The following is a 57,318-nucleotide window of genomic DNA, read 5'->3' as shown; positions in this document are numbered from 1 at the left end:
GTTCTTGATCACTTTATCTTCAACGATACCCATACCGGATTCTTCGACGGCCAATTTGGCCAAAGGAATACGGGCATCGGCAGCGGCGAGGGCAGCAGCGCGGAAAATCTTATCAACTTGCTCTTGAGTGAAGTTGGCATATTCGCGCTGGGCTTTTTTGACTCGTGCAACTAGCTCGTTCAGTTCAGCGACATTTGTTACAGCCATAATGCTCTCCTGATAATGTTAAACTCTTTCAGTAAATCAGCCGTGCGAGCCACTAGTATAGACAGAATGATGGAAAATGCTGTTTTAAAAACAAAGGCTTTCCACCTTTTTGTGTCGCATGCTGCTGATTTGCTTAAAGAGCTTTACCCGATGCTTCAGCAGGAGAAGACAGCGGGCCGAACAGAGATGCCACTTTTTCCTTAACCTGTTCTACTCCCTGACTACGACTAAGAGCTTAACTACTCTTGGTTAGTGATTTTGTGATTTAAATCATAAAAAACGCAAGCTGACACCATTCAGCCGTGGTTTTTGAGAATTATTCTTGATAACTGCGATGGCAGGCACTTTTTTCAACATAAAAAATCATAAACCGTACATTGCTTTAACAATAGCGAATTATTTTATCAGTGCGGATATGAATAGATAAAAATCCCGCTCACGACCAATGGATTACCCGTGGTAATTCCATTACATTAGCGCGCGTAGGCAGTGTCACTTTTTAGAGCTATTAAAGCGGAGTCATTTGTGGGCCAATCTCTGTTGGATTTTTCCGGCTTCATTAAATTTTTTGTCGGCCTGTTTGCGCTGGTGAACCCGGTGGGAATTTTGCCGGTGTTTATTAGCATGACCAGCTACCAAGCGGCGGCAGGGCGCAATAAAACAAACCTGACGGCTAACCTGTCGGTCGCCATTATCCTGTGGACCTCACTCTTTTTGGGGGAAGGGATTTTGCGCATGTTCGGTATCTCTATTGATTCGTTCCGAATTGCCGGCGGTATCCTGGTGGTGACCATTGCGATGTCGATGATCAGTGGGAAGCTGGGTGAGGACAAACAGAATAAACAAGAGAAGTCAGAGAGCGCGATCCGTGAAAGTATTGGTGTCGTACCGCTGGCGTTGCCACTGATGGCTGGGCCGGGTGCTATCAGCTCTACGATTGTCTGGAGCTCTCGCTACCACAGCTGGCAAAACCTGTTGGGGTTTACTCTGGCTATTGCGTTGTTCGCTTTCTGTTGTTGGTTGTTGTTCCGTGCCGCTCCATTATTGGTGCGTTTATTGGGGCAAACCGGCATTAACGTGATCACCCGAATCATGGGGTTGCTGCTGATGGCATTGGGGATTGAGTTTATCGTTACCGGAATCAAGGCCATTTTCCCTGGACTGCTGTAATCTGCTCGCTGAGCCGCGAACAGTATTATTCGTGGCTCAAATTATTTTTAAAAATTAAAATCAATTATTGGTTCGCATTAATATAGTGCGCAATATGAATGAATTCTATTCAGTGTGCACCACAATGTGGCATAAATCTCAATTTGTTGTTCAATAAAACCCCTAAGCGCTGTTTTCAGCCTTTATCTCCCGCCGTTATTGCCATTTTTTGCCTTCTGAATATAAAATCTGCTGTTAATTTAATCACATCATTCTGTAGGGCTTGTCTCGCTTTCATCCAGGTGTTATTAGTGATTAACCGCACATAAGCAGATGTTTGTTCTTTGAAGTTCGACTTTGTTAACTGAATGTTTCTTTGCTTGGCGCGTTGGTTTGCTGTGCATGGCTTTTGCTGTTTTGTTCTTATTTTTTGTGATAAAAATCATGCTGTTATTGCTTGATCTCATCTCTTGCTCGTCAGGGGGGAAGATCGTGCCTGATGCAATAAAAGAGAATTGCTTAACATTTCTGTAAAAATTATTGGCTATGGAATTTGCCTTCTGCTAATTTCCGAGCAACTTTCTACGCGTAATTAACCGTATCGCGTCGTCAAAGTGGGAATGATTTTTGCTGGTGCCTGTTATTTAGAATTCTTATAAATACTTCACGAATATCGATAAGCAATGCTTGTTGGTGAAAAGGAGCCTCGACCATGCAGCAAACCCGAAAGCGTACTCCATTGGCTATGTTCATTGCCGGTTTGCTGAGTGTCAGCGCCGTTTATTCTGCTCAGGCGGTCGATGTTCCGGCTGGAGTGCAATTGGCAGAGCAGCAGAGCATTGTAATTAACAACGGCACGGAAGTGGCTTCATTGGATCCGCAAAAGGTCGAGGGAATACCAGAAAGTAATATTATTCTTAACCTGTTGGAAGGGCTGGTCAGCACCGATGCTAATGGGCACGTGGTGCCGGCGGCGGCGGCCCAGTGGGAAAACCAGGATTTCAAAACCTGGACTTTCCATCTGCGTCCCGACGCGGTATGGAGTGATGGTTCGCCAGTTACCGCGCAGGACTTTGTCTATAGCTGGCAGCGCCTGGCCGATCCGAAAACTGGCTCGCCCTACGCCAGCTATCTGCAGTACGCCAAGATTGAAAATATCGACGATATCCTGACCGGGAAAAAAAGTCCGCAGACTCTCGGTATTAAAGCTATCGATGATAAAACGCTGCAGGTATCCCTGAGTGAATCGGTGCCGTACTTTATTAGTATGATAAGCCGTACGGCATTGATGCCGGTAAAACGTTCGGTCGTCGAGAAGTTTGGCGACAAATGGACGCTGCCTGCGAACTATGTCGGTAATGGCGCATACCGTTTGAACGAGTGGGTGGTGAATGAGCACATTGTGCTTGAACGCAGCCCGAGCTACTGGAACAACAAGAAAACAGTCATCGATAAGGCGACATTCTTGCCAATTTCTTCAGAGGTCAGTGATGTCAACCGCTTCCGCAGCGGTGAAATTGATATCACCAACAGCGCCATCCCACCGAATCTGTTTGCGAAGATGAAGAAAGAGATCCCTGAGCAACTGCACGTTAACCCTTATCTGTGTACCTTTTATTACGAGATCAACAACCAGCGTGCACCCTTTACCGATCCGCGGGTGCGTGCTGCAGTGAAACTGACGCTGGACCGCGACATCATCGCTAACAAAATCATGGGGCAGGGTCAGATTCCGGCCTACAGCTTTACGCCAACCTTTACGGAGGGCGCCAAATTCACTGCGCCAGAATGGGCAGGTTGGAGCCAGGAACAGCGTAATACAGAGGCGAAAAAACTGTTAGCCGAGGCAGGCTTCAATGCGGCCAATCCGTTGAAATTCACCTTGCTGTACAACACCTCCGATCAAAATAAACAGCAGGCGATCGCTGCGGCGTCAATGTGGAAGAAAAACCTCGGTGCGGATGTCACGCTGCGTAATCAGGAGTGGAAAACTTCTCTTGAAAGCCGCCATCAGGGGCAATATGACGTGGCGCGGGCCACTTGGTGCGGTGATTATAACGAGCCAAGTGCTTTCCTGAATCTGGTGCTTTCCAACAGCAGCATCAACACTATTTTCTACAAGAGCCCAACGTTTGACGCCATCATGGCCAGCACGCTAAAAGCGCCGGATGAGGCTGCGCGTGCAGCCTTGTATCAGCAGGCGGAGGCTCAGTTGGATAAAGACTCGGCGCTGATCCCGGTGTATTACCGCGTCAGTGCGCGCCTGATCAGACCGTCGGTGGGAGGCTTTACCGGTAAAGACCCATTGGATTACACCGATGTGAAAAACCTGTACATCATCAAGCAGTAACGAGGGGTATTACGTCACGCTAACAAGGGTGAGTAATACAGGGAAGGCCAACTGCCGTATTCGTTCCTCGGCAGTCGGTTTAACAAGGTCCGCTCACGGGCAACGCAGGCTCCACGACGAGCCTGTGATAATAAAAACTGGAGTATACACATGACCAACATCACGAAAAAAACCATCCTTGCAGTCGGCATCATTGCCGCTCTGGGCATCACAGCAACCGGAAGTGCTTTTGCGGCCGTTGTGCCAGCGGGCGTGCAACTGGCGGACAAGCAAGAAATCGTTAAAAACAATGGCTCGGAAGTACAGTCCCTGGATCCGCACAAAATTGAAGGCGTACCAGAAAACAACGTAACGCGTGACCTGATGGAAGGTTTGGCCAACAACGGTCCAGATGGTTCTATCGTTCCAGGTGTAGCGGAAAGCTGGGATAACAAAGATTTTAAAGTGTGGACCTTCCATCTGCGTAAAGACGCAAAATGGTCGAATGGCAAGCCGGTAACGGCACAAGATTTCGTGTATAGCTGGCAGCGCGTTGTTGATCCGAAAACGGCTTCCCCTTATGCCAGCTATCTGCAATATGCTCACGTAGAAAACGTGGATGACATCATCGCCGGCAAGAAAGATAAATCAACGCTGGGCGTAAAAGCTATCGACGATCACACCTTCCAGGTCACCCTGACCGAGCCGGTGCCTTACTTGGTTGAAATGACCCCACACTATGCGATGAAGCCAGTGTTTAAAGAGGCAGTCGAGAAGTTTGGTGAGAAGTGGACCCTGCCACAAAACTACGTCAGCAATGGCGCTTATAAATTAAAAGATTGGATTGTTAACGAACGTATCGTCCTGGAACGTAACCCGGAATATTGGGATAACGCGAAAACCATCATTAATAAAGTCACGTTCCTGCCTATTTCATCGGAAGTTACCGATGTGAACCGCTACCGCACTGGCGAAATCGACATGACCTATAACAACATGCCGATTGAACTGTTCCAGAAATTGAAGAAAGAGATCCCGAAAGAAGTTCACGTCGATCCGTACCTGTGTACTTATTATTATGAAATTAACAACCAGAAAGCGCCGTTTACCGATCAACGTGTACGTGAAGCACTGAAGTTGGGTCTGGATCGCGACATTATCACCAATAAAGTGAAAAACCAGGGTGACCTGCCAGCTTACAGCTTCACACCACCTTACACTGATGGCGCTAAATTGATGCCACCGGAGTGGTTCGGTTGGACGCAGGAAAAACGTAACGAAGTTGCGAAAAAGCTGTTGGCTGAAGCGGGTTACGGCCCAGACAAACCACTGACGTTCTCTCTGCTGTATAACACCTCTGATCTGCACAAAAAGTTGGCGATTGCAGCTGCATCTATCTGGAAGAAAAATCTGGGTGTAGATGTGAAACTGGTGAATCAGGAGTGGAAAACCTTCCTGGATACTCGCCATCAGGGTACCTATGATGTCGCGCGTGCTGGCTGGTGTGCTGACTACAACGAACCAAGTTCGTTCCTGAACATGATGTTGTCTGACAGCAGCAGTAACACCCCGCACTATAAGAGCGCGGAGTTCGACAAGCTGATGGCGAACGTGCTGACAGCGAAAACTAAAGAAGAACGTGCAGAACTGTACCAAAAAGCTGAAGTTCAGTTGGATAAAGACTCAGCGATTGTGCCGGTGTATTACTATGTGAATGCCCGTCTGGTGAAACCTTATGTTGGGGGTTATACCGGTAAAGACCCACTTGATAACGTGTACGACAAAAACCTGTACATCATCAAGCATTGATACGGTAAGTACCGGCGGTGAAAGCCGCCGGTATATGTTGAGAATAATAAGCCGTTATCAGGCTGCAGCACAGGGTTAGGGCAATGCTTAAATTTATATTTCGTCGCTTGTTAGAAGCGATCCCGACACTATTTATCCTTATTACCATTTCATTCTTTATGATGCGTCTGGCACCCGGTAGTCCATTTACCGGCGAACGCGCGTTGCCGCCAGAAGTGATGGCCAATATCGAGGCCAAATATCATTTGAACGATCCGATCTGGAAGCAGTATGGCCATTATTTGGTTCAGCTGTCGAAGGGGGACTTCGGGCCATCATTCAAATACAAGGATTATTCGGTAAATGACCTCGTGGCTGCTTCTTTCCCGGTATCTGCCAAATTGGGTCTTGCCGCATTTTTGCTGGCGGTGGTCCTGGGGGTAAGTGCCGGCGTCATTGCCGCGTTGAATCAAAATACTAAATGGGACTATACGGTGATGGGCTTTGCCATGACCGGGGTGGTGATACCCAGTTTCGTGGTGGCGCCGTTATTGGTACTGATTTTCGCCATCACGCTGAAATGGCTGCCAGGTGGCGGTTGGAACGGCGGTGCGCCGAAATTTATCATCTTGCCAATGGTGGCGTTGTCACTGGCCTATATTGCCAGTATCGCCCGTATCACGCGTGGTTCGATGATAGAAGTGCTGCATTCAAACTTCATCCGTACTGCTCGCGCCAAAGGGTTGCCGATGCGCCGCATTATTTTGCGCCATGCGTTGAAACCCGCGTTATTACCGGTGCTTTCTTATATGGGCCCGGCATTTGTCGGCATTATCACCGGCTCGATGGTGATCGAAACTATCTACGGTCTGCCTGGTATCGGCCAGTTGTTTGTTAACGGCGCGTTGAACCGTGACTACTCTCTGGTATTGAGCCTGACCATTCTGGTGGGTGGCCTGACCATTCTGTTTAACGCGATCGTTGATGTGCTGTATGCCGTTATCGATCCAAAAATTCGTTATTAAGCTGGAGCACGCAAATGATGTTGACGAAAAAGAACAGCGAGGCTCTGGAGAACTTCAGCGAAAAGCTCGAAGTGGAAGGGCGCAGCCTGTGGCAGGATGCCCGCCGCCGCTTTGTGCATAACCGCGCAGCGGTGAGCAGCCTGTTTGTGTTGGCGCTGATCACCCTGTTTGTCATAGTGGCTCCGTGGTTATCACAGTTTGCCTATGACGATACTGACTGGGCGATGATGTCGGCCGCACCAAGCTTTGAATCGGGGCACTACTTTGGTACAGACTCATCCGGTCGTGATTTGTTGGTGCGCGTGGCGATTGGTGGGCGTATCTCATTAATGGTTGGTGTATCGGCTGCGCTGGTGGCGGTGATTGTTGGAACACTGTACGGCGCAATGTCCGGTTATCTGGGCGGTAAAATTGACTCGGTCATGATGCGTTTGCTGGAGATCCTCAACTCCTTCCCATTCATGTTCTTCGTGATCCTGTTGGTGACCTTCTTCGGTCAAAATATCCTGCTGATCTTTGTGGCGATTGGCATGGTGTCGTGGCTGGATATGGCGCGTATCGTGCGTGGACAGACTCTGAGTCTGAAACGTAAAGAATTTATCGAAGCGGCGTTGGTGTGTGGGGTTTCGAGCCGCAATATCGTGTTGCGCCATATCGTGCCGAACGTACTTGGTGTCGTGGTGGTCTACGCATCCTTGCTGGTGCCTAGCATGATCTTGTTTGAATCCTTCCTTAGCTTCCTGGGGCTGGGTACTCAGGAACCTTTAAGCAGTTGGGGGGCATTGCTCAGCGATGGCGCTAACTCGATGGAAGTTTCACCGTGGTTGCTGCTGTTCCCGGCGGGTTTCCTGGTTGTCACTCTGTTCTGTTTCAACTTTATCGGCGATGGCTTGCGTGACGCCCTCGACCCGAAAGATCGTTAAGGAGTGCAATCATGAGCACCATTGAAAATCCACAATTGCAAACCAACACCGCCGTTAAGTCGTCGTTGTTGTTGGATGTAAAAGATCTGCGCGTGACCTTCGGTACCCCGGACGGTGATGTGACAGCCGTAAACGATCTGAATTTTGATCTGCGTGCCGGCGAAACACTCGGTATCGTGGGGGAGTCTGGCTCAGGTAAATCCCAGACGGCCTTCGCGCTGATGGGGCTTCTGGCCAGCAACGGGCGCATCGGTGGTTCGGCCAAATTTAATGGCCGGGAAATCCTCAATCTGGAGGAAAAACAGCTCAATAAGCTGCGTGCGGAAGAGATTTCGATGATCTTCCAGGACCCAATGACTTCTCTCAACCCTTATATGCGTGTGGGTGAGCAGTTGATGGAAGTGCTAATGCAGCACAAGAAAATGGGCAAAAGCGAAGCATTTGAAGAGTCTGTCCGCATGCTGGACGCGGTTAAAATGCCGGAAGCACGTAAGCGTATGCGTATGTACCCGCATGAGTTTTCCGGCGGCATGCGTCAGCGTGTCATGATCGCGATGGCGTTGCTGTGCCGGCCGAAATTGCTCATCGCCGATGAACCGACTACCGCGCTGGACGTGACTGTACAAGCGCAGATCATGACGCTGCTGAACGAGCTTAAGCGCGAGTTCAACACTGCCATCATTATGATTACCCACGACCTGGGCGTTGTGGCCGGCATTTGTAATAAAGTGCTGGTGATGTACGCCGGTCGGACCATGGAATATGGCAGTGCACGTGATGTGTTCTATCATCCGAGCCATCCGTACTCTATCGGCTTGCTGAATGCAGTACCGCGTCTGGACGCCGAAGGCGAGGCACTGATGACCATTCCAGGTAACCCGCCGAATCTGCTGCGTCTGCCGAAAGGCTGCCCGTTCCAGCCACGTTGTGCGTACGCGATGCCGCAATGTTCGAGTGCTCCGCCATTGGAGCAGTTTGGTGAAGGGCGCTTGCGTGCCTGCTTTAAACCGGTGGAGGCGTTGGTATGAGTACGGTAACCGACAAAAAAGTGTTGCTCGAAGTGGCCGATTTGAAAGTGCATTTCGACATTCATGATGACAAACAGTGGTTCTGGCAGCCGCCGAAAACGCTAAAGGCGGTTGATGGCGTAACGCTGCGTCTGTTTGAAGGGGAAACTCTGGGCGTGGTGGGTGAATCGGGTTGTGGCAAGTCAACCTTTGCCCGCGCCATTATCGGCCTGGTAAAAGCCACTAGCGGGCGTGTTGCTTGGTTAGGTAAAGATCTGCTCGGCATGAGCGATATGGACTGGCGGAAAACCCGTAGTGATATTCAGATGATCTTCCAGGATCCTCTGGCGTCGCTGAACCCGCGCATGACGATCGGTGAAATTATCGCTGAACCTCTGCGTACTTATTATCCGAAAATGCCGCGCCAGGAAGTGAAGGACAAGGTTAAAGCGATGATGCTGAAGGTGGGCCTGCTGCCTAACCTGATCAACCGCTACCCGCATGAGTTCTCTGGAGGACAGTGTCAGCGTATCGGTATTGCACGTGCCTTGATCCTCGAACCTAAGTTGGTGATCTGCGATGAACCGGTTTCGGCGCTGGACGTGTCGATTCAGGCGCAGGTGGTCAACTTGTTGCAGCAACTGCAGCGTGAAATGGGCCTATCGCTGATCTTTATCGCTCATGATCTGGCGGTTGTAAAACACATCTCTGACCGCGTGTTGGTAATGTATCTGGGCCATGCCGTGGAGCTGGGCACTTATGACGAGGTGTACCATAACCCGCAGCACCCTTATACCAAAGCGTTGATGTCGGCGGTGCCGATCCCGGATCCGGACAAGGAGAAGGAGAAACAGATCCAGTTGTTGGAAGGGGAACTGCCTTCACCCATTAACCCGCCATCCGGCTGTGTGTTCCGCACTCGTTGTCCGATTGCCGGACCGGAATGCGCCAAGACGCGCCCGCTGCTGGAAGGCAGCTTCCGCCATGCGGTGTCATGTCTCAAGGTTGATCCACTGTAAGCGGTACCTTTGCCAATAAAAAACCCGCCAAATGGGCGGGTTTTTTATGCCGGATGGCAACTCACTCTTTCCACAGAATGTGGCAGAGCTTGTGGTCTTTCTCACGGCAGAGCAAGACGCGGGCAAAGACGTCGTTGATCGGTTCACCGTCGCTATCCGCCAGGCCAATCACGACTTCGGCAAAGAAGTCCGGATTCAGATCAAAATCTACATGTTCTGACCAGTCTTCTGCCGGATCATACAGCTCTGCGCCACCGCGCTCCTCAAACTGTAAGTTGAACAGCAGAATATCCGCCGGATCCAGATTGTCGCCAGCCAACTCCAAAAAGATGTCGTAAGCCTGTTCCAGCGTTTCGTCTTCAGTAAGGCGGTTATTCAAATCCATAATTAAATCCTGATAACAAATGATTCCTCATTATACCCTATGAATTTCAAGTTGTAGCTAGGCGACCAGCTCATTCATCCTCAGATAGGTGGCGGTGCTGTATGCTGCCATCTACGGTAAGGGTATAAAGCATGGCCGCTACGGCATTTACAGCAGCGGGCTGAAAAAGTAGAACAGGCGCTCAACAATACGATGCCAGAACGGCCGTTTCTGCCACTCTTTGGCGTTCAACAACTGCGAGCGGGCAATATAGTCATCTTGCACACAGGCTAAATCGCTGCCGAAACCGTCGTCGTCGATCACCAATGTGATTTCAAAGTTTAGCCATAGGCTGCGCATGTCCAGATTCACCGTGCCGACCAGGCTGAGTTGGCCGTCGACCAGTACGCTTTTGGTATGCAGCAGGCCGCCTTCAAACTGATAAATACGCACGCCTGCTTCCAGAAGCTCTGAGAAGAAAGAGCGACTTGCCCAGCGCACCATGGTTGAGTCGTTGTCGCGTGGGACAATAATACTGACTTCAACACCACGCAGTGCGGCTGTGCAAATGGCATGTAACAGATCGTCACTTGGTACGAAATAGGGGGTGGTCATGATTAACTGCTCACGCGCTGAGTAAACCGCGGTTAGCAGGGCTTGGTGGATCATTTCTTCCGGGAAGCCGGGGCCGGAGGCGATAACCTGAATGGTGTGACCGCTTTCCTGTTCGAACGGCATAATATTGACGTCCGGCGGTGGTGGCAGGATGCGCTTACCGGTTTCGATTTCCCAGTCACAGGCGTAAACGATGCCCATGGTGCTGGCAACCGGGCCTTCCATGCGCGCCATCAGATCGATCCACTGGCCGACACCTGCGTCCTGTTTGAAGTAACGTGGGTCAACCATATTCATACTGCCGGTGTAGGCAATATAGTTGTCGATCAGCACCACTTTACGGTGTTGACGTAAGTCCATTCGACGGAGGAATACACGGAACAAGTTAACTTTGAGCGCTTCAACCACTTCGATACCGGCATTGCGCATCATGCCAGGATAGGGGCTGCGGAAGAATTGCAGGCTACCGGCAGAGTCCAACATCAGGCGGCAGTGCACACCACGGCGTGCAGCAGCCATCAGTGATTCGGCCACCTGGTCAACCAAGCCGCCGGGCTGCCAGATATAAAACACCATCTCAATATTATGGCGTGCAAGTTCAATATCACGGATTAACGCTTTCAGCGTTGAGTCAGTGGTGGTGAGTAATTGGAGTTGGTTGCCTTTCACGCCGTCAATACCTTGGCGGCGATCGCACAGTTGGAACAGAGGTCTGGCGACCTCACTGTAGTCGGTGGCGAAGATACGTTGGCTCTCTTTTAATTCGCTGAGCCAGCGTGCGGTCGAGGGCCACATCGCCTTGGCGCGTTCAGCGCGGCGTTTACCCAGATGCAACTCACCAAAAGATAAATAAGCCACGATACCAAACAGCGGCAGAATATAGATAACCAGCAGCCAAGCCATCGCGGATGGTACTGCCCGGCGTTTCATCAAGATACGCAGCGTCACCCCGGCGATAAGTAGCCAGTAACCAAATACCATGAGCCAACTGATTACGGTATAAAATGTTGTCATAAAGGCGAAAAATCCCGTTCGCAAACCACCAATGATGAGTGTACGCACAGAATGGTAAAGGTGAAACCTTTTCTCGGCGCTTATGTTGCAAAAATATGATTGGCTTAAGGGACTTGCTGTAAATAAAAAAACATTTTGTCCCGGTTATCATGCCGCTCAGAGAAGGTGAAAAGCAGCGAACTGTGGCTTGGATCGTGCGGTGAAAGGGCTATAATGCCCGCCGTTGGCATTTGACGAACGAGTAACGAAACGATGAGACGCAGTAGAAACGAGGTGGGCCGCTGGCGGATGTTGCGGCAGAGTCAGCGCCGTAGGCATCGCTGGTTGGAGCGCCAGTCGTGCAGTAATCGGCATATTATTCGGGTGCGGCGACGCCTGGATGACCAGCACCGGCGTTCATTGCTGTTTGTGGTGGCGTACGAGTGGTAAACGAAAACAGTCCCTAAGGGGACTGTTTTGTTTAGTGCAGTAAGGGTTATTTACCCAAATAAGCGTTAAGCATCCAAACCTGCTTTTCTTGCTCTTTGATGTAGTCGCTCATCAGTGAGGCAGTACCTTCATCGCCTGCGTCAGCGGCCAGTGCCAGCAGTTCGCGTTGCTGTTGCAACAGCACTGAATAACCGTGCAGCAACCCTGTTAGCGTGCCTTTATCATCAGTGACGTTAGTATCTTCCTTGATGTCGGAAGTTTTCAGATAATCGCTGAAAGCATGACGCGGTTGTGAACCCAGAGTAAGAATACGTTCTGCCAGTTCATCAACTTTGGTCAGCAGATCGTTATAGGTCTCTTCAAATTTGACGTGCAGTTCAAAAAAGTGCGGGCCTGAAATGTTCCAGTGATAACCGCGCACGTTCATATACAGCACCTGATAATTCGCCAGTAGCGCATTTAACGCTTCTGATAGCTTTGCCGATTGTTTACTGTCCAGGCCGATATGGTTTTTCGCTGCTTTCTTCGTCGTTGCCATAATAATCTTCTCCTGATTATTTGTTTCGATGAGTCACACAATATCCATAACAAACACAGTAACCGGATTTATCTTGTGGTTAAAGTCGTTCAAAGGCATCACTGCCATCGCTAAAACCAATGCCGGTAAATCCGTAAAGCAAATTGCCAAATCAGTTTAAGCAGAATGCGTTAACAACAAAAGCGGCTTTGTGTCATTACTTGCGCAAGGCCATTTTTGCCACGCCAGCACCCACCGCCATCAGTAACGCCGCAGTAAACAAAACGACGATAAATGCACGGTCGAAGGCCAGGCGCGCAAGTCGTTTAAGCTGTTCTGCTTGTTCGACAGCCAGATTGGCGGCCAATCTTAGGGCTTCATCGATACTGTCGTAGGCAATGTTACTCACCGATAAATTATCTGGTAGCACCAGGCTGTGGCTATAAACAGCCGTCATCAATCCGCCGAGTAGTGTAATACCCAGAACCCCGCCAAGTTCATAGGAGACGTCCTCGATCGATGCCGCCATACCGGACTTCTCTTCCGGGGCATTCAGCATGATGGCGGTTGATGCGGCAGTGATGGCGCCGCCAATACCAAAGCCAGCGATAAACAGGCAAACCAACTGCAACATCAGGCTGCTTTGATAAAGCAGGGCCAGACCGGCGATACCGAGCCCTGTCAGGAGTAAGCCGCCAAGTATCATGTTGCGCTCACCGTAGCGCGGTAGTAATAAACCGGCTAGTGGGCCAGCCAAGGCGGATGCCAGTGGGATCGGCAGAATAAACAGCGCGGCCTGTAATGGGCTCAAATCAAGCACTAACTGTAAGCGTTGGGTTAACACCAACTCCACGCCCACCAGTGCCACCATTGACACCAACGCTACCCCTACACCACCAGCAAACAACCGGTTCTTGAACAAAGAGAAGTCGATCATCGGGAAAGGCAGCTGTCGTTGGCGGCGGACAAACAACCAAAGCGCCAAAATACCGATCGTGGCGGCAAACGCTAATGCAGTAAAGGAGGGTGACGCTTTACTCAGCTCTTTCAGTGCATAGATACAGCCCACCAAACCTGCCATGATCTGTACCGACCCAAGAATATCGTAGGGACGTTGAGTTTCTCCTCCGCAGTGAGGTATCAACCGCCACGCCAGTGGCAGTACCAGCAGGACGACAGGGACGTTGATCAAAAACACCGATCCCCACCAGAAATACTCCAGCAACACGCCGCCAACCACAGGGCCGAGGGCAGCACCACCGGAAGCGACGGCGGCCCAGATACCAATCGCCAAGGCGCGTTCACGCTCGTCGGTGAATACATGTCGGACGATGGACAGGGTCGCCGGCATCATCATTGCTGCGCCAACTGCAAGGAACACTCGGGCGGCAATAAGCCATTCGGCCGACGGAGAAAAGGCTGCACACAGAGAGGCGACGGCAAAAACAGGCAGCCCAGCAATAAACAGCCGTTTATGACCAATACGATCGCTCAACATACCTGCGCCGGGCAATAAACCAGCGACCACGAGCGGGTATGCATTTACGATCCATAATTTCTGTGACGCGCTGGCATCCAGCGCCTGCGTGAGTCGTGGCAAGGCGGTGTATAACACCGTCATGTCGATGATGATCAAAAATAGCGCGCTGGAGATCATTGCCAGGATCAACCAACGGTTGTTTACGTGCATAATATTATTCCAAAAAAAGCGGGCGACGCGGATGCGTTGCCATTAGGTAACCACCCAAAGGCTTCGGGTGGTATACTGGTTGTAATATATATCCGTACATATGTATTGAAAAGAGGGTTTATCAATGGGACGTCAACGCAGCATCGATCGTGACAAGGTTTTGGATGTGGCTGAAGAGATTGTTGCTACCCAAGGTGCCGCCGGGCTGACCATTGATTCCGTTGCCAAGGCAATGGGAATTTCCAAGGGCGGGGTGCAGTACTGCTTTGGTAGCAAAGATGCGTTAATTGACGCAATGTTTGAACGTTGGGGCAAGGCGTATGACAAGGTGTTTGATGCCATTGCCGGGGAAAATCCCTCTGCCACGACCACAGTACAAGCACATATGCAGGCAACCCGGAGCTCTGATCAAGCCTCCAGCGCTAAGGCGGCAGGTCTGATGGCAACCTTGATCCAAACCCCTGAGCATTTGGACAGCACACGAGATTGGTACCGCAGCCGGATTACCGGTCTGGATTTAACGACCGAAGAGGGCAAGCGTGCGCGGGTGGCTTTCCTGGCGACTGAGGGTGCATTTATGTTGAGATTCTTTGGTTTGATGGACATTGACCAGTCAGAGTGGGACAGCATGTTCGCGGATGTTCAGTCAGTGGTATTGCAACAGGATAAATAATAGCTGGAGATGTTCACGATTAACGCGGCATCGCCTGCCCGCCGCGTTAATATTTCACCAGGTATGCCGGTATTATTTGTAGGCTACGGCATTGATGGTTTCGAAGGTGGTTTTCCCTTCACGGCCAATAATGACGTAGTACTTACCGCCTTTTTCATCGACCGCTTTAGACAATCTTGTATGGTCGATACCAACGGTGTCATCACCGTCTTGTGAGATGGTAACCGGCCCAATTTCGGTGTGTTTCGCCGCTTCTTCTTTGGTAATTTCGATGGCTGCCATGGAAGAGAAAGAGGCAAATGCCAGTGCTGCCAAGAGATATTTAGTTGCTTTCATCACTGTTCCTTTTGGAAGGTAGAAAGAATTGATAAATTTGTGCTCTGACTACGGCTCAAGTGTAGGACAACACGGGGAATATTCCATTCAGCGACCAAAAAAGAAGTGGGTTTACCTATTACATCAATAGATGGCGAACCGAGAGGTGAAGGGAGTAACGTTACCGAACAAGATATTCCCTCGAAGAACCCTTTAGCCAGCCACTCCGTGCTGGCTTTTTTTTGTCTGCGATATAGAGCGGGAAAGGTGCCATGCCTAACCCGCTTAAGCAGAACCTAAACTACAATACTTGCTTAAAGGGTTTTACCGTCACGTCAGCATATACGCCTGCGGCGACGTAAGGATCCTGCTTGGCCCAAGCTTGAGCATCTGCCAATGAAGCGAATTCAGCAATCACAGTAGAACCGCTGAAACCGGCACTGCCAGGATCGTTGCTGTCGATGGCGGGATTTGGACCTGCAATTACCAGGCGGCCCTCATCACGCAATGCCTGCAGGCGAGCCAGATGTGCAGGGCGCACTGATAAGCGATTTTCCAATGAGTTGGGCACGTCTTGCGCGTAGATCAGATAAAGCATGTTTCACCTTTAAAATCATTGCTATAGAACGGTAAATTTAAAGTAGCGCAAAAGGGGATACAAGGGAATGCCTGCCCGCTGGGATTTGCCTATGGCTGGCGCTTATACCTTGAAGCGACTCGTTTTTATTCGTATAGTGCGGCCGCGCGATTTAATAGGACAAGGGTTGAGAGGTGAGGAAATGACGGAACTGGTTAGAGAAAAACTCGACTTACCTGCGGGCAAACGCAAGCTGCTGCTGCACTCTTGCTGTGCGCCTTGTTCCGGTGAGGTGATGGAAGCGATCCAGGCTTCTGGAATCGAATACGCCATTTTCTTTTATAACCCGAACATTCATCCTCAAAAAGAATACCTATTGCGTAAAGACGAGAACATCCGTTTTGCTGAGCAACATGGTGTGCCTATCATCGATGCCGACTACGATACTGACAACTGGTTTGCCCGTGCTAAAGGCATGGAGAACGAACCAGAACGTGGGATCCGTTGCACCATGTGTTTCGACATGCGTTTTGAACGCACGGCACTTTATGCGCACGAAAACGGGTACGACACCATTTCCAGTTCGCTGGGCATATCTCGCTGGAAGAATATGCAGCAAATTACAGACTGCGGCATACGCGCGGCGGAAAAGTATCCAGACCTGGCGTATTGGGATTATAACTGGCGCAAAAAAGGCGGTGCGTCGCGGATGATTGATATCAGCAAGCGTGAGCGCTTTTATCAGCAGGAGTACTGCGGCTGTGTCTATTCATTGCGCGATACCAACTTGCACCGTAAAGCGCAGGGCAGACCGCTGATCAAGTTGGGTGTGCTGTATTATGGTGATGAAGAATAGCGCTACATTGGTGAAAGATAACCCGCTAAGGCGGGTTTTTTTATTTTAATCACGGTAAATCAGGTTAATAAAGCGTGTAAAAGCCTCAGTTAAAAGGCAAATGAAAGGTTAATATCCCCATGAGTTTGCAGGTTTTAGCGATGATTAATGACGATTAGAGCGATAGTTTGCCATTCGTTATTGAATATGATTGCTATTTGCATTTAAACTTGGCGAACCAGAGGAAACAGAATCATTATGCCGCTAAAAAAGATGTTCCTTAATCGTCGTTTGTCCGTGCCGATTGTCCTGTCAGTTGGCTTACATAGCGCCCTGGTGGTGGGTTTACTTTATGCTTCCGTCAAGGAAGTGATGGAGTTACCGAAACCAGAAGATGCGCCGATCAGCGTCATGATGGTCAATACCGCCGCGATGGCGGAGCCGCCACCGCCTGCGCCAGCCGAACCTGAGCCAGAGCCGCAGGTTGAGCCTGAACCCGAGCCGGAACCGGAACCCATTCCTGAGCCGCCACCGAAGGCGATCCTGAAGCCTGAGCCGGTAAAACCTAAGCCGAAGCCAAAACCTAAACCGAAGGTCGAAAAAACAGTTAAACGCGAGCCGCAGAAAACGGAACCGCGTGAGCCGTCACCGTTTGAAAACAACGAACCGGCTAAGGCTATCGATAAAGCGCCGGTGAAACAGGCACCTTCAGCACCGGTCCAGGGAAATTCGCGTGATGTGGGGCCGAGACCGATCAGCCGCGCTGACCCGATTTATCCACCACGCGCCCGAGCCTTACAAATTGAAGGCAATGTGCGGGTACAGTTTGATATCGACAGTGATGGTCGCGTGAGTAACGTACGTATCCTGTCAGCAGAACCACGCAATATGTTTGAGCGTGAAGTGAAACAGGCATTACGTAAGTGGCGTTATGAAGCCAAAGAAGCGAAAGATCGTACCGTAAACATTCGCTTTAAAATTAACGGCACCACGGAATTGAACTGATATTGATACCTATAAAAAAGGGTCGCCATGGCGACCCTTTTTACTGCCTGCATCTCAGCTTATTCTTCGAAGCCGACGCGGAAGTTCATCTTGCCATCTGGCAGGGCACGTGAGTTACCTTCGTCATCCACGGCTACATAGGTAAACACCGCTTCGGTTGCACGGTAGCGCTGACCGATTGGGGCAGAGGACACTTTCTTGACCCACACTTCGATATTGATGGTGATGGAGCTGCGTCCGGTGCGAATGCAGTGCGCGTAGCAACACACCACGTCACCCACCGCGACCGGCTTCAGAAAGGTCATTCCATCGACACGCACGGTGACGACGCGGCCTTCGGCAATTTCTTTCGCCTGGATAGCGCCGCCGATGTCCATCTGCGACATCAGCCAGCCGCCAAAAATGTCACCGTTGGCGTTGGTATCTGCCGGCATCGCCAGCGTTCGCAGCACCATTTCGCCACTAGGTAAAGGTCGTTGTTGAGTCATAGCTGTCTGCTTATCAATGAAGGGATTTCACTATACTGCCCGTAGCAAAGGCCACGGGCATTAACAATTTTGTAACTATTTTTTCTGTTCTTCCGGCATGTGCCGATAAATATACACGCCGCTGAGGAGGGTAAATATCAGCGTCAGCGCGGTCAGCCCGAACACTTTAAAGTTAACCCACACACTCTGAGGTAGCCAGAAAGCCACGTAAATATTTGCCAAGCCGCAAGCCAGGAAAAACACGGCCCAAGCCAGGTTGAGGTTGTTCCAGACTCTATCGGGAAGCGTTATCTCTTTACCCAGCATACGTTGAACCAGCGGCTTTTTGAGCACCAGTTGACTGATCAGTAACGCCAGCGCGAACAGGCTGTAGATGATTGTCACTTTCCATTTGATAAACAAATCGTTATGGAACACCAACGTCAGAGTACCGAACACCAATACCATCAGGAAGGTGATCAACGTCATCTTTTCGATTTTGCGGTATTTGAACCAGGTGAACACTAACGCCAGAGCCGTAGCGACAATCAGCGCACCAGAAGCAACGTAGATATCGTAGAGCTTATAGAATGCAAAAAAGACAATTAACGGGAGGAAATCAAGAAACTGCTTCATAAATCAATCCATCATCTGTTCATCGGCCGACTATACCGGATTTGGCGGTCTCTGTGTACCGCTGGAAAGTGCTGATTATCGGCGTTTAGCCACCGGATTTCCGCCATGAAAGCAGGAATTTGCATAAACTTACGATTGAGGTCGCGAGTTCGCGGCGGGTAGATTGCCAGCACGGCACTGGCATCGCATGATACGCGCAATAATAGCCGGATAATTTATAACGGAAAATAGTTTATGCAGTGGAAATCTCTCCAGGCGCTTACGCCCGGTTTGACGCATTTATTAGGGTATCAACGCAGTTGGCTCAAACCGGACATACGCGCCGGACTTTCCGTTGCTGCCGTGGCATTGCCGGTGGCGATTGCCTACGCCGAATTGGCCGGAGTCAGCCCAGTAGTCGGGCTCTATTCATGTATCTTACCGATGGTTGCCTACGCGTTTTTCGGATCCTCGCGCCAGCTTATTGTGGGGCCAGACGCAGCGACTTGTGCCGTCATTGCTGCCGTCGTGACTCCGTTAGCTGCGGGTAATATGGAGCGCCACTGGCAGTTGACTATTATGATGACGGCGATGATGGGGGCCTGGTGTCTGTTGGCCAGCCGCTTCAAGCTGGGCGCACTGGCCGACTTGCTCTCACGGCCAATACTCAGCGGTTTGCTGAACGGCGTGGCGATTACCATCATTGTCGATCAGATTGGCAAGGTGTTCGGATTTGGCGTGCACCCGGCGCAATTGATTGAACGTATCTATGCATTGCCGGGCAATCTGATGCACAGCGACTGGCTAACGATGGCGGTATCGTTATTGACCCTGGTTACGCTGATCGGGTTCAAAAAATGGCGCCCTAACTGGCCCGCGCCGTTATTTGCTATCGTTCTGGTTACTTTTGTCACCTGGGTTGGCGGGTTGCAACAACATGGTGTGGTGACGGTGGGGGGATTCAGTGATGTGTTGCCTATCGTACAGTGGCCAGATTTCCAGCCAGGTTTGCTGCGTGACATGGTCATCCCGGCACTTAACCTCGCGGTGGTGAGCTTTGTCAGTATGATGCTGACTGCTCGCAGCTTTGCGGCGAAAAACGGTTATGAGGTGAATGCGGATGCTGAATTCCGTGCACTCGGGTTAGTGAACATCGTCTCGGCGCTGTCGCAGGGGTTCGCCATCAGCGGGGCAGATTCGCGTACCGCAGTCAATGATGCTAATGGTGGTAAAAGTCAGTTGGTATCGATCATTGCAGCGGCAGTGATCGCTTTCGTCTTGCTATTCCTGATGGCACCGTTGCAATTCATTCCGGTGGCGGGCTTGGGTGTGGTGCTGATGTATGCTGCTTGGTCTCTGCTGGATATCCGCGGTATCTGGGTGATGCGGCGTCGCAATGCTCAGGCATTCAGGTTGGCGATGTTTACCTTCCTTTGTGTACTGCTGGTGGGGGTGATCAGTGGCATTGGGTTGGCGGTGTTGTTAGGTTTGATGCAGTTTCTGCGCACGGTGTTTCGTCCGACTGAACAGCTCTTGGGTGTCAATGATGAAGGTATGATCCACTCAATGGGCAACAATAACGGCATAAAGGTGGTGCCAGGGGTGATGATGTATCGCTTCAACTCGCCGCTGACTTATTTCAATGTGGCCTATTTCAAACGACGGATACTTAATCTGGTGGACAGTACACCGTTTCAACCGCGCTGGGTGGTTGTGGATGCAGTCGCCAGTTTTACCCATGCGGATATCAGTGTGCTGGCCGCGATCGACGAATTAAAGCGAGATTTGTTACAGCGTAACGTTAAGTTGGTGCTGGCTGGGCGGCGAACCGAATTGACACGCTGGTTCCGTATCAATCGGCTAGGGCGCGACCGGGAATTAATCCTGGTACCGGATTTATACCTGGCCCTGAAGTTGATTCAGAGCAAAGAGCAGGCAGAGCCGCCTGCAGCCCAATAAGCAAAAAAGGCACGCCGAAGCGTGCCTTTTAGGTTCCTGCCGCAAGATTAACTGCGCAGCAGCATATAAAGACGGAACAGGTAAATCAGCAGCAGTGCGGAAACCAGGTTGCTCAGCGCAGTCAGCACTACACTAGCGACGTTTGGCGTCAGCACTGAAAGGTGGCTCACCAAAAACAGCACCAGCAGTTTTGCGGCCAGCCAGAGCATCATGGCTGGAACAATCACGCGTGCATTGGCAAATGCCAACTTGCAACTCAGCTTAATCGAGGCAAAGACGCCTTTTTTCTCGGTAACGGTAATGACCGGCGCCAACGAGAAAGCGATTGCCATGATCACGCCAGGCACGACAAAGAGCGTCAGGCCCAGTTGGGTCAACAACGTGCAGATAAACAGCAGCAGCAGCAGACGCGGCAGCTCCGGTGCAGAAGCCCCGATAGCGCGCAGTGCGCTGATACGCTGCCCCTGGGAAACCAGGCGAATCAGCGTCAACATCCCACCCACCAGCAACACGTTACCCACTAATGCAGAAAACGTGGCGGCGGCTGAGACCTTCAATAACACCATTTGTTGCTCTGGGGTCATTTGTTGAATGATTTCCTGGATCCCCATACCGGCGGATGCAGCAAAGTCACCTTCCGTTGCGCTCAGAATTTTCAACTGCTCAACGTCAGGGCTGAAAGCCTGATTGAGCAACACAGAAATGAACGCGGTCAACAGCGCCAGCATTAGGATACTGGTCAGTTGGTTACGGAAAAAATTGAAACTGTCACGGTACAACGTGTTGGCCGTGATAGGCATGCAGACTCCTTGGTATCGAGAAACAGAGAGATACCTTTCATACTTCAAGTTGCATTTTTGTTGGCTTCCTGCGCTGACCCTGGTCACGTACTACCGTATGCGCCAGGGGATGCGTTTTGTTGCCGCCGCGATGCAACTCGAATTATTTTGGGTATAAATCAAAAATCAGTGGGCGATTGTACCCTGTTCCGCGCTGCTGTGGCACCCCGCGAGTTGCACTGCGGCGATTTCTTCGGCAATCACCGTTATTGGCAAGGATAAAGCCAAGGGAACGGGCAAAGGCGGCAAACCATAACGTTCGCGGGCACGATCGCAGGCTTCATTGCGCAGACCGTTTTCTCCGGACTGGTCGAACTCGCGACATGGGCTGGGACGATTGAGGTAAATAGAGCAAGAAACAGCTTTGCCGATTTCACCGTCGAGTGCGGTACAGCGTGGGGACTTGCTGTTGGTCCCCTGCATACAGCGCAGGAAGGGGGTTAACGGCTCAGTAAGGGATATAGGAACCACGCCGCCGCCATCTTCCGCTTCGGCCCAATAGAATGACACTCGAAAATAGCCGCAGCACGCGCCGCAACTGACACAGGGATTTAGAATTTCGCTCATCTTGATTGCTCACCGACTCCTTACGGCACCAACCAAAACCAACACGGAAGATGAAATTACGCAGCGGCGTTTTTTTTAGCAACTGAAATTTAAACATGTGGATAATTTGCAACAAAAGGCGTTTTTTGATTCAGATCAATCCTTGATTTATTAGTCCCTTAGGTAACCTTGTTTTTAGTAGGAATTAAAACTTTTACACATAAGATGTGATCTCGATGGGATCATAAATACCCGTAAGTAGGTATATTCCCCTTGGATGATAACCACACAAATGGAATGGATAATGAAAAAGACAACTCTGGTGGTATTGGCGGCGATGATGGCGCCTATGTTGGCAAGTGCGCATCAGGCAGGTGATTTTCTTTTCCGCGCTGGCGCGGCAACGGTACGGCCAAATGCCGGATCTGACGACGTGCTGGGGCAGGGATCATTCAGCGCCGATAATAACACCCAACTCGGGCTGACCTTCGGCTATATGGTTACAGACAATATTGGTGTTGAATTGTTGGCAGCAACGCCGTTTCGTCACAAGGTTGGGCTGAATGGTTCGGCAGTGAACGGTGACATCGCGACAGTACGCGATCTGCCACCGAGCTTGATGGCACAGTACTATTTTGGCGACAAGCAGGACAAACTGCGTCCCTATCTGGGTCTGGGTGTTAACTACACCACTTTCTTTGATGAAAAATTCAATGACAATGGTAAAGGCGCTGGGCTGAGCAACCTGAGTCTAAAAGATTCTTGGGGTGTGGCTGCGCAAGCGGGCCTGGATTACAACCTGGATGAGCACTGGATGCTGAACATGTCAGTGTGGTGGATGAACATTGAGACCAAGACCCGCTTTGATGATGCGGACGGTAATCACCACAGCATTGATACGCGTTTGGATCCGTGGGTGTTTATGTTCGGGGCAGGTTATCGCTTCTGACAGGTGTGAAACAGGGAGGCGCATGCTGCGCCTCCGTTTTTTTATCGCTACTTGATTTGCATAACGTTATCAACGGATTTCACACCCGCTACACCACGTGTTACCTGCACTGCGCGGTTGGCATCGGCGCTTGAGCTGACAAAACCACTCAGTTGCACGCGGCCTTTAAAGGTCTCAACGCTGATTTCGGTAGATTTGATGGTTTTATCCGCCAGCAGCGCTGACTTCACCTTGGTTGTCACTACCGTATCGTCAATATAACCGCCAGTCCCTTCAGATTTCGCTGTCGGCGCGCAGGCACTCACTGCGAATGCCACAACGGCTGCCATGCATAAGACCGAAAGGGTTTTAAATAGCTTCATAAATTACTCTCCATGCAATGTTATTGTTGAAACTACATTCGGGTTTTCACCTGAATACGTAGTGCACTCCTCAAAATATAGAAATGCCCGACGCGCAAGGCTAAGTGTGAGACAAGAATTGGGTTTGTACAAATTTTAGGTGTAAAAAAAAAGCACAACTTTGAGGGGAAACAAGATGTTAACAACAGGCGCGATCCACTGCGCCTGTTGTTGATGGGATTAAGCCCGTGTCGCTGCTTTCATGTCGCTGACGAAAGTCGCCAGTCGCTTCAGCATTTCTGCCGGTTGATTTTGGTTCTGTTCGATAATCTTAACGATGGCCGAGCCGGATATTGCGCCAGCAGCCCCCGCTTTCAGTGCATCGCGAACCTGCGCAGGTTCGGAAATACCAAACCCCTGCAACGGAGGTGCGGCATGGTACTCGCGTAGCTTGTTTACCAGGTGATGCAGTGGCAACTGGGCACGGCTTTCGGTTCCGGTGACACCGGCACGCGACAGCAGGTAGGTGTAACCTCTACCGTGGGAGGCGATTTCACGCAGTAAATCATCGTCTGCGTTTGGCGGACAGATAAAGATAGGTGCAATGCCATGGCGAGTCGCTGCAGCGCGGAACGGGGCAGACTCTTCATATGGCACGTCGGCAATCAGCACCGAATCAACGCCGACTTCGGCACAACGCTGATAAAACGCATCAATACCTTTATGGAATACCAGGTTGGCGTACATCAGCAGACCAATCGGGATCGTAGGGTGTTTTTGACGGATAGCAGCCAACATTTCGAAGCATTGGGTCGGTGTCACACCAGAGGCAAAAGCGCGCAGTGCTGCACTTTGAATGGTAGGGCCGTCGGCCAGCGGGTCGGAAAACGGGATACCCAACTCTAAGGCGTCTGCACCAGCCTCAACGAGAGTATCGATGATCTGCAATGACAACGCCGGGTTTGGATCGCCGAGAGTAACGAATGGGACGAAGGCGCCTTCCTTGTTGCTTGCCAGGCGGTCGAACAGTTGCTGGTAACGTTCCATCAGATTTCTCCCCGTGCTTTCAGAATGTCGTGAACGGTAAATATGTCTTTGTCGCCACGTCCGGACAGGTTAACCACCAGAATTTGTTCCTTTTGCGGCGTTTCACGGATCATTTTCAACGCATGTGCCAGTGCATGGGAAGACTCCAGCGCCGGGATAATCCCCTCGCTACGCGATAGCGCTTTGAATGCGTCCAGCGCTTCGTCATCGGTAATCGACACATACTCGGCGCGACCGATACTGTTCAGGTAGGCGTGTTGTGGCCCGACGGAAGGGAAGTCCAGTCCGGCAGAAATGGAGTAGGACTCCTCGATCTGGCCTTCTGAGGTCTGCATCATCGGGGCTTTCATGCCGAAATAGATACCGACGTGGCCGTGTTTCAATGGCGCACCGTGCTGACCGGTTTCAATCCCCAGACCGGCAGGTTCTACGCCAATAAGACCAACGCTGGTATCATCGATAAAGTCGGCAAACATACCGATAGCGTTGGAACCACCGCCAACACATGCCAGGACGGCATCCGGCAGACGTCCTTCACGTTCCAGCATCTGTGCTTTGGTTTCCTCGCCGATCATACGCTGGAATTCACGTACGATGGTTGGGTACGGATGTGGGCCTGCCGCGGTGCCTAACATATAGTGGGCGGTTTCGTAACTGCCGGACCAGTCGCGCAACGCTTCATTACAGGCGTCTTTCAACGTGGAAGACCCACTGTGCACCGGGATCACTTCTGCGCCCATCAAACGCATGCGGAATACGTTAGGTGACTGACGTTCAATATCTTTGGCGCCCATGTAGATACGGCATTTCAGGCCGAGCAGAGCACAAGCCAATGCTGAGGCTACACCATGCTGACCTGCGCCGGTTTCGGCAATGATTTCGGTTTTGCCCATGCGCTTCGCCAGCAATGCCTGGCCCAAGACCTGGTTGGTTTTATGAGCGCCACCGTGCAGCAGATCCTCACGCTTCAGGTACAGCTTGGTTTTAGTGCCTGCGGTGAGATTCTTGCAAAGTGTTAATGCCGTAGGACGACCTGCGTAATTTTTCAGCAAGTCGATAAATTCAGCCTGAAACTCCGGGTCGCGCTGTGCGCTGACGAAAGCTTCTTCCAGTTGTTTTAAGGCCGGCATCAGAATCTGCGGCACATATTGGCCACCAAATTCGCCGAAGTAGGGGTTAAGCAGCGTCATTATAGTTCCCGTTTTTATCCGTTAATAATGTTCAGTAAGCGCGCAGCGTTTGGAAAACCGCCGCCAGACGAGCAGGGTCTTTAATACCGGGTTGGCTCTCAACGCCGGAATTAAAATCCATACCGGCACAGCCGAGTTTGGCTGCATCAACACAATTGTCTGCACCCAGACCGCCTGCCAACATGACGTTATCCAGGTTTTCACCGTGCAGCACTGACCAGTCGAAACGTTGTCCTGTACCGCCCGCGCCGTTATCCAGCAGATAACGATCGACGTGCTGCAAATCGCGCGTCGGTAAATGGTCTTTCACGCTCAGCGCCTTCCAAATTTGACAGTCGATCGGCAGTTCGGCACGCAGGGCGGTGATATAATTTTGATCTTCCGCACCATGCAGTTGTACGGCTCTCAAGCCCAGACGTTCAACGGTTTTCACTACAGTATCTACCTGCGCATCGCAGAACACGCCGACGTACTTCAGAGGCGCCCCGGAAATAACTTCACGTGCGCGGTTGATATCGACATAGCGTGGCGAACGCCCAACAAAAATTAGCCCACCGTAGACGGCTCCAGCCTGATAAGCCGCAGCAGCATCCTGCGCCCGGGTCAACCCGCAGACTTTATTGTCACCCAAAATCACCCGGCGCACGGCGGCGCGCAGATCGGTTTCAGACATCAAGGCACTGCCGATCAGGAAACCGTTGGCAAAGTGGCTTAGCTCGCGGATCTGACCGTAATTGTTGATACCGGACTCGCTAATCACCGTCACACCATGCGGGACGCGTGGTGCAAGCTGGCGGGTACGATCCAGATCGATACTCAGGTCACGCAGATCGCGGTTATTGATACCGACCACGCGCGCTTCCAGAGCAATGGCCCGTTGCAGTTCTTCTTCACTGATCACTTCCGTCAGTACGCCCATGTTTAGGCTATGTGCGACAGCAGCTAGCTGACGGTATTGGTCGTCGTTAAGCACTGAAAGCATCAGCAAAATAGCGTCGGCTTGATAGAAGCGAGCCAGGTAGATCTGATACGGATCGATAATAAAATCTTTGCACAGTACTGGCTGTGTCACTGTCTTACTGACCAGTGGCAGAAAATCGAAGCTACCCTGGAAGTATTTTTCATCGGTCAGAACTGAAATCGCCGAGGCGAAATCCTTGTATACCGACGCAATCTCTACAGGATCAAAGTTTTCGCGAATCAGTCCCTTGGAAGGGGATGCCTTTTTACATTCAAGAATAAACGCCGTTCTGGTTCCCTGTAGTGCGTGGTAAAAAGCACGCTCGCTTGGGACGATTTCATTTTGAAAACTGGCCAGTGGCTGTTGTTGCTGTCGTGCTGCGACCCATTGCGCTTTATCACGAACAATCTTGTTGAGCACGGTTTCCTGCATCATTTATCCTCTTGCTGCCAGTGCGGTAACGCGCTCGTAAGCTTGTCCGCTGTGAATCATGTCCAGTGCCTGCTGCGCATTTTGGCGCAGGTCTTCATGCCCGAATAACTTCAGCAGCAGCGCCACATTAGCGGCTACCGCAGCAGCGTGCGCCGGGTCACCTTTACCTTGTAACAACCGTGCCAGAATGTCACGATTTTCTTCCGGTGAGCCGCCCAGCAGGGCTTCCAGCGGGTAACTTTGCAGCCCAAAGGATTGCGGGGTTAACTGGTAGCTCTCAATTTCACCGTTGTTCAATTCGGCCACATGGGTAGTGGCATGAATCGCCACTTCATCCATTCCGCCGCCGTGTACCACGGCCGCGCGTTGGTAACCCAGTACGCGTAGGGTTTCCGCTATTGGTAGCACCAATTCTGGGCTGTAAACGCCGATCAGTGCCAGCGGTGGATGGGCTGGATTAATCAGCGGGCCAAGCACATTGAATACCGTGCGGGTTTTCAACTGCTGGCGTACTGGCATCGCATGGCGGAAGCCGGTGTGATACTGCGGCGCAAACAGAAAACATACGCCCAACTCATCCAACGCTTTACGTGCTTGATCCGCCGGCAGATCAAGACGTATACCAAATGCCGCCAGCAAATCTGATGAACCTGATCGGCTGGAAACGCTGCGATTGCCGTGTTTCGCTATTTTTGCGCCACACGCCGCCGCCACAAAGGCACTGGCGGTGGAGATATTAATGCTGTTAGTGCCGTCGCCCCCGGTGCCGACGATATCGGCAAAAGGGTAATCCGGACGTGGGAACGGCAGAGCATCGGCCAACAGCGCTTTGGCTGCCCCGGCAATTTCTTCCGGACGCTCACCACGAATTTTCATGCTGATCAGCGCGGCTGCCAGTTGGCTTGGCTCTAACTCACCGCGTACGATGGCACTGAATAATTGCTGGCTTTCCTGCTGGTTCATCGACTCAGAACGGTACAATTTTTCAAGAATAGTATGCATGGTCGTTTCCCTCGTTATTTCGCCAGCGCCCAGGCCAGAGTTTGCTCAAGCAAACGCGCGCCATGGGTGGTCAGGATCGATTCTGGATGAAACTGGAAACCGCATACGCGATGCTGGTCATTACGTACTGCCATCACCATTTCGTTAAAATGGGCGTTAACCGTGAGCTCGTCCGGGATATTGCTGCCTACCAGTGAATGGTAGCGTGCCACCGGCAAGGGATTCACCATACCGGCAAACATGCCTTCGCCATCGTGGCTGATTGCCGAGGCCTTGCCGTGCAAGATTTCACCGGCTTGGCCAACGTGACCGCCGTAGGCTTCGACAATCGCCTGATGCCCCAGGCAAATACCGATAATCGGCAACTGGCCACGCAGGCGTTGCAACAGTTCAGGCATACACCCCGCTTCAGACGGTGTACCTGGGCCCGGTGATAGCATCAGAACCGGCTGAGCTAACTGCTGCAAGCGTTCAATAATCACATCGGCAGAAATCTGGTTGCGGTAAATCACCACATGGTGGCCGCTGGCGCGCAGCTGATCGACCAGGTTGTAGGTAAAGGAATCAACATTATCGAGCAGTAAGATATCGGCCATCAGAACACCTCCTTGGCCTGGTGCGCGCTGGCAATGGCACGCAGCACGGCACGTGCTTTATTACGAGTCTCATCGGCTTCCGCCTGAGGAACAGAGTCCAACACCACGCCGGCGCCAGCTTGCACAGTGGCAATACCGTCTTCAACATACGCGGAGCGGATGACAATACAGGTATCCAAATCGCCGGTAGCGGTGAAATAACCCACTGCTCCGCCGTAGCTGCCGCGTCGGGTGCCTTCAGAGGCGGCGATTAACTGCATGGCGCGCACTTTTGGGGCACCGCTTAACGTACCCATGTTCATACAGGCCTGATACGCATGCAGCACGTCAAGGTCGGCACGCAGGGTGCCAATCACCCGAGAAACCAGGTGCATGACGAAAGAGTAGCGATCCACTTTTGTCAGATCGGCCACGTAGCGGCTGCCGGCCTGGCAGATGCGCGCTAAATCGTTGCGTGCCAAATCGACGAGCATCAAATGTTCGGCCAGCTCTTTGTGGTCAGTGCGCATTTCCAGTTCGATACGGCTGTCGAGATCCAGATCCAATGAACCATCGGCACGACGACCACGCGGGCGGGTGCCGGCAATCGGGTAGATCTCAATCTGACGGTTGTTGGCGTCGTATTTCAGTGCGCTTTCCGGCGAAGCACCAAACAGGGTGAAATCGTCATCCTGCATAAAGAACATGTACGGGCTTGGATTATTGTCTTTTAGCGTTTGGTAGGCTGCCAGCGGTGCTGGGCACGGTAGTGAGAAACGACGTGATGGCACCACCTGGAAGATTTCACCCTGACGGATGGCCTGTTGTAATTCACTGACCACTGCGCCGTATTCTTCATCGGTCTGGTTGCAGCTCAGTTGCATACCTTCCAGTTTTTGATGAGGAATTGGCTGCGGTGTCTGCTTTAATTGGGCCTGAAGCTGTTCCAAACGTTGCTGCAGACGCTGTTCTTCTGCGGTGTCAGCAGTGAAAACACTGGCCTGTAGACGAGCAACGCCGCGCTGGTGGTCCAGCACCAGCAACGTTTCCGCCAGATAGAAACAAAAATCAGGGCAACGTTGATCCTGACGCAGCGCAGGCAGGTCTTCGAAACCGGCAACCAGGTCATAGGCAAACAGGCCACCGAGCATCACAGCTTCACGTTCGTCTTCAGGAGAGTCGACCAGTGTCAGTAAGGTGCGCAGTGCATCAAACACTGACAGTGAACGCAGGCGGGCGTCTTCGTCCTGGATCGCATCAATCAATGGGAAGGTCAGTTCACGGCCGTTAGGGCGCACCTGAATTTGTACTTCAGCCGGCAGTGCTTCATCCAGCAGTGGCAACATCGCGGCGCCGTTGGCTGTCAGGGCTTGCAACGTGACGGTGCGACCCAGTGCAGTGATGCGCAAAGCGCTGTCGATCACTAACAAGCTTTGCAGGTTTTGCTTACTGTTGATTTCTGCGGATTCTAACAGCAGGGTTGCCGGGCGCGAACCGCACAATTGATGGAAAATGGTAGTGGGGTCGCCCCGGTAACTGGCCTCCGCCTTCAGTAATTTGAGTTGTGGTTTGATGTTCATCATGTGTCGTTCCAGTCAAAATTTGTCCAAAAAAAAGCCCGCGTTACCAGCGGGCTTAGGGAATCTGCAGTGTCAGATGACAGGTATGCGTGATTACTCCGCCCGAAAAAGGGAAGTACGCCACCAACGAAGAAGAGAAGTTTGCTTGTTCATTTCTGTGCTCTCTTGTTTATCATCCAACCAGGGAAGTGCCCTGAACTTGTGTACTAGTTAACTGGTTCGCGAGAGTAAAGTCAACCCTCTTTTTGTACAATGTTTTATCGCTAAGTGTGAATTATTTTCATCAAGAGGAAACGGCATTGCGCCATAATAGATTTCCGTCCAACGGGCTTTCGCGGGTATGATAGAAAGCCAAGCCATTGCCGGATATTTCTTTTGACAGACAGCAGCCCCCAGCCTTCCGCATTTACTCTCTACGACCTCCACAGCCATACCACCGCTTCTGACGGCTACCTTACGCCGGCGCAATTGGTACAGCGGGCGGTTGAAATGCGTGTAGGTGTATTGGCGATTACCGATCATGACACCACAGACGGCTTGGCCGCCGCCGCCGCAACCATTGCTGAGCAGTCACTGCCGCTGCAATTGGTTAACGGGGTGGAAATTTCCACGTTGTGGGAAAACCACGAGATTCATATTGTCGGTCTGGGTATTGAAACCTCGCATCCGGCGATAGTACAACTGCTGGCCGAACAGACAGAACGCCGTAACCTCCGTGCACAGGAAATAGGTGTGCGATTGGCTAAAGCACGTATTGAGGGTGCATTTGAAGGGGCGCAAAAATTAGCAGATGGCGGGGCAGTGACCCGTGGCCATTTTGCGCGTTACCTGGTGCAAATCGGTATGGCAGACAATATGGCCCAGGTATTCAAGAAATACTTGGCTAAAGGCAAAACCGGTTACGTTCCGCCACAGTGGTGTACAATAGAACAAGCCATTGATGTGATTCATCAATCCGGTGGTCAGGCGGTGATCGCGCATCCGGGCCGTTACGACCTGACGGCTAAATGGTTGAAGCGGCTGCTGGCGCATTTTGCAGAACATGGTGGTGACGCAATGGAAATTGCCCAATGCCAGCAGGCACCGCATGAGCGTTCGCAACTGGCAAAGTATGCGCAAGAATATCAATTATTGGCGTCGCAGGGGTCTGATTTTCATCAACCCTGCTCGTGGATCGAACTGGGCCGTAAACTGTGGTTACCTGGCGGAGTTGAGCCTGTGTGGCGTGATTGGCCGCTACCACAACTGGCTAAAGTCGATTGATTTAACGTGGGCGTTGCCGCCCGCGTGCATCATTTTAGGAGCAAGTCATGAGTCAGCTTTTTTATATTCATCCAGACAATCCACAACCGCGTCTTATCAATCAGGCGGTGGATGTACTACGTAAAGGGGGCGTGATCGTCTATCCCACCGATTCTGGTTACGCGCTGGGCTGCAAGCTGGAAGAAAAATCGGCAATGGAACGTATCTGCCGTATCCGTCAATTGGATGGTAATCATAATTTTACACTGATGTGTCGCGATCTGTCTGAGCTGTCGACTTACGCTTATGTCGACAATACCGCGTTCCGACTGATCAAGAACAACACGCCCGGCAACTACACCTTTATTCTGAAAGCGACCAAGGAAGTGCCGCGGCGCTTGATGAACGACAAGCGTAAAACCATCGGTCTGCGTGTACCGTCGAACCCGATTGCGCTGGCATTGCTGGAAGTGCTTAACGAACCAATGATGTCGACCACGTTGATGCTGCCGGGTAATGATTTCGCCGAGTCTGATCCGGAGGAGATCAGTGATCATTTAGGGAAACAGGTTGATCTGGTGATCCACGGTGGTTTCCTGGGGCAGCAGCCGACCACGGTGATTGACCTGACGGAGTCCGCACCGGAAGTGGTGCGCGAGGGCGCGGGTGACCCAACACCCTTCCGCTGATGTATGGCCATAATGTTTGCTCATTTTTCTGAAAAGTGACTGAAACAGCGTCATTTATCGTTAAAACCGCTATTCTACATTATCAAAAATTGATAATTAGGCAGGATGCGTAGCGATGATTAAACGGGTTTCTTTTTTGGCGGCTTTATTATTTTCCTCTGCGGCCAGTGCAGGTTTTTATTCCGGCAGCGCTTTGCTGTCTGAAACCAGCGGCTATGTGAAAAATAAGAATGGGTCAGCTACCGTCGCTGAAGCTCTCGATGCCGGGATGTTTATGGGGTATGTCGCGGGTGTGTTTGATACCTTTTCTATGCAGGGTAACCGTAGTATTTGCCCGGAAGCTGGAATGAGCGTCGGCACGGCTTCAGATGCAGTTATGCAGTATTTAAATGAGCACCCTGAACAGCTACATTATTCTGCACCTTCGGTAATTATGTTGGCGTTAACCGCCGCTTACCCGTGTGCACGGCATTAAAGTTGTTCGTTTAGTGCGTATTTTCTCGTTGGGGTGCAATACCCCTTTTTAGCACTACTTTCAATTAATGAAGCCGATAAACGCTGTCATTTTACCGCTAACGTACACGCCCCCTTACCGATGTGGGGATAGGACGTCCAGGAGAAAAAATGACAGCGTTTCCCTACGATACCCTTTCCCTCGATTATCATGATTTCTGCTCAGGCCCACTGACGCGGGGATTACTGCTCGGTTGATATGAGCCGAAAACCGTTTTTTCTGCGCTATCTTACCCTCAATAACTTTGGTTAATCGGTCGGATAATAAAGTGGGTTTCAACCCTATTGAAAGCCTGTATAATGCGCGGTTCGATCCAAGTAAACGTATTGTTACTGTCGTGGCGCCAGACGCCGCGGTGGTCATCCCCCCGACGCCTGTGAAGGCGACACTAGAGGTTGCTCAATGAGCGAGAAGTTACAGAAAGTTTTAGCGCGCGCCGGTCATGGCTCGCGTCGTGAAATCGAAACCATTATTGAAGCCGGTCGCGTTAGCGTCGACGGTAAAATTGCCAAGTTGGGTGACCGCGTTGAAGTAACCCCTTCAATGAAAATCCGTCTGGATGGTCATGTTGTTTCGATTAAAGAATCTGAAGAAGAAGTTTGCCGCGTACTGGCGTATTACAAGCCGGAAGGCGAACTCTGTACCCGTAGCGATCCTGAAGGTCGTCCAACGGTATTTGATCGTCTCCCTAAGCTGCGTGGTTCACGCTGGGTAGCGGTAGGGCGTCTGGACGTTAACACCTCAGGCTTGCTGTTGTTCACCACCGACGGTGAACTGGCAAACCGCCTGATGCACCCGAGTCGTGAAGTCGAGCGTGAATATGCAGTACGCGTATTTGGCCAGATTGACGACGAGAAAGTGAAGCAATTGAGTAAAGGTGTTCAGTTGGAAGACGGCCCAGCCGCTTTCCGTACCATTACTTTCCAAGGTGGCGAAGGTATTAACCAGTGGTATAACGTTACCCTGACCGAAGGACGTAACCGTGAAGTACGTCGCCTTTGGGAAGCCGTTGGCGTCCAGGTTAGCCGTCTGATCCGCGTACGTTATGGTGATATCGATTTGCCGAAGGGCCTGCCGCGTGGCGGTTGGACCGAGCTGGAATTGCCGGCAATTAACTATCTGCGTGAACTGGTTGAGTTGAAGCCGGAAACCGTCAGCAAGATGCCGGTTGAGCGCGAACGCCGCCGAGTGAAAGCCAATCAAATCCGTCGTGCCGTTAAGCGTCACACCCAGGTTGCCGGTAGCGGTCGCCGTAGTGCGCCGGGCAGTAAACCTGGCAAACCAAGCAAGCGTAGTTAATCATCACGCCGCAGCCCTCAGGACTGCGGCGTTTTACTATTACCAGTCAATGCCCTGTTGCGCTTTGATTCCCGCGTCAAACGCGTGTTTTACTGGTCGCATCTCCGTAACCGTATCTGCTAATTCCAACAAATCGCGATGGCACCCACGCCCGGTGATAATTACCGTTTGGTGCACAGGACGTTGCCGTAGCGCCTCCAGCAGTTCATCCAGTTCAAGATAGCCATAGCTGACCATATAGGTCAGTTCGTCCAGTAGCACCAGATCCAGGCTGTTGTCGGCCAGCATACGCTTACCCTGTTGCCATACAGCCTGACAAGCGGCGGTATCTCCTGCTTTGTTCTGCGTTTCCCAGGTAAAGCCGGTCGCCATCACCTGGAATTCAACGCCATGCTGTTGCAGCAGGTTTTTTTCACCGTTTGGCCATTCACCCTTAATGAATTGAACGACAGCGGCTTTCATACCGTGGCCAACGGCACGTGTTACGGTGCCAAATGCTGCAGTAGTTTTGCCTTTACCATTACCGGTGAACACCAGCAGTAAACCCCGAGCGTCCTGTGCTGCAGCGATGCGGGCGTCGACCTGTTCTTTTAAACGTTGTTGACGTTGTTGGTGACGATCTTCAGCCATGATAAAGCCCCTTTATTCGGCTGCGCCGGGTTTACGGTTAGGTTGGGCGTCGAAGCTCATGCCGGTTTTACGACGGCTGTCATCCCCCATCAGATAGAGGTAGAGCGGCATGATATCCGCCGGAGTTTTCAGCTTGCTTTTGTCTTCATTTGGGAAAGCAGATGCACGCATTTGGGTACGCGTTCCACCAGGATTGATACAGTTTGCCCGCAAGTTGCGACTTTTGTACTCGTCGGCTAAGACTTGCATCATCCCTTCAGTTGCGAACTTTGAAACGGCATAAGCACCCCAGTTGGCGCGTCCCGTACGACCGACGCTGGAGCTGGTAAATACCAGTGAACCTGAATTGGATTTCAGCAGCAGCGGCAGTAGGGCTTGAGTGAGCATAAATGTCGCATTGACGTTTACCTGCATGACTTCGTTCCACATTGCCATCGAAAGGTCAGCCATTGGCGCGATATCGCCGAGCAGGCCTGCATTATGCAGCACGCCATCCAGGCGCGGGACATGCGTCGCAAGTTCGTCCGCCACTTGTTTACACTGTTCTTGGGTGGTATGCAGCAGGTCCAGCGTGATGATATAAGTTGGCGCATTGCTGAATTTGGCAATCTCGGCCTGCACCGCTTGCAGCTTACTTTCGGTACGGCCCAGCAGTATCAATTGCGCGCCAAATTTGGCGTAGGTGAGTGCTGCTTCGCGGCCAATACCGTCCCCGGCACCTGTGACTAAAATGATACGATTTTCCAGTAAATCCTGCTTGGGTTGGTAGTGCACAATAATTCCTCGCGCCTTGGTGGCTGGTCTCCCACTTACATCGGGGAGCGGTGTGAATTGAGAGGCCACGGCAGGAGCAACGGCTCAACTGCATGCATGGCCTCACAGCGAATTTGGCTCATCATGTTGATGAAGAATCCGTGTTATATGCCTCAAATGGATCGTATTTTCAATGATTAGGCGGCAGAATCGGCATTCTTTTGTAACAAAAATGGAACAGCGTCGACTTGGGTAAGCCAAAATGCGCCCACATAGTAAAGAAGCAGCACAAGGAATTTTTATTTAGCCGCGACAGCCACTACGTCGGTTGGCTAGAATGAATGAAGTCATACTAACAACCTGTTAATAAAGGCGGAATCTGTGGAGTTTATATCTGTTTATGGCCTATTTCTGGCCAAAGTCGCGACGGTAGTGATTGCCATCGCTGCGCTGGCCTTGCTGGCGGTCAGCCTGGGGCAACGTAAGAACCGACAGAAAGGGGAACTACAGCTTACTGACCTTGGTGAACAGTATCGAGATATGCAGCGCGATATGCGTCTGGCACGCATGGGTGAAGCGGAACAAAAGACGTGGCTCAAGCAGTTCAAAAAGCAGACCAAAGCCGACGATAAACTGAAAAAACAGCGGGCTAAAGCAGGGGCAGTTGAGGCCGCTAAACCTTGCCTGTATGTATTGGATTTCAAAGGTAGCATGGATGCCCATGAAGTCACCTCGTTGCGCGAGGAGGTTTCGGCAGTACTGGCGGTGGCTACACCGAAGGACGAAGTTCTGCTACGACTGGAAAGCCCTGGTGGCGTCGTGCACGGATACGGATTGGCGTCGTCGCAACTGGCGCGTTTGCGCACTGGCGGTATTCGCCTGACGGTAGCGGTAGATAAGGTAGCGGCCAGTGGCGGCTATATGATGGCCTGTGTGGCGGACCGTATCGTTGCAGCCCCCTTTGCTATCATCGGTTCAATCGGTGTTGTGGCACAGATCCCGAACTTCCATCGCTTGCTGAAAAAGAATGATATTGATGTTGAATTGCACACAGCCGGTGAGTTCAAACGTACGTTGACGCTGTTTGGTGAAAATACAGAACAGGGGCGTGAAAAGTTCCGTGAAGATCTGAACGAGACTCATGAACTGTTCAAAGAGTTTGTTCATCAACAGCGGCCATCACTGGATATTGATAGTGTCGCGACCGGTGAGCATTGGTTCGGTTCTCAAGCAAAAGAGAAGGGGCTAATCGACGCGATAGGCACCAGCGACGATTTGCTGATTGCTGAAATGGAAAACCATGAGGTGATCGGGGTGCGTTATGCACGCCGTAAACGCATGATGGACCGTTTCACCGGCAGTGCGGCGGAAAGTGTCGATCGTCTGTTATTACGTTGGTGGCAACGGGGTGAAAAGCCGCTGCTTTAAGCGTAACGATTAAACAGAAGGGGGGCTTTGGCCCCCCTTTTTTAATGCTTAATCGACTAAATGATATTTATCAGAAAACACGTGGGCCAAGTGTTTAAACATATTAAATACGGCAGTAGTTTTTGCCGTTGGCAATCCATCTTGGTCCAAAAAGAATTCACCACGGAAAACTAAAACGCTGCCTTTTTGTTCAACTTCAGTCGCAATCATGCCATGCATATAATCATCATGGTGACGAATAAGGTTATTTGCTTCTTGCAGTAAGGTTTCACGATCAATGGGTGAGGTATTAGTGCGCATTTATTACACTCCAATCATAAATTCTGGACATATTCTAACGCCAGTTCGCATTTATCCGCAAACAGACTAAGGTTTATTTGCCGTCTGGATGTCTAGCAGTATCTGGCGATTGGCGAAATCTGCCTTTCCGTGCTAATTAGGTTGCGTGACGCTTTTTATCAGGTACAGTGTGGGATTTTGCGGCGTCGGGTGGAAGGTTTTGTTTACGCCATGAATGAGTCTCACACAGCCATACTTCTGGGGCATGGGTGAATAGCAGGCAGGATCAACAACTTGCGTTCAGGTTGAGCAGTTAAGCAACCAATAGAAAAAAACATGTTGATCTCTTGCCAGACTGCCGCAATATAAAAAAGAGATATGAACCGCTGCGGCACGGCGAGATAAAAGACTTCTTTTTAGAAGAAATAAAATTAGGTAAAGGTAAATATGGGTAAAGCTCTCGTAATAGTTGAGTCCCCGGCAAAAGCCAAAACTATTAATAAATATTTAGGTAATGACTACGTGGTGAAGTCCAGCGTCGGTCATATCCGTGATTTGCCGACCAGTGGCTCAGCCAGCAAAAAGAGCGCTGACTCAACCGAAGACAAAGCCAAGAAGAAAGTTAAAGTTAAAAAAGATGAGAAGACGGCGCTGGTAAATCGTATGGGCGTCGATCCTTACCATGGTTGGGAAGCGCAATATGAAATCCTGCCGGGTAAAGAAAAAGTTGTCGCCGAGTTAAAGTCGTTAGCGGAAAACGCCGACCACATTTATCTCGCAACGGACCTTGACCGCGAAGGGGAAGCCATTGCCTGGCACCTGCGGGAAGTTATCGGTGGTGACGACAAACGCTTTAGCCGTGTGGTATTTAACGAAATCACTAAAAACGCGATCCAAAACGCGTTTAAACAGCCGGGTGAGCTGAACATTGATCGTGTTAACGCACAACAAGCGCGTCGCTTTATGGACCGCGTTGTGGGTTACATGGTTTCGCCACTGCTGTGGAAAAAAATTGCCCGTGGTTTGTCTGCCGGGCGAGTGCAATCCGTTGCTGTACGACTGGTGGTGGAGCGTGAACGCGACATCAAAGCCTTCGTACCGGAAGAGTACTGGGAATTGCACGCTGATCTGTTAGCGAAGGGTGATACCGCGTTGCAGATGGAAGTGACTCATGCCCATGACAAACCGTTCAAGCCGGTTAATCGTGAGCAGACTCATGCAGCACTTAAACTGCTGGAAAAAGCCCGCTACACCGTACTGGATCGCGAAGACAAACCGACCAGCAGCAAACCAGGTGCGCCTTACATTACGTCCACGTTGCAGCAAGCGGCCAGTACCCGTTTGAGCTTTGGCGTGAAGAAAACCATGATGATGGCTCAGCGCCTGTATGAAGCGGGTCACATCACCTATATGCGTACCGACTCCACCAACTTGAGCCAGGATGCGCTCAACATGGTGCGTGGTTATATCGGTGATAACTTTGGCGACAAATACTTGCCGAAAGCACCGAACCAGTACAGCAGCAAAGAAAACTCGCAGGAAGCGCATGAAGCCATCCGTCCGTCGGATGTCAATGTGCTGGCTGAACAGTTGAAAGACATGGAAGCGGATGCGCAGAAGCTGTATCAGTTGATTTGGCGGCAGTTTGTGGCCTGTCAGATGACACCTGCGCAGTACGATTCCACTACGCTGTCGGTAAAAGCCGGTGATTTCCAGTTGCGCGCCAAAGGCCGCACGCTGCGTTTCGATGGCTGGACCAAAGTGATGCCTGCTCTGCGTAAGGGTGATGAAGATCGTACCTTGCCGTTTGTTGAAGTCGGCAGCGAACTCGACCTGCAAAAATTAATCCCAAGCCAGCACTTCACCAAGCCGCCAGCGCGTTACAGCGAAGCGTCATTGGTAAAAGAGCTGGAAAAACGGGGTATCGGCCGTCCATCGACCTACGCGTCAATCATTTCCACCATTCAGGATCGTGGTTATGTGCGTGTTGAAAACCGCCGTTTCTACGCAGAAAAAATGGGTGAGATCGTTACTGACCGTCTGGAAGAGAACTTCCGCGAGCTGATGAATTATGACTTCACCGCCCGTATGGAAGACGGCCTGGATCAGGTAGCCAACAACCACGCAGAATGGAAAGCGGTACTGGATGAGTTCTTTGCCGAATTCAGCGAACAGCTGGAAACGGCAGAAAAAGATCCTGAAGAGGGCGGCATGCGCCCGAATCAGATGGTGATGACCAGCATTGACTGCCCAACCTGCGGCCGTCAGATGGGCATTCGCACAGCGAGTACGGGTGTGTTCTTGGGTTGTTCTGGTTATGCGTTGCCGCCAAAAGAACGCTGCAAAACCACCATTAACCTGGTGCCAGAAACAGAAGTGCTGAACATCCTCGAAGGGGATGATGCGGAAACCAACGCGTTGCGTGCCCGTCGCCGCTGCCAGAAATGTGGCACTGCGATGGACAGCTACCTGATCGATAACCAGCGCAAATTGCACGTATGTGGTAACAACCCTGCATGTGATGGCTATGAGATCGAAGAGGGCGAGTTCCGCCTGAAAGGATATGATGGTCCCGTCGTTGAGTGCGATAAATGTGGTTCTGAAATGCACCTGAAAATGGGGCGTTTTGGTAAGTACATGGGTTGTACCAATGAGACATGTAAAAATACGCGCAAGATCCTGCGTAACGGCGACGTAGCACCACCGAAGGAAGATCCGGTTCCATTACCGGAACTGCCATGCGAAAAATCGGATGCTTACTTTGTGCTACGTGACGGGGCGGCCGGTGTCTTCTTGGCTGCTAACACTTTCCCTAAATCGCGCGAAACCCGTGCGCCGCTGGTAGAAGAGTTGGCCCGTTTCAAGGATCGCCTGCCTGAAAAACTGCGTTATCTGGCGGATGCGCCGGTTGCAGATGCCGAAGGCAACAAGACCATGGTACGTTTCAGCCGCAAGACCAAACAACAGTATGTCTCCTCTGAGAAAGACGGAAAAGCCACTGGTTGGTCTGCTTTCTACATAGATGGCAAATGGGTTGAAGGTAAAAAGTAAATTTGCAGCCTGAATGCAACATAAAAAACCAGCCCATGTGGCTGGTTTTTTTATTGGCTAAAGCCTGAGAACGGATCTATCCTTTGCTGTTTTTTCCTTCCTGGGCCGGGGATTTCATATTGATCGCAATGCAAAATAATCGTTACCAGAGTGTGACGCGGATCTATACTTGAAGCTGTGGCATGATATAATGGTTATATAAAAAGTTTTTTTATGATTAAAGCTTATTAATAGCGGCGGTTTATTCAGCATCTGGATGAAACACTGTGTTTATGGCTTGTTTCTTTTCAGCATACCGGGGCGACACCGATATACCTGGCTGCGGCTCAGCGCAGTGTTTAACCTAGGATGGTATAAGATATGAAATTGCAGCAGCTTCGTTACATCGTGGAAGTGGTTAACCACAACCTGAATGTCTCCTCGACGGCAGAAGGGCTTTATACCTCACAACCCGGTATCAGCAAGCAGGTACGGATGCTGGAAGATGAACTGGGTATCCAGATTTTCGCTCGTAGCGGGAAACATCTGACTCAGGTAACGCCGGCAGGTCTGGAAATTATCCGTATTGCACGTGAAGTTTTGTCCAAGGTAGATGCGATAAAAGCCGTCGCCGGTGAGCATACTTACCCGGATAAGGGTTCACTGTACGTCGCTACCACGCATACCCAAGCACGTTATGCATTGCCTAACGTGATCAAAGGCTTTATTGAACGCTATCCGCGCGTGTCGCTGCATATGCACCAAGGGTCGCCGACGCAAATCGCAGAAGCCGTCTCCAAAGGCACTGCAGACTTTGCTATTGCCACCGAAGCGCTGCATCTTTACGACGACTTAATCATGCTGCCGTGCTACCACTGGAACCGTGCGGTAGTGGTGAAGCCCGATCATCCATTAGCCGGTAAAAGCCACATTACCATCGAAGAGTTGGCTGCTTACCCGATTGTTACCTACACCTTCGGTTTCACGGGGCGTTCTGAGCTGGATACCGCGTTTAACCGCGCTGGCTTGACACCACGCATCGTGTTCACGGCGACTGATGCTGACGTGATTAAAACATATGTACGCCTTGGGCTTGGGGTCGGTGTGATTGCCAGTATGGCTGTGGACCCGGTACAAGATCCTGATCTGGTGACCGTAGATGCGCGTGATATCTTCACCTTCAGCACCACCAAGATTGGCTTCCGCCGCAGCACTTTCCTGCGTAGCTACATGTACGATTTCATCCAGCGCTTTGCGCCACATCTGACACGTGACGTAGTCGATAACGCAGTTGCGCTACGCTCGAACGAAGAAATCGAAGCGATGTTCAAGGACATCAAGCTGCCGGAAAAGTAAGCTGTTGGGTTAATCACTGATAATCGGAGAGGGGCCGACCCCTCTCTGTTTTTTACATTCTGCTTTTCATCTCATCCATGTTGTTCACCTTTCTCCTGCGCGCTTCTCAATCGTGCTGAGAATGGCGCTGAGCGGTTATTACTTCTTCTCTATGTCATCCATCAGTCATGTATTAACTAACGCATGTGCCAGTTTCTGTTGCACGGCAAGCAGGGTACGCCGCCTTATCCAACCGCTGGCTGGGCGAATGGCTGCCCAATAGCAGGCAAACCGTGCTTTTACCTGCGGTGTAGGGCACCACACGAAGGTTTCGGTGCACAGCGTTGCCAACCCTGAACTCTCCTGAGTGACGCAAAAGCGTAAAACCAGTTTGGCTGCATCAGGCTTACTAAAACGGTGAAATTCCTCCGCGGTTTCCAGCTTTTCCACGTCTAACATTGGACGCCAAAAACGGCCGGTCAGTCCCAGTGAAACCTCATGACTGTCATGTTGCAGCAAGGTAAAGGTATCGAAACCAAACGCTGCTGACGGTTCTATGTTTTTTGTTTTACTGAGTAACTGCCGCAGTTTGCCTGGTAATTGGCGGAGCATCAGCAACCGCCGGATGATCGGATCTTCCGTCATATCCAGAGAAAGCACGGCCTGGATAATGGCTTCAGGGGACGCATTGATAGGCTCTGATTGATGCTTTTCGTAAAAGCTGAAAGCGGGAAGATACGGCGAAGCTCCTTCCCATCTTTGGCACTCCCGTTCACTGACGAATCCCAAAAATGCCACTTACCACTCCTTAGTTTTTATGTTCTACCCAGTCATTACTCTGTCGACCATGTCTGCATTGACCTGCTGTTATCTATCGCTAAGCAAGGCGATGGAGCGACATGGTTTCATCCGATAAATGAAGAACATAGCAGGTTGCCAATACTGTAGCTCGTGTTTTGTTAGGCCGCTGCGTGGGGGCTTGTCTTTCTTTCGCGTTAGTGGAAAGGAAGCGTAACAGAATGCGCTCCATACGGGCGTATTGCGCCCCAGATTTTCTCGTACCTTCCCCAGTTAATACCTAACTCTCTGGGAAAAAACGACTTCTTTATTCTTGATTGCTTCTGCCTATCGTTATGATCAAAACGTGTTGTTATCAAAACGTTACATCATCTTTGTGTTATCTTTAAATAAGACCTCAGTGATTACCCTGTTTTAGACATAATAAGAAATGGAGGAGCTATGTCGTCCGATCTTCGTGAAACGAGTATGGATAAGCTGGTTGCGCTGAATAGCGAGTATGGCTATTACAGTCTGCCACTGGCAGCGAGACAGCTGGGTGATATCGACCGGCTGCCAAAATCAATGAAAGTGCTGTTGGAAAACCTGCTGCGCCATGTGGATGGTGATACCGTGCAGGTTGACGATCTGAAAGCTATCGTTGGCTGGTTGAAGACCGGCCATGCTGACCGTGAGATTGCCTATCGTCCGGCTCGCGTTTTGATGCAGGACTTTACTGGTGTGCCTGCAGTGGTGGATTTAGCGGCAATGCGCGAAGCGGTACAACGACTGGGCGGCAATGTTGACCAGGTTAACCCGCTTTCACCGGTCGATCTGGTGATTGACCACTCGGTTACCGTGGATGAATTTGGTGATGACGACGCGTTTGAAGAAAACGTGCGTATCGAGATGGAACGTAACCACGAACGTTATACCTTCCTGCGTTGGGGACAGAAAGCCTTCAACCGTTTCCGTGTCGTACCACCAGGCACCGGTATTTGTCACCAGGTTAACCTGGAATATCTCGGCCAAACGGTATGGCACACTGACGAAAGCGGTCAGCGTATCGCCTACCCGGATACCTTGGTCGGTACTGACTCCCATACCACCATGATCAACGGCCTGGGTATTCTTGGCTGGGGAGTAGGGGGTATTGAAGCTGAAGCAGCAATGCTTGGTCAGCCGGTATCAATGCTGATCCCGGACGTCGTGGGCTTTAAACTTACCGGTAAGCTTAGCGAAGGTATCACCGCCACTGACCTGGTCCTGACCGTAACTCAGATGCTGCGTAAGCACGGTGTCGTGGGTAAATTCGTTGAATTCTACGGTGACGGCCTTGCCGACCTGCCGCTGGCTGACCGGGCTACCATTGCCAATATGTCGCCAGAGTTTGGTGCCACCTGCGGTTTCTTCCCGGTGGATGAGGTGACGCTGGGTTATATGAAGCTCAGTGGGCGCAGTGATGAGCAAATTGCGCTGGTGGAAGCCTACGCGAAAGCGCAAGGCATGTGGCGTCATCCGGGTGATGAACCTGTCTTTACCAGCACACTGGGGTTGGATATGTCGACAGTCGTCGCCAGCCTTGCGGGGCCGAAACGTCCGCAGGATCGCGTGGCGCTGCCGGAAGTGCCTAAGGCGTTCAATGCCGCGACCGAACTCGAGATCGGCAATCAGCAACGCAAGTCCGAATTCAAAACCTTCACCCTGAACCAGCAAGAGCATGAGCTACATAACGGCGCGGTAGTTATCGCGGCCATTACCTCTTGCACTAACACCTCGAACCCAAGCGTGATGATGGCAGCCGGTCTGCTGGCGAAAAACGCGGTGAAAAAGGGTTTGCGAACCAAGCCTTGGGTGAAAACCTCGTTGGCACCGGGTTCCAAAGTCGTGACTGACTATTTCGACAGTGCCAAGCTGACCTCCTACCTGGAAGAGCTCGGTTTTAACCTGGTCGGCTACGGTTGTACCACCTGTATCGGTAACTCAGGGCCATTGCCTGAGCCAATAGAGCAGGCGATTAAAGAGGGCGATCTGACCGTGGGCGCGGTGCTGTCAGGTAACCGCAACTTTGAGGGCCGAATTCATCCGCTGGTGAAAACCAACTGGCTGGCTTCCCCACCGTTGGTGGTCGCCTATGCACTGGCTGGCAGTATGAAGATCGATCTTACCAAGGATCCATTGGGTGAAGGGCATGATGGTAAGCCGGTTTATCTGAAAGATATTTGGCCGAGCAGTAAAGAAATAGCCCAAGCGGTGGAAGAGGTTCGTACCGAGATGTTCCATAAGGAATACGGTGCGGTATTTGACGGTGACGCCAACTGGCAGTCGATTCAGGTTGCCGGTTCGGCCACCTATCCATGGCAGGCGGACTCTACCTACATTCGCCATCCGCCGTTCTTTAGCAGCATGAAGGTGCAGCCGGATCCGGTGCAGGACATCAAGGACGCACGTATTCTGGCCATCCTGGCCGACTCAGTGACCACCGACCATATCTCACCGGCAGGGAACATCAAACGCGACAGCCCAGCGGGGCGTTACTTAAGTGAGCATGGCGTTGCGGCATTGGATTTCAACTCCTATGGTTCACGTCGTGGTAACCATGAAGTGATGATGCGCGGTACCTTTGCCAATATCCGTATCCGCAATGAAATGGTGCCGGGAGTTGAAGGGGGATACACCCGACATATTCCGTCACAAAATCAGCTGTCTATCTACGATGCGGCTATGCAGTATCAGCAGGAAAATATCCCGCTGGCGGTGATTGCCGGTAAAGAATATGGGTCTGGCTCCAGCCGTGACTGGGCAGCGAAAGGACCTCGTTTATTGGGTGTTCGGGTTGTGATTGCAGAGTCCTTTGAACGTATTCACCGGTCCAATCTGATTGGCATGGGTATTCTGCCGCTAGAGTTCCCAGCAGGCGTGACACGTAAAACGTTGGGGTTGAGTGGGGATGAGCAGATTAGTGTTAGCGGGTTACAAACGCTGAAACCAGGACAGACGGTACCGGTGCTAATCACTTATGCCGATGGACGGAAGGAAGTGGTTAATACTCGTTGCCGTATTGATACCGGTAATGAGCTAACCTACTATGAAAATGACGGCATCCTGCACTATGTGATCAGGAAAATGCTGTAATAAAAAGGGCGCCTTTCATGGCGCCCTCATTTTTCCGAGCGGAAATTACTTTTGGTCCAGTAAATGGCCCATTTTTTCAGCCTTGGTGGCCAGGTAACGTTCGTTCTTCGGGTTACGGCCAACGATCAAGGGAACACGTTCGGTGATGTTGATGCCGGCTTCAGTCAAGATCTCAACCTTTTTAGGGTTGTTGGTCAGTAAACGGACCTCATCCACACCCAGCAGTTTGAACATGTCTGCACAAAGAGTGAAATCACGCTCATCCGCAGCAAAGCCCAACTGGTGATTGGCTTCTACGGTATCAGCGCCTTTATCTTGCAAAGCGTAAGCCCGGATTTTATTCAGCAACCCGATATTGCGACCTTCCTGACGGTGGTAGAGCAGTATACCGCGACCTTCTTCCGCAATATGTTCCAGTGCGGCTTCCAGTTGAAAACCACAGTCACAGCGCAAGCTGAATAATGCATCACCCGTCAGACACTCAGAATGTACGCGTGAGAGTACCGGCGTTGTGCCAGAAATATCCCCGAACACCAGCGCCAGGTGATCGTGCCCGGTAGCCAGTTCTTCGAATCCTACCATCAGGAAATCGCCCCAAGGTGTTGGCAATTTGGCCTCTGCCACCCGTTTAAGCTGCATGTTGCTCTCCACAAATACTTCCGATTCAATCATGGTTGCGCATCCTACGTCCGGTACAGTGAACTGACCAGTATTAAAATGCGAAACGACGATCGGCATTTCGTTAATTATCGGCTATTTTGCCATAACTTCTTGCCCTGAGGTGCTCAGCAAATCAGCATCCAACGTTTTCAGCCAACTATTATTGCAATAGGTTTTTTATCTGTTTAATTTTTCGAGTGTTATCGATATTGCAAGATTGTTACACTGCCAATTGGCTTAAACAAAGGGCGATTGGAATGTTTGAGATAGCAAAACGTACGGCAGCAGGGGCGATAATATTGTTGCTGATGCCATTGGCAGTATGGTTTTCCGGTTGGCAATGGCAGCCGGGCGGTGACGGACGGCTATTGAAAGGCCTGTACTGGATGACAGAAACGGTCACGTCGCCATGGGGCATTCTTACCAGCATTATCCTCGGTGCCTGGTTCTTGTGGTGTTTGCGTTTTCGCATCAAGCCCGCCATTGGCCTGCTGGTTTTGCTGAGTGCGTCTATTTTGATCGGACAGGGTGTTAAGTCCATTATCAAAGATCGGGTTCAGGAGCCGCGACCCTTTGTATTGTGGTTGGAGTCAACCCATCATATTGACGAGAAGTATTTTTACTCGCTCAACCGCAAAGAGCGGAGTGGGTTGGTGAAAGAGCAGTTACAAGACCAAACACTGGTGCCGGTATGGCTGCGTGAACATTGGCAATTTGAGACAGGCTTTGCATTCCCTTCGGGGCATACGATGTTTGCCGCCAGTTGGGCGCTGCTGGGCGTAGGGCTGTTGTGGCCACGTCGGCACTATAAGACCGTGGTGGTATTAATGCTGTGGGCAACGGGCGTCATGGGCAGCCGTTTACTGCTGGGTATGCATTGGCCGCGTGATTTGGTAGTAGCGACCCTGATCAGTTGGCTGTTGGTGACGATAGCGTGTTGGTTGGCGCAGCGCTGGTTTGGTCCTTTGACCCCGCCACCGCAAGAGCAACATGAAATCGCGGAAAGAACCGCGGCAAAATAGTCATAAGTGACCATGTCACATAATGCGGTGTTGTAATGACGCCGCATTCACCACTTACACATACCTTCATTGCAATTCGTATAAATGTCCCCATATCCTTATTAATCCATTATTTTGAGAAGCTTTCTCATTAATTTGTTCGGGAGCGTCGTTTACTGTCGAATATGCCAGCAGATATGTGGTTTTATCGTGCCGCAGGGTTTCCCTGCCACGATGGGAAATGCTAACTTAATGGTTAGGGACGCCACGCATTGGCATATACCCGTCATCTTTCAAGCCGCAGCGTTGTTATCTGCACTCGCTCACCCCCGTTGCTTACTTGAGTAAGTGCCTGGAGGTGAGCGAGCTGGTCGCCTGGCTATGCTGTACAGGAATGTACAAATGCCGCGAGCGCAAGGACGCGTTAGAGCGACCAACTTGAAAGCTATAGGGTAGAGTTCATCCGATTAACTCGGCATCGCGGGAAAGAATGTGAAATATTTGCTGATTTTTTTGTTGGTTCTGGTGATTTTCGTGATTTCTGTCACGTTGGGCGCGCATAACGATCAGGTTGTGAGTTTTAACTATCTGGTTGCGCAGGGCGACTATCGCGTATCGACCCTGTTGGCGACGTTGTTTGGCGCTGGTTTTGTTCTCGGCTGGGTCATTTGTGGCCTGTTCTATCTACGCACCCGTATTGCACTGGGGCGGGCCGATCGCAAAATCAAAAGGCTGGAATTGCAGCTTGAACAACCCGCTGAGCCGGCAGCTCAGTCCGTTGTTAGCAAGGAATAATCTTCTATGTTAGAGCTGCTGTTTCTGTTGCTGCCCGTGGCTGCCGCGTACGGTTGGTACATGGGGCGCAGAAGTGCTCAACAGGATAAACAACAGGAAGCCAACCGTCTGTCGCGTGAGTATGTGGCCGGGGTTAACTTCCTGCTCTCCAACCAGCAAGATAAAGCGGTTGATCTGTTCCTTGATATGTTGAAAGAGGACAGTAACACCGTTGAAGCACACCTGACGCTGGGTAACCTGTTCCGTTCACGCGGTGAAGTAGACCGTGCTATCCGCATCCATCAAGCGTTGATGGAAAGCGCCTCCCTGACCTTCGAACAACGCCTGTTAGCGGTACAGCAACTGGGCCGCGATTATATGGCTGCCGGGATGTATGACCGTGCCGAGGACATGTTTGGCCAGTTAATCGGCGAAGAAGATTTCCGGCTTTCGGCGTTACAGCAACTGTTGGTGATCCATCAGGCAACCAGTGACTGGTTAAAAGCCATTGACGTGGCTGAAAAGCTGGTCAAGTTAGGGAAAGACAAACAGCGTATCGAAATAGCACATTTCTATTGTGAACTGGCGTTGCAAGCGATGGGAAGTGACGATCTCGATAAAGCGATGGGCTTGCTGAAGCGGGCAGCCTCGGCTGACAAACAGTGTGCTCGCGTATCGATTATGGTTGGCCGCATTTATATGGCGCAGGGCGAATATGCCAAAGCGGTAGAGTCGTTACAGCGGGTGTTGAATCAAGATAAAGAGCTGGTGAGCGAAACGCTACCGATGCTGCATGAGTGTTACCAGCACCTGGAACAACAACAGGATTGGGCTGACTTCCTCAAACGGTGTGTTGAAGAAAATACCGGTGCCACTGCTGAATTAATGCTGGCAGAGATTATTGAACAGCATGAAGGGCGTGATGTGGTGCAGGTGTATATTAACCGCCAGTTACAGCGCCATCCGACGATGCGGGTATTTTACCGTTTGATGGACTATCACCTGGCGGATGCTGAAGACGGCCGCGCGAAAGAGAGTCTGTTGTTGTTGCGCGATATGGTGGGGGAACAAATACGGACCAAGCCGCGTTATCGCTGCCATAAGTGTGGCTTTACTGCGCATTCTCTGTATTGGCATTGCCCGTCATGCCGAGCCTGGTCATCGGTTAAGCCCATTCGTGGGCTGGATGGACAATAACGCATAATAAAAAACGGGGCTATTTAGCCCCATTTTTTTATTATGCTGGTACAGCTTTATTTTTTCTTGCTGGCTTTCACGCCACCTTTCAGTAACTGACGCAGTTTTTTCAATTCTTTCTGGTTCAGAGGCTGTTCGATTTCCTCTTCAATCCCCTGATTATCGATTTCACCATGATGCAACTCCGTCGATTTCTTAGCGGTTTTTTCTGCTTTAGCCGGTAAGTCGAAGCTGTTTTCAAGGCGTTGACAAACCTCAGCGCTCAAAGAAAGTTGGTTATCGGCGGCAATGGCACGAATTTTTTCTTTGAGTTCCAGAGGGATTTTAATCGTTAGTGTAGATATCTCGCTCATTTTGAAGCCTTTATGCGGGAAGATTGCCTTCAAGCTAAGCCAGTCATGAGTGAGAGTCTAGTGTGTAATAAAAATTTAATATTTCTGTAACATTACGGCGAGGAAGTAACGCGCGATATTGAAGGGGAAAAGCGGTAGAGCCCGGTAGACCGGGCCCCATACTGAAGTGCTTATTTATAGATAACTGCGGTGCCACTCAGCATGTTATTACCGCCGGCAGAAATGATGCGGTAGCTGCTTGCACCCTGCGCGTCGGCTTTAGCGGCTAGCTTGGCTTCCAGGCTGCTCAGTGTCGTAGCATGGCCAGCGGAGACAACACCGGAAGCGGTCAGGCTGGTTGCCTGCTGCATATCAATCGGCTCTGCTGCCAGGGTGGCGAAAGAGGTCATAGCGATAACTGCGGCTGCTGCAAAATATTTGATGTTTTTCATAATAGACTCCAGTCTGTTTATTTAGGTTGGAAGGCTTTCGCTTCCGATGTGTTGAATAATAAAGCATCTGTGCGGATTTAAAATCTGATAATGCTGAGTATCTTGTTCAAAATATATGATTAACAATTTACGCATTTTTACGGCGGTTTACACCAGCTCAGTTAAAGACGGCGGGGTTATATTGACGCTTGATGACGAAGCAACGACTAACATTACTTAACGGCAGAGCGCACTGCGGCTGGGATTTATGTCAACTGACATGTAGAATGCGGCGTCAGTTTGGTAGGTTGTTGCCTATTTACGTCCATTTTACAGAAGGTAGAAGAAATGAAGTCTGAAAATAACATTAATAACAATGACTTAAAATCATCTCCGATTATCGTAGCACTGGACTACGCAGATATTGATGCTGCGCTGGCATTTGCCGACCGTATTGATCCACGAGACTGCCGGTTAAAAGTTGGCAAAGAAATGTTCACTCTGTTTGGGCCGAGAGTCGTACGCGACTTGCACGACCGTGGATTTGAGGTATTCCTGGATTTGAAATTCCACGATATTCCCAATACCACTGCCCATGCGGTAGCGGCAGCCGCCGAGTTGGGGGTATGGATGGTAAATGTCCATGCCAGCGGCGGTGCACGTATGATGACTGCTGCGAAAGAAGCGTTGCTACCTTATGGTGCCCAGGCACCGTTATTGATTGCAGTTACCGTGCTTACCAGTATGGAAGCGGAAGATCTGCAGGCTATCGGTATCGATCTCTCACCAGCCGAGCAGGCGGAACGACTGGCACGTCTGACCCGTGATTGTGGATTGGATGGCGTAGTGTGTTCAGCACATGAGGCTGAGCGCCTGAAAGCGGCCTGTGGCCAACAGTTCCAATTGGTGACGCCAGGTATCCGCCCGGAGGGCAGTGCTGCGGGCGATCAACGTCGCATCATGACGCCTGTACAGGCACAGGCGGCTGGTGTTGACTACATGGTGATTGGGCGCCCGATCACCCAATCAGCCGATCCTGCCGCCACATTGAGCGCCATTCGCGCTTCACTGGCTTGAGGAACAGATAATGAGTGATGGTAACAGCCGGTTGGTCTATTCCACCGACAGTGGACGTATCAAACAGGAAGAGGTTAAACCGCAGCGCGATAAGGGCGACGGTATCGTGCGCATTCAGCGGCAGACCAGCGGGCGCAAAGGCAAAGGTGTTTGTCTGATCTCGGGTGTGGATTTGGACGATGCAGCCTTGGATAAATTGGCAGCAGAGCTGAAGAAGAAATGCGGTTGCGGTGGGGCAGTTAAGGATGGTGTCATCGAAATCCAAGGAGATAAGCGTGATTTGCTGAAGCAGCTGTTGGAAGGCAAAGGAATGAAGGTCAAGCTGGCAGGCGGTTAACCGCATCTGGCGAACTGCCATGCCGCGATATCACACTGCGGCATGGCTTTAGGGTACTGCTGCCGGGCGCTAACCCGTTGATGGTAAGATGCCATCGACTGAAGGTAAAACAGACCTGAAATAATCTTTATTATGGCTAATACGTCAAAGCAAAAATGCTTTTGCCAGCCTGTCGGCAGAGGTATTTGTATACGGTCAGTCAGTTTATTTGCCTACCTGATGACCAATTATCCCCCCAACGGCGGCCCCGCCGAGCGTACCCAGTGCGCTACCATCGGTCAACACTGCACCACCTACTGCCCCCGCACCGGCACCAATAGCGGTGTTACGGTCACGTTTGGACATGTTGGAACAAGCGCTGAGTGAAAACGCTAGCGTAAGCGCCAAAGCGGCGGTGGCGAAACGTTTATTGATAATCATCATAATGACTTCTCCTTAGCATTGGCTATATGGGAGTGCCGTTTAAGTATAGGCATTAACCCCGGATTCGGCCTGCTATTGGCTCCCATAGAGTATCGACATAAAAAATGGCATTTTTTGTTAAAGGCAGAATAATTAAAAGGCCAAGTGTACAACCTCTGCCCATATTCACTATAAGCTTCTGGTAAGCGATAAACAGGTAAATAGTCTTAAAGTACATTCTCTCGCCATGCACCGGCAACTCACCCTTTCTCTCGCAGATCTCAATTTCCAGCAGAAGCCTGCGTGGTCTTTAGCAATTTACGCCATACCCTATCAAGAGCAGCGTGCCGACAATATTCCCAACAGATTTAACCGGGAAAGACCAATGCTTAACGAGCTCAAGCAGCATGTATTAGAAGCCAACCAGGCACTGCCACGCCATCATCTGGTGACGTTTACCTGGGGTAATGTCAGTGCTGTTGATCGTCGGAAGGGGCTGATGGTGATCAAACCCTCTGGCGTGGAATATGCGGCGATGACCCGTGACGACATGGTGGTGGTAGAACTGGAAAGCGGGAAAGTGGTTGAGGGAGATAAAAAACCGTCATCGGATAGCGACACGCACCGCGTGCTTTACCTTGAGTTTGGATCAGCTGGTGGGATTGTGCACACCCATTCGCGTCATGCCACTATTTGGGCACAGGCTGGTTTGGATATTCCTGCTTGGGGCACTACACATGCGGATTATTTTTACGGTGACATTCCCTGTACCCGACAGATGCGGGATACAGAGATCAACGGTCGCTATGAATGGGAGACTGGTAGGGTAATTGTCGAAACTTTTGGCGATCGTCAGTTGGATCCGGCCAATGTCCCGGCGGTATTGGTTCATTCGCATGGCCCTTTTACCTGGGGGAGAGACGCGGAAAATGCGGTGCATAACGCGGTGGTACTCGAAGAGATTGCCTATATGGGGGTTTTTTCACGCCAACTGATGCCGGGCCTGACGAACATGCAGCAAACGCTGCTGGACAAGCATTACCTGCGCAAGCACGGTAAAAACGCCTACTACGGCCAGTGATATTGAGGAGGGCACCGAACGGTGGCCCTCACTGTCTGTTTAAACGGCTAATCGTTCACCATTTCCAAGCGTATTCCCTGACGTTTCAACTGATGCTGATACTCCAGGGCCAACCGCGAGTCGGTGATCACTCGATGAACCGTACCCTGCTGTGCCAATGGGTTGGGTTGGATTTGACCAAACTTAGAGGAGTCTGTCAGGACAATATTCTCAACGCCTTTAGCCAACACCGCGTTGACCACATCGGCACGCATCATATCGCGGCCCGTAAATCCGGTCTCTGCGTGGTAACCGTCGATGCCGATAAACGCTTTACTGAAATGAACTTGTTGAATGCATTGGCGGGTCAATGGGCCGACCACAGTTTCGCTCTTTTTCTGATACAAACCACCCAGCACGATCACTTCGCAGTCGGTTTCTTTCAGCAGATTGGCGATATAATGACTGACGGTGATCAGCGTGATGCGTTTACGCTCGGCGATATAGCGAGCCAGCAGCGCGTTGGTACTGCCGCTTTCGATAAAGATGGTTTCATCGTCGTTCACCAGCGAAGCAGCATACTGCGCCAACTTTTGTTTGAGCGTAAAGTTGGACATCATACGTGCGTCGACGTCGTCACTTTCCAATGCCAATGCGGAGCCGTGTACCCGCTTCAAATAGCTGCGCTTTTCCAGCAGATTCAGATCCTGACGAATCGTCACTTCTGATACCTGGGTGGCAGCGGCCAAATCGCTGACGCTGATACGTCGGCGATCGTTAACCAATTGCAATATTGTCTGTTGTCTTGAATTCATATCAACCTGATGTGCGACCACCAATGTGCAGCCGCTAATATTTATTGTTTAAATAGTATGTTCTGTTCGCGCAATAATATCATCCTGTGCGTCAGGGGATAATGCGGTAAAGAAAGCGGAATATCCAGCAACGCGGACCACTAAATCACGATACTGGTCAGGATGTTGCTTCGCTTCAAGCAAGGTTTCCCGTGACACGATGTTGTACTGAACGTGCCAACCTTGGTACGCCTCAAAGAAGGTGCGCAGCATCAACATCAACTTTTCACGATCGCGTGGATTTTCCAGTGTCGCAGGGTTGAGTTTCTGGTTCAGCAGTACGCCGCCAAGGATAGATGCGGTGGGTAATTTGGACAGCGAATTGAACACGGCGGTAGGGCCCAGATGATCGGTACCCGAAGCCGGACTGGCACCTTCCGCCAGCGGCGTATGTGCTTTGCGTCCGTCCGGTGTTGCCAGGGTCGCTGCGCCAAAAGGCACATTGGCCGATATGGATGAGGTCCCGGCGTAGTAGGTACCGCCAATCGGGCCACGACCAAAACGGGTGTTGTGGTACTGCTTCAATTCGTCAATGTAGGTCTGGTAGGCACGTACCAATAGTTGGTCAACCTCATCAACGTCATTGCCATATTTTGGCGCGGCGTTAAGCAGTCGCTGACGTAGCTGTTCGCCATCAAGTCCCTCAAAGTCATTCTCCAGCGCCGCAGCCAATTGCTGTTGACCTATCACGCCCTGCTCGAACACCAATTTGCGCACCGCGGCCAGACTATTGCCCAGGTTAGCGATACCGACTTGCAAACCTGAAACCCAGTCGTATTTTGCACCGCCTTGCTTAATGCTTTTGCCACGTTCGATACAGTCATCCACCAGTGCCGAACAGAGGATATCGTGCGCGTTATCTTCCAGTACGCTATCAACCACACATTCAATTTCAATCGACTTACGGGTGTAGTAGCGGATCTGGCTGTCCCAGGCTCCCAGCACCTGGTCGAAATGGCTGAAGTTACCCTGTGACAACGCCAATTCCTGCGGCAGGAAGATCTTGCCGGAGGTGGCGTCACGTCCCTGTTCTAACGCTGCCAGCAACACACGGGCGAAGTTGATAAAACTCATCCCAGTACAGCGGTAACCCCATTTGCCGCCAACGGCGGTTTCGATGCAACCTATCGCCGCATAGTCATAGGCATCCTGTGGTTCTACACCTAACTTGATAAATTCAGGAATAACAATTTCATCGTTGTTGAAAGCCGGCATACCGAAACCGCAACGAATCACTTGCACACAAGCATCGAGAAAATCACTGCTCATTCCCGCGTGGTAACGCACACTGAGGTTAGGCTGAGTAGAACGCAGCCGACCGCAGGATTCCAGGATGGTATAGGACAAAGGATTAACTGCATCACACGGCTCACCGTCGATAAGTTGTTGCCCACCGATGGTGACGTTCTGATACAGCGGGCTGCCTGCCGAGGCTTTGGAGTGCGAGCCAGAACGGATCTTGTTGATCTCCAGCAGTTTCAGCCAGCAGCTGTGCAGCATTTCAATCGCACGCTCGCGTGGCAGAGTTTGCTCCAACTCGACATCGCGGCGATACCAAGGGTACAGATACTGATCGAGACGGCCAAAGGACACCGAATGGCCGTTGGATTCAATTTGTAGTGTTAACTGAATGAAGTAGCACAACTGCAAAGCTTGCCAGAAGGTCTGCGGTGGGCGGTGGGCGATTAACTCGCAATTTGCCGCGATGGTCAGCAGCTCCTCCCTCCGCCAGTGACGGTTTTCTGCCAGTGCCAAGCTGCGGGCCAGTTTGGCAAAGCGCAGGATATGGGCGCTCAGTGCCTCCAGGGTCAGGTCGATAGCCTTCAGGAATTGTTCCTGCTGTAACTCTTGCCAGTCGGTGAGATGAAGGCGGCTGCGGCGTTCGTCCACCTTGTCGCGTAGCCCGTCGAGGCCTTTCTCTAACAGCAGTGGGAAATTCACCGCCAGATGGGCATCTCCCGAGGTCATATTTCCTTCGGCTTTGATGATCCCCGTGGCCAGCAAGGCTTTTTGTTCATCAGTGAACATACCATAACAGCGGTCCTGTACCGTCTGGCCGCGCCACCATGGGCAAATTTGGTGCAGTATGGCTTTGTTCTCTTCGCTAACGGAAAAACCGGCACCTGGACGATCGGCTAGTTGGTCAATCTCGTCTTCGATCCAACTGACGGTATATTCCGGGAAGATCGGCGCAGCGCGTAATTCGCTGGCCTGGTTGCCGACAATCAGCTCATCATTGTCAATGCGCAAGGTGCGTTTGGCCAGATGATTAGCTAATGCCAGAGCCCGACGTACCGGCAAGGGTTTATCCAGGTGCTGTTGATAGGCTTCGGTGTAGTGCTGTGCACGTTCAGTACAAACAGGCGGCTTTACGATATGGATCAGTGCGTTCTTATGGGCCAGGGTGCGTTCGGTCAGGGTGGTCAAGTCCAGCGTGGTCATGATGTTATCCTCGCAAAATAGCGGTCAACCCTTTGGTTTCGGCGTACTGCTCGGCATAGGCCAGCAGTTCGGGCGCATCCAGCGGGGTACGGGCAGCGTGATAGGGTTCGCCGAGCAGGTGGTATTTGTTGATGCCCAGTGTGTGGTACGGCAAGAAATGAATTTCTTTGACGCCGGCTTCATCGGCGGCAAAATCGACAATCTCGCGAATCGAGCGGTAATCGGCGTTAAAGTCCGGGATTAACGGTACACGCACCGTTGTTCGGGTGCCGCTGGTGGCGAGTCGGCGGAAATTGGCCATCACCCGTTTGGCGGATCCGCCAGTCCACTGTTTAAAGCGTCGTTCATCAACGTGTTTCAGATCCGCCAGCATCAGGTCAAGCCAGGGGAGCGAAGGGGCGATGTGCGACCAGGGAGTGTGTAGACAGGACTCCACGGCGGTATGGATACCGGCTTCGCGTCCGCGGCGCAGTAGTTCAGCCGCTACTGTCGGTTGCATAAAAGGTTCCCCGCCGGACAGCGTAAGGCCACCACCGGTCCGCAGGTAAAATGGTCGGTCGCGCAACACTTCGGCCATGATATCGTCGATATTTATCGCGCTACCGCACAGGCTGAGTGCGCCGGTTGGGCAACGGGCAGCCAATGCGGCATAATCCTTGTGACTGAGCAGCTCGCGTTGAATCACTAAATCATCGTTTACTCGCTGGATTACCTGTGGGTTATCATCGCTGCACAGCATGCACCCGCTAAGGCACAGGCGTGGGTCGAACAATAGGTCTGCCTGTCGTGCACGGCTTTCCGGGTTTTGGCACCAGCGGCAACTCAGCGAACAGCCCTTCAAAAACACCACGCTGCGAATGCCTGGGCCATCGTGGGTGGAATAGCGTTGCAGATTGAATATCACGAGTCACCTGTCATTCGGTTGCTTTTCTTATTTCATTAAAGTTGTTTCGAATGAAAGTTGATTTGACTTCGATCAAACATAAACGAATTGTATGTCCTACTATGATGAGAGTTTGAATTCGCCCACAGAAGATTCAGGAGTCCGTAATGGAGCTTTATCTCGATACCGCTGATGTAAATGCAGTAAAACGCCTCGCGCGCATCTTGCCATTGCATGGTGTCACCACCAATCCGAGCATTATCGCTAAAGAAGGGAAACCCATTTGGGAAGTGTTGCCGGCGCTGCGTGATGCACTGGGGGGCACCGGTAAGTTGTTTGCTCAGGTGATGGCCAACGATGCCGAACTTATGGTGGCAGAAGCGGCGTTGCTTCATCAGCGAGTGCCAGGGCTGGTGGTGAAGGTACCCGCGACCTCTGAAGGGCTGGCAGCGATTAAAAAACTGACGTCGATGTCGATCCCTACGCTTGGGACAGCGGTTTATGGCGCAGGTCAGGGGCTGTTGGCGGCACTGGCTGGTGCCGAATATGTGGCTCCTTATGTTAACCGTCTGGATGCCCAGGGCGGCGACGGTATCGAGATGGTTCACGAGTTACAACAGTTGTTAACGCTGCATGCGCCAAATGCTCGGGTGCTGGCAGCCAGTTTTAAAACGCCGCGTCAGGCACTGGAGTGCTTGCTGGCGGGCTGTCAGGCCATCACGTTACCGGTTGACGTGGCAGAGCAGTTCCTTGCTGCACCGGCGGTACAGGCA

At 51.3% G+C, this 57,318-nt stretch carries 55 protein-coding genes, 1 pseudogene and 1 other annotated feature (2 of these 57 cut by a window edge); of the genes and pseudogenes, 28 read left to right on the top strand and 28 right to left on the bottom strand.

Features of this window, described 5'->3' with window-relative positions; translation table 11 throughout:
• Positions 1–207, bottom strand: partial view of a bifunctional acetaldehyde-CoA/alcohol dehydrogenase gene (adhE, locus tag SGR01S_RS02270; protein ID WP_061806404.1) — the beginning only. Its footprint begins 2,466 nt before the window's first position; the window shows 207 of its 2,673 coding nt (coding positions 1–207); it begins with the start codon at positions 205–207; its stop codon lies off the left edge, out of view.
• Between the two features lie 525 nt (positions 208–732).
• On the opposite strand from adhE, the gene SGR01S_RS02260 reads away from it, so the two are divergent.
• From SGR01S_RS02260 to oppF, 7 genes are all read left to right on the top strand, one after another.
• Entirely contained in the window at positions 733–1,377 is a 645-nt protein-coding gene (locus SGR01S_RS02260) for a YchE family NAAT transporter (protein WP_037425714.1), read from the top strand.
• Between the two features lie 691 nt (positions 1,378–2,068).
• Entirely contained in the window at positions 2,069–3,706 is a 1,638-nt protein-coding gene (locus SGR01S_RS02255) for an ABC transporter substrate-binding protein (protein ID WP_061806403.1), read from the top strand.
• A 150-nt stretch (positions 3,707–3,856) separates the two neighbouring features.
• Positions 3,857–5,494, top strand: coding sequence for an oligopeptide ABC transporter substrate-binding protein OppA (gene oppA, locus SGR01S_RS02250; RefSeq protein WP_061806402.1), 1,638 nt, complete (start codon positions 3,857–3,859; stop codon positions 5,492–5,494).
• An 83-nt stretch (positions 5,495–5,577) separates the two neighbouring features.
• Positions 5,578–6,498, top strand: a complete 921-nt coding sequence (oppB, locus tag SGR01S_RS02245) for an oligopeptide ABC transporter permease OppB (RefSeq protein WP_037425720.1) — start codon at positions 5,578–5,580, stop codon at positions 6,496–6,498.
• A 14-nt stretch (positions 6,499–6,512) separates the two neighbouring features.
• Entirely contained in the window at positions 6,513–7,421 is a 909-nt protein-coding gene (oppC, locus tag SGR01S_RS02240; protein ID WP_037425723.1) for an oligopeptide ABC transporter permease OppC, read from the top strand.
• A gap of 11 nt (positions 7,422–7,432) precedes the next feature.
• The gene (locus SGR01S_RS02235) at positions 7,433–8,449 is read left to right on the top strand and encodes an ABC transporter ATP-binding protein (RefSeq protein ID WP_037425726.1); all 1,017 of its coding nucleotides are present in this window, start codon (positions 7,433–7,435) and stop codon (positions 8,447–8,449) included.
• Positions 8,446–9,447, top strand: a complete 1,002-nt coding sequence (gene oppF, locus SGR01S_RS02230) for a murein tripeptide/oligopeptide ABC transporter ATP binding protein OppF (protein ID WP_037425729.1) — start codon at positions 8,446–8,448, stop codon at positions 9,445–9,447. The genes SGR01S_RS02235 and oppF overlap by 4 nt, the downstream gene beginning before the upstream one ends.
• Positions 9,448–9,508: 61 nt before the next feature.
• Here the strand turns inward: oppF and SGR01S_RS02225 are convergent, their stop codons facing one another.
• A complete protein-coding gene (locus SGR01S_RS02225; protein WP_004945300.1) occupies positions 9,509–9,832 on the bottom strand; it encodes an HI1450 family dsDNA-mimic protein in 324 nt (107 codons plus the stop codon).
• 147 nt (positions 9,833–9,979) lie between these two features.
• Positions 9,980–11,440, bottom strand: a complete 1,461-nt coding sequence (cls, locus tag SGR01S_RS02220; RefSeq protein ID WP_037425732.1) for a cardiolipin synthase — start codon at positions 11,438–11,440, stop codon at positions 9,980–9,982.
• A gap of 252 nt (positions 11,441–11,692) precedes the next feature.
• Here cls and SGR01S_RS23555 point away from each other — a divergent pair, with 252 nt between their 5' ends.
• Positions 11,693–11,869, top strand: a complete 177-nt coding sequence (locus SGR01S_RS23555; protein WP_071593055.1) for a YciY family protein — start codon at positions 11,693–11,695, stop codon at positions 11,867–11,869.
• A 46-nt stretch (positions 11,870–11,915) separates the two neighbouring features.
• Here SGR01S_RS23555 and SGR01S_RS02215 read toward each other — a convergent pair whose 3' ends face one another.
• Positions 11,916–12,407 carry a Dps family protein gene (locus SGR01S_RS02215; RefSeq protein WP_037425733.1) on the bottom strand — a complete coding sequence of 164 codons (492 nt, stop codon included), beginning with the start codon at positions 12,405–12,407 and terminating at the stop codon, positions 11,916–11,918.
• Between the two features lie 196 nt (positions 12,408–12,603).
• A complete protein-coding gene (locus tag SGR01S_RS02210; protein WP_037425735.1) occupies positions 12,604–14,076 on the bottom strand; it encodes an MFS transporter in 1,473 nt (490 codons plus the stop codon).
• A 124-nt stretch (positions 14,077–14,200) separates the two neighbouring features.
• On the opposite strand from SGR01S_RS02210, the gene SGR01S_RS02205 reads away from it, so the two are divergent.
• A complete protein-coding gene (locus SGR01S_RS02205; protein ID WP_037425737.1) occupies positions 14,201–14,749 on the top strand; it encodes a TetR/AcrR family transcriptional regulator in 549 nt (182 codons plus the stop codon).
• A 72-nt stretch (positions 14,750–14,821) separates the two neighbouring features.
• Here the strand turns inward: SGR01S_RS02205 and SGR01S_RS02200 are convergent, their stop codons facing one another.
• Positions 14,822–15,085, bottom strand: coding sequence for a hypothetical protein (locus SGR01S_RS02200; protein ID WP_061806401.1), 264 nt, complete (start codon positions 15,083–15,085; stop codon positions 14,822–14,824).
• A 280-nt stretch (positions 15,086–15,365) separates the two neighbouring features.
• A complete protein-coding gene (locus SGR01S_RS02195) occupies positions 15,366–15,662 on the bottom strand; it encodes a YciI family protein (RefSeq protein WP_037425743.1) in 297 nt (98 codons plus the stop codon).
• 181 nt (positions 15,663–15,843) lie between these two features.
• On the opposite strand from SGR01S_RS02195, the gene SGR01S_RS02190 reads away from it, so the two are divergent.
• Both SGR01S_RS02190 and tonB read left to right on the top strand, forming a co-directional pair.
• The gene (locus SGR01S_RS02190; RefSeq protein WP_061806400.1) at positions 15,844–16,497 is read left to right on the top strand and encodes an epoxyqueuosine reductase QueH; all 654 of its coding nucleotides are present in this window, start codon (positions 15,844–15,846) and stop codon (positions 16,495–16,497) included.
• A 237-nt stretch (positions 16,498–16,734) separates the two neighbouring features.
• Positions 16,735–17,481 (top strand): TonB system transport protein TonB, encoded by a 747-nt coding sequence (gene tonB, locus SGR01S_RS02185; protein WP_061806399.1) that lies wholly within the window; start codon positions 16,735–16,737, stop codon positions 17,479–17,481.
• Positions 17,482–17,540: 59 nt separating this feature from the next.
• Here tonB and yciA read toward each other — a convergent pair whose 3' ends face one another.
• Both yciA and SGR01S_RS02175 read right to left on the bottom strand, forming a co-directional pair.
• Positions 17,541–17,969, bottom strand: coding sequence for an acyl-CoA thioester hydrolase YciA (yciA, locus tag SGR01S_RS02180; RefSeq protein WP_012145405.1), 429 nt, complete (start codon positions 17,967–17,969; stop codon positions 17,541–17,543).
• Between the two features lie 75 nt (positions 17,970–18,044).
• A complete protein-coding gene (locus tag SGR01S_RS02175) occupies positions 18,045–18,584 on the bottom strand; it encodes a septation protein A (RefSeq protein ID WP_037415874.1) in 540 nt (179 codons plus the stop codon).
• A 234-nt stretch (positions 18,585–18,818) separates the two neighbouring features.
• Between SGR01S_RS02175 and SGR01S_RS02170 the strand changes: the two genes are divergently transcribed.
• The gene (locus SGR01S_RS02170) at positions 18,819–20,522 is read left to right on the top strand and encodes a SulP family inorganic anion transporter (protein WP_061806398.1); all 1,704 of its coding nucleotides are present in this window, start codon (positions 18,819–18,821) and stop codon (positions 20,520–20,522) included.
• A gap of 47 nt (positions 20,523–20,569) precedes the next feature.
• On the opposite strand, the gene SGR01S_RS02165 is transcribed toward SGR01S_RS02170, so the two are convergent.
• Positions 20,570–21,322 (bottom strand): YciC family protein, encoded by a 753-nt coding sequence (locus SGR01S_RS02165; protein ID WP_061806397.1) that lies wholly within the window; start codon positions 21,320–21,322, stop codon positions 20,570–20,572.
• A 165-nt stretch (positions 21,323–21,487) separates the two neighbouring features.
• Positions 21,488–21,928 (bottom strand): YkgJ family cysteine cluster protein, encoded by a 441-nt coding sequence (locus tag SGR01S_RS02160; protein WP_037415865.1) that lies wholly within the window; start codon positions 21,926–21,928, stop codon positions 21,488–21,490.
• A gap of 283 nt (positions 21,929–22,211) precedes the next feature.
• Between SGR01S_RS02160 and ompW the strand changes: the two genes are divergently transcribed.
• Positions 22,212–22,856, top strand: a complete 645-nt coding sequence (gene ompW / locus SGR01S_RS02155; protein ID WP_115185164.1) for an outer membrane protein OmpW — start codon at positions 22,212–22,214, stop codon at positions 22,854–22,856.
• A gap of 47 nt (positions 22,857–22,903) precedes the next feature.
• Here ompW and SGR01S_RS02150 read toward each other — a convergent pair whose 3' ends face one another.
• The 6 genes and pseudogenes from SGR01S_RS02150 to SGR01S_RS02120 all read right to left on the bottom strand — a co-directional run bounded on the left by SGR01S_RS02150 (position 22,904) and on the right by SGR01S_RS02120 (position 29,987).
• Positions 22,904–23,218, bottom strand: coding sequence for a BON domain-containing protein (locus SGR01S_RS02150; RefSeq protein ID WP_037415857.1), 315 nt, complete (start codon positions 23,216–23,218; stop codon positions 22,904–22,906).
• A gap of 219 nt (positions 23,219–23,437) precedes the next feature.
• Positions 23,438–24,244 (bottom strand): tryptophan synthase subunit alpha, encoded by an 807-nt coding sequence (trpA, locus tag SGR01S_RS02145; protein WP_061806396.1) that lies wholly within the window; start codon positions 24,242–24,244, stop codon positions 23,438–23,440.
• Entirely contained in the window at positions 24,244–25,437 is a 1,194-nt protein-coding gene (gene trpB / locus SGR01S_RS02140; protein WP_172479814.1) for a tryptophan synthase subunit beta, read from the bottom strand. The genes trpA and trpB overlap by 1 nt, the downstream gene beginning before the upstream one ends.
• Before the next feature lie 28 nt (positions 25,438–25,465).
• On the bottom strand, positions 25,466–26,827 hold the full coding sequence (trpCF, locus tag SGR01S_RS02135) for a bifunctional indole-3-glycerol-phosphate synthase TrpC/phosphoribosylanthranilate isomerase TrpF (protein ID WP_172479813.1): 1,362 nt from the start codon (positions 26,825–26,827) through the stop codon (positions 25,466–25,468).
• A gap of 3 nt (positions 26,828–26,830) precedes the next feature.
• Positions 26,831–28,425, bottom strand: a pseudogene (trpD, locus tag SGR01S_RS24675) (bifunctional anthranilate synthase glutamate amidotransferase component TrpG/anthranilate phosphoribosyltransferase TrpD).
• Positions 28,425–29,987, bottom strand: a complete 1,563-nt coding sequence (locus SGR01S_RS02120) for an anthranilate synthase component 1 (protein ID WP_061806392.1) — start codon at positions 29,985–29,987, stop codon at positions 28,425–28,427. Before SGR01S_RS02120 ends, trpD begins: the two are co-directional and overlap by 1 nt.
• 25 nt (positions 29,988–30,012) lie before the next feature.
• Positions 30,013–30,116: a sequence feature (Trp leader region), on the bottom strand.
• A gap of 243 nt (positions 30,117–30,359) precedes the next feature.
• Here SGR01S_RS02120 and rnm point away from each other — a divergent pair.
• From rnm to rluB, 4 genes are all read left to right on the top strand, one after another.
• Positions 30,360–31,247: an RNase RNM gene (gene rnm / locus SGR01S_RS02115; protein WP_061806391.1), complete on the top strand. Its 888-nt coding sequence runs from the start codon at positions 30,360–30,362 to the stop codon at positions 31,245–31,247.
• Positions 31,248–31,294: 47 nt separating this feature from the next.
• Positions 31,295–31,915 carry an L-threonylcarbamoyladenylate synthase gene (locus tag SGR01S_RS02110; RefSeq protein ID WP_061806390.1) on the top strand — a complete coding sequence of 207 codons (621 nt, stop codon included), beginning with the start codon at positions 31,295–31,297 and terminating at the stop codon, positions 31,913–31,915.
• 115 nt (positions 31,916–32,030) lie between these two features.
• The gene (locus SGR01S_RS02105) at positions 32,031–32,390 is read left to right on the top strand and encodes a Rap1a/Tai family immunity protein (RefSeq protein ID WP_037415828.1); all 360 of its coding nucleotides are present in this window, start codon (positions 32,031–32,033) and stop codon (positions 32,388–32,390) included.
• A 441-nt stretch (positions 32,391–32,831) separates the two neighbouring features.
• Positions 32,832–33,728: a 23S rRNA pseudouridine(2605) synthase RluB gene (gene rluB, locus SGR01S_RS02100; RefSeq protein ID WP_037415825.1), complete on the top strand. Its 897-nt coding sequence runs from the start codon at positions 32,832–32,834 to the stop codon at positions 33,726–33,728.
• Between the two features lie 39 nt (positions 33,729–33,767).
• Here the strand turns inward: rluB and cobO are convergent, their stop codons facing one another.
• Complete coding sequence (gene cobO / locus SGR01S_RS02095; protein ID WP_061806389.1) at positions 33,768–34,358, bottom strand: cob(I)yrinic acid a,c-diamide adenosyltransferase; 591 nt, start codon at positions 34,356–34,358, stop codon at positions 33,768–33,770.
• 12 nt (positions 34,359–34,370) lie between these two features.
• Positions 34,371–35,132 (bottom strand): YciK family oxidoreductase, encoded by a 762-nt coding sequence (locus SGR01S_RS02090; RefSeq protein ID WP_061806388.1) that lies wholly within the window; start codon positions 35,130–35,132, stop codon positions 34,371–34,373.
• A 360-nt stretch (positions 35,133–35,492) separates the two neighbouring features.
• On the opposite strand from SGR01S_RS02090, the gene sohB reads away from it, so the two are divergent.
• The gene (gene sohB / locus SGR01S_RS02085) at positions 35,493–36,539 is read left to right on the top strand and encodes a protease SohB (RefSeq protein WP_061806387.1); all 1,047 of its coding nucleotides are present in this window, start codon (positions 35,493–35,495) and stop codon (positions 36,537–36,539) included.
• A gap of 48 nt (positions 36,540–36,587) precedes the next feature.
• Here sohB and SGR01S_RS02080 read toward each other — a convergent pair whose 3' ends face one another.
• A complete protein-coding gene (locus tag SGR01S_RS02080) occupies positions 36,588–36,839 on the bottom strand; it encodes a YciN family protein (RefSeq protein WP_037415813.1) in 252 nt (83 codons plus the stop codon).
• A 426-nt stretch (positions 36,840–37,265) separates the two neighbouring features.
• Here SGR01S_RS02080 and topA point away from each other — a divergent pair, with 426 nt between their 5' ends.
• Positions 37,266–39,869, top strand: a complete 2,604-nt coding sequence (topA, locus tag SGR01S_RS02075) for a type I DNA topoisomerase (protein ID WP_037415810.1) — start codon at positions 37,266–37,268, stop codon at positions 39,867–39,869.
• 360 nt (positions 39,870–40,229) lie between these two features.
• The gene (gene cysB, locus SGR01S_RS02070; protein ID WP_037415807.1) at positions 40,230–41,204 is read left to right on the top strand and encodes an HTH-type transcriptional regulator CysB; all 975 of its coding nucleotides are present in this window, start codon (positions 40,230–40,232) and stop codon (positions 41,202–41,204) included.
• Between the two features lie 165 nt (positions 41,205–41,369).
• Here the strand turns inward: cysB and SGR01S_RS02065 are convergent, their stop codons facing one another.
• Entirely contained in the window at positions 41,370–41,981 is a 612-nt protein-coding gene (locus SGR01S_RS02065) for a hypothetical protein (protein WP_061806386.1), read from the bottom strand.
• A gap of 441 nt (positions 41,982–42,422) precedes the next feature.
• Here SGR01S_RS02065 and acnA point away from each other — a divergent pair, with 441 nt between their 5' ends.
• The gene (gene acnA / locus SGR01S_RS02060; RefSeq protein WP_061806385.1) at positions 42,423–45,095 is read left to right on the top strand and encodes an aconitate hydratase AcnA; all 2,673 of its coding nucleotides are present in this window, start codon (positions 42,423–42,425) and stop codon (positions 45,093–45,095) included.
• 45 nt (positions 45,096–45,140) lie between these two features.
• Here acnA and ribA read toward each other — a convergent pair whose 3' ends face one another.
• On the bottom strand, positions 45,141–45,734 hold the full coding sequence (gene ribA / locus SGR01S_RS02055) for a GTP cyclohydrolase II (protein WP_037416015.1): 594 nt from the start codon (positions 45,732–45,734) through the stop codon (positions 45,141–45,143).
• Positions 45,735–46,012: 278 nt separating this feature from the next.
• Here ribA and pgpB point away from each other — a divergent pair, with 278 nt between their 5' ends.
• The 3 genes from pgpB (at position 46,013) to lapB (ending at position 48,727) form a co-directional block, all read left to right on the top strand.
• Positions 46,013–46,777 (top strand): phosphatidylglycerophosphatase B, encoded by a 765-nt coding sequence (gene pgpB, locus SGR01S_RS02050; protein WP_061806384.1) that lies wholly within the window; start codon positions 46,013–46,015, stop codon positions 46,775–46,777.
• Between the two features lie 471 nt (positions 46,778–47,248).
• Entirely contained in the window at positions 47,249–47,551 is a 303-nt protein-coding gene (locus SGR01S_RS02045) for a LapA family protein (RefSeq protein ID WP_037415796.1), read from the top strand.
• A 6-nt stretch (positions 47,552–47,557) separates the two neighbouring features.
• Entirely contained in the window at positions 47,558–48,727 is a 1,170-nt protein-coding gene (gene lapB, locus SGR01S_RS02040; protein WP_037415793.1) for a lipopolysaccharide assembly protein LapB, read from the top strand.
• A gap of 56 nt (positions 48,728–48,783) precedes the next feature.
• Here the strand turns inward: lapB and SGR01S_RS02035 are convergent, their stop codons facing one another.
• Both SGR01S_RS02035 and bhsA read right to left on the bottom strand, forming a co-directional pair.
• Positions 48,784–49,080 (bottom strand): Arc family DNA-binding protein, encoded by a 297-nt coding sequence (locus SGR01S_RS02035; protein WP_061806383.1) that lies wholly within the window; start codon positions 49,078–49,080, stop codon positions 48,784–48,786.
• Between the two features lie 170 nt (positions 49,081–49,250).
• Positions 49,251–49,511: a multiple stress resistance protein BhsA gene (bhsA, locus tag SGR01S_RS02030; RefSeq protein WP_061806382.1), complete on the bottom strand. Its 261-nt coding sequence runs from the start codon at positions 49,509–49,511 to the stop codon at positions 49,251–49,253.
• 327 nt (positions 49,512–49,838) lie between these two features.
• On the opposite strand from bhsA, the gene pyrF reads away from it, so the two are divergent.
• Together pyrF and yciH are read left to right on the top strand one after the other, a co-directional pair.
• Positions 49,839–50,567 (top strand): orotidine-5'-phosphate decarboxylase, encoded by a 729-nt coding sequence (gene pyrF / locus SGR01S_RS02025; RefSeq protein ID WP_061806381.1) that lies wholly within the window; start codon positions 49,839–49,841, stop codon positions 50,565–50,567.
• Between the two features lie 10 nt (positions 50,568–50,577).
• Positions 50,578–50,904 (top strand): stress response translation initiation inhibitor YciH, encoded by a 327-nt coding sequence (gene yciH / locus SGR01S_RS02020; RefSeq protein WP_061806380.1) that lies wholly within the window; start codon positions 50,578–50,580, stop codon positions 50,902–50,904.
• A 204-nt stretch (positions 50,905–51,108) separates the two neighbouring features.
• Here yciH and osmB read toward each other — a convergent pair whose 3' ends face one another.
• Positions 51,109–51,327, bottom strand: a complete 219-nt coding sequence (osmB, locus tag SGR01S_RS02015) for an osmotically-inducible lipoprotein OsmB (protein ID WP_004945176.1) — start codon at positions 51,325–51,327, stop codon at positions 51,109–51,111.
• A 364-nt stretch (positions 51,328–51,691) separates the two neighbouring features.
• On the opposite strand from osmB, the gene araD reads away from it, so the two are divergent.
• Positions 51,692–52,387 (top strand): L-ribulose-5-phosphate 4-epimerase, encoded by a 696-nt coding sequence (gene araD / locus SGR01S_RS02010; protein ID WP_061806379.1) that lies wholly within the window; start codon positions 51,692–51,694, stop codon positions 52,385–52,387.
• A gap of 47 nt (positions 52,388–52,434) precedes the next feature.
• Here the strand turns inward: araD and SGR01S_RS02005 are convergent, their stop codons facing one another.
• From SGR01S_RS02005 to SGR01S_RS01995, 3 genes are read right to left on the bottom strand one after another with little or no spacing between them, the layout of a single operon-like run.
• Positions 52,435–53,181 (bottom strand): DeoR/GlpR family DNA-binding transcription regulator, encoded by a 747-nt coding sequence (locus tag SGR01S_RS02005; RefSeq protein WP_037416012.1) that lies wholly within the window; start codon positions 53,179–53,181, stop codon positions 52,435–52,437.
• A 48-nt stretch (positions 53,182–53,229) separates the two neighbouring features.
• The gene (locus SGR01S_RS02000; protein ID WP_061806378.1) at positions 53,230–55,662 is read right to left on the bottom strand and encodes a formate C-acetyltransferase/glycerol dehydratase family glycyl radical enzyme; all 2,433 of its coding nucleotides are present in this window, start codon (positions 55,660–55,662) and stop codon (positions 53,230–53,232) included.
• Between the two features lie 4 nt (positions 55,663–55,666).
• Entirely contained in the window at positions 55,667–56,566 is a 900-nt protein-coding gene (locus tag SGR01S_RS01995) for a glycyl-radical enzyme activating protein (RefSeq protein ID WP_061806377.1), read from the bottom strand.
• 146 nt (positions 56,567–56,712) lie between these two features.
• Between SGR01S_RS01995 and fsa the strand changes: the two genes are divergently transcribed.
• On the top strand, positions 56,713–57,318 hold the 5' portion of the coding sequence (gene fsa / locus SGR01S_RS01990; protein ID WP_037415767.1) for a fructose-6-phosphate aldolase. The gene runs 60 nt beyond the window's last position; only the first 606 of its 666 coding nucleotides appear in the window; the start codon lies at positions 56,713–56,715; its stop codon lies off the right edge, out of view.

The organism is Serratia grimesii NBRC 13537 (genome assembly GCF_001590905.1).
In the GTDB taxonomy this organism is placed as follows: domain Bacteria; phylum Pseudomonadota; class Gammaproteobacteria; order Enterobacterales; family Enterobacteriaceae; genus Serratia; species Serratia grimesii.
Note: the sequence above shows the minus strand (reverse complement) of the source record. Positions and strands in the feature narration are given on the sequence as shown.

Excerpts from the sequence above, each read along its gene's own strand:
- SGR01S_RS02255 (WP_061806403.1), top strand. The coding sequence starts at position 2,069 with ATGCAGCAAACCCGAAAGCGTACTCCATTGGCTATGTTCATTGCCGGT.
- oppA (WP_061806402.1), top strand. The coding sequence starts at position 3,857 with ATGACCAACATCACGAAAAAAACCATCCTTGCAGTCGGCATCATTGCC.
- oppB (WP_037425720.1), top strand. The coding sequence starts at position 5,578 with ATGCTTAAATTTATATTTCGTCGCTTGTTAGAAGCGATCCCGACACTA.
- oppC (WP_037425723.1), top strand. The coding sequence starts at position 6,513 with ATGATGTTGACGAAAAAGAACAGCGAGGCTCTGGAGAACTTCAGCGAA.
- SGR01S_RS02235 (WP_037425726.1), top strand. The coding sequence starts at position 7,433 with ATGAGCACCATTGAAAATCCACAATTGCAAACCAACACCGCCGTTAAG.
- oppF (WP_037425729.1), top strand. The coding sequence starts at position 8,446 with ATGAGTACGGTAACCGACAAAAAAGTGTTGCTCGAAGTGGCCGATTTG.
- SGR01S_RS02225 (WP_004945300.1), bottom strand. The coding sequence starts at position 9,832 with ATGGATTTGAATAACCGCCTTACTGAAGACGAAACGCTGGAACAGGCT.
- cls (WP_037425732.1), bottom strand. The coding sequence starts at position 11,440 with ATGACAACATTTTATACCGTAATCAGTTGGCTCATGGTATTTGGTTAC.
- SGR01S_RS23555 (WP_071593055.1), top strand. The coding sequence starts at position 11,693 with ATGAGACGCAGTAGAAACGAGGTGGGCCGCTGGCGGATGTTGCGGCAG.
- SGR01S_RS02215 (WP_037425733.1), bottom strand. The coding sequence starts at position 12,407 with ATGGCAACGACGAAGAAAGCAGCGAAAAACCATATCGGCCTGGACAGT.
- SGR01S_RS02210 (WP_037425735.1), bottom strand. The coding sequence starts at position 14,076 with ATGCACGTAAACAACCGTTGGTTGATCCTGGCAATGATCTCCAGCGCG.
- SGR01S_RS02205 (WP_037425737.1), top strand. The coding sequence starts at position 14,201 with ATGGGACGTCAACGCAGCATCGATCGTGACAAGGTTTTGGATGTGGCT.
- SGR01S_RS02200 (WP_061806401.1), bottom strand. The coding sequence starts at position 15,085 with ATGAAAGCAACTAAATATCTCTTGGCAGCACTGGCATTTGCCTCTTTC.
- SGR01S_RS02195 (WP_037425743.1), bottom strand. The coding sequence starts at position 15,662 with ATGCTTTATCTGATCTACGCGCAAGACGTGCCCAACTCATTGGAAAAT.
- SGR01S_RS02190 (WP_061806400.1), top strand. The coding sequence starts at position 15,844 with ATGACGGAACTGGTTAGAGAAAAACTCGACTTACCTGCGGGCAAACGC.
- tonB (WP_061806399.1), top strand. The coding sequence starts at position 16,735 with ATGCCGCTAAAAAAGATGTTCCTTAATCGTCGTTTGTCCGTGCCGATT.
- yciA (WP_012145405.1), bottom strand. The coding sequence starts at position 17,969 with ATGACTCAACAACGACCTTTACCTAGTGGCGAAATGGTGCTGCGAACG.
- SGR01S_RS02175 (WP_037415874.1), bottom strand. The coding sequence starts at position 18,584 with ATGAAGCAGTTTCTTGATTTCCTCCCGTTAATTGTCTTTTTTGCATTC.
- SGR01S_RS02170 (WP_061806398.1), top strand. The coding sequence starts at position 18,819 with ATGCAGTGGAAATCTCTCCAGGCGCTTACGCCCGGTTTGACGCATTTA.
- SGR01S_RS02165 (WP_061806397.1), bottom strand. The coding sequence starts at position 21,322 with ATGCCTATCACGGCCAACACGTTGTACCGTGACAGTTTCAATTTTTTC.
- SGR01S_RS02160 (WP_037415865.1), bottom strand. The coding sequence starts at position 21,928 with ATGAGCGAAATTCTAAATCCCTGTGTCAGTTGCGGCGCGTGCTGCGGC.
- ompW (WP_115185164.1), top strand. The coding sequence starts at position 22,212 with ATGAAAAAGACAACTCTGGTGGTATTGGCGGCGATGATGGCGCCTATG.
- SGR01S_RS02150 (WP_037415857.1), bottom strand. The coding sequence starts at position 23,218 with ATGAAGCTATTTAAAACCCTTTCGGTCTTATGCATGGCAGCCGTTGTG.
- trpA (WP_061806396.1), bottom strand. The coding sequence starts at position 24,244 with ATGGAACGTTACCAGCAACTGTTCGACCGCCTGGCAAGCAACAAGGAA.
- trpCF (WP_172479813.1), bottom strand. The coding sequence starts at position 26,827 with ATGCAGGAAACCGTGCTCAACAAGATTGTTCGTGATAAAGCGCAATGG.
- SGR01S_RS02120 (WP_061806392.1), bottom strand. The coding sequence starts at position 29,987 with ATGATGAACATCAAACCACAACTCAAATTACTGAAGGCGGAGGCCAGT.
- SGR01S_RS02110 (WP_061806390.1), top strand. The coding sequence starts at position 31,295 with ATGAGTCAGCTTTTTTATATTCATCCAGACAATCCACAACCGCGTCTT.
- SGR01S_RS02105 (WP_037415828.1), top strand. The coding sequence starts at position 32,031 with ATGATTAAACGGGTTTCTTTTTTGGCGGCTTTATTATTTTCCTCTGCG.
- rluB (WP_037415825.1), top strand. The coding sequence starts at position 32,832 with ATGAGCGAGAAGTTACAGAAAGTTTTAGCGCGCGCCGGTCATGGCTCG.
- cobO (WP_061806389.1), bottom strand. The coding sequence starts at position 34,358 with ATGGCTGAAGATCGTCACCAACAACGTCAACAACGTTTAAAAGAACAG.
- SGR01S_RS02080 (WP_037415813.1), bottom strand. The coding sequence starts at position 36,839 with ATGCGCACTAATACCTCACCCATTGATCGTGAAACCTTACTGCAAGAA.
- topA (WP_037415810.1), top strand. The coding sequence starts at position 37,266 with ATGGGTAAAGCTCTCGTAATAGTTGAGTCCCCGGCAAAAGCCAAAACT.
- cysB (WP_037415807.1), top strand. The coding sequence starts at position 40,230 with ATGAAATTGCAGCAGCTTCGTTACATCGTGGAAGTGGTTAACCACAAC.
- acnA (WP_061806385.1), top strand. The coding sequence starts at position 42,423 with ATGTCGTCCGATCTTCGTGAAACGAGTATGGATAAGCTGGTTGCGCTG.
- ribA (WP_037416015.1), bottom strand. The coding sequence starts at position 45,734 with ATGCAGCTTAAACGGGTGGCAGAGGCCAAATTGCCAACACCTTGGGGC.
- pgpB (WP_061806384.1), top strand. The coding sequence starts at position 46,013 with ATGTTTGAGATAGCAAAACGTACGGCAGCAGGGGCGATAATATTGTTG.
- lapB (WP_037415793.1), top strand. The coding sequence starts at position 47,558 with ATGTTAGAGCTGCTGTTTCTGTTGCTGCCCGTGGCTGCCGCGTACGGT.
- SGR01S_RS02035 (WP_061806383.1), bottom strand. The coding sequence starts at position 49,080 with ATGAGCGAGATATCTACACTAACGATTAAAATCCCTCTGGAACTCAAA.
- bhsA (WP_061806382.1), bottom strand. The coding sequence starts at position 49,511 with ATGAAAAACATCAAATATTTTGCAGCAGCCGCAGTTATCGCTATGACC.
- pyrF (WP_061806381.1), top strand. The coding sequence starts at position 49,839 with ATGAAGTCTGAAAATAACATTAATAACAATGACTTAAAATCATCTCCG.
- yciH (WP_061806380.1), top strand. The coding sequence starts at position 50,578 with ATGAGTGATGGTAACAGCCGGTTGGTCTATTCCACCGACAGTGGACGT.
- osmB (WP_004945176.1), bottom strand. The coding sequence starts at position 51,327 with ATGATGATTATCAATAAACGTTTCGCCACCGCCGCTTTGGCGCTTACG.
- araD (WP_061806379.1), top strand. The coding sequence starts at position 51,692 with ATGCTTAACGAGCTCAAGCAGCATGTATTAGAAGCCAACCAGGCACTG.
- SGR01S_RS02005 (WP_037416012.1), bottom strand. The coding sequence starts at position 53,181 with ATGAATTCAAGACAACAGACAATATTGCAATTGGTTAACGATCGCCGA.
- SGR01S_RS02000 (WP_061806378.1), bottom strand. The coding sequence starts at position 55,662 with ATGACCACGCTGGACTTGACCACCCTGACCGAACGCACCCTGGCCCAT.